At 73.1% G+C, this 55,307-nt stretch carries 60 protein-coding genes and 1 pseudogene (1 of these 61 only partly in view); 47 read left to right on the top strand and 14 right to left on the bottom strand.

What is annotated here, in order from left to right; all coding sequences use genetic code 11:
• The 3 genes in view from AC4OR8_RS14465 to AC4OR8_RS14455 are tightly spaced (at most 10 nt apart) and all read right to left on the bottom strand, a layout consistent with a single transcriptional unit that may run on beyond the window.
• On the bottom strand, positions 1–1,553 hold the 5' portion of the coding sequence (locus AC4OR8_RS14465; RefSeq protein WP_492166259.1) for a DNA repair helicase XPB. It extends 88 nt beyond the left edge of the window; the window shows 1,553 of its 1,641 coding nt (coding positions 1–1,553); the start codon lies at positions 1,551–1,553; its stop codon lies beyond the left edge, outside the window.
• Positions 1,554–1,562: 9 nt separating this feature from the next.
• Positions 1,563–2,108: a CGNR zinc finger domain-containing protein gene (locus AC4OR8_RS14460; RefSeq protein WP_492166258.1), complete on the bottom strand. Its 546-nt coding sequence runs from the start codon at positions 2,106–2,108 to the stop codon at positions 1,563–1,565.
• Positions 2,109–2,118: 10 nt separating this feature from the next.
• A complete protein-coding gene (locus AC4OR8_RS14455) occupies positions 2,119–4,140 on the bottom strand; it encodes a helicase-associated domain-containing protein (protein ID WP_492166427.1) in 2,022 nt (673 codons plus the stop codon).
• A gap of 321 nt (positions 4,141–4,461) precedes the next feature.
• Here AC4OR8_RS14455 and AC4OR8_RS14450 point away from each other — a divergent pair, with 321 nt between their 5' ends.
• The 4 genes from AC4OR8_RS14450 (at position 4,462) to AC4OR8_RS14435 (ending at position 10,429) form a co-directional block, all read left to right on the top strand.
• A complete protein-coding gene (locus tag AC4OR8_RS14450) occupies positions 4,462–5,283 on the top strand; it encodes a PP2C family protein-serine/threonine phosphatase (RefSeq protein ID WP_492166257.1) in 822 nt (273 codons plus the stop codon).
• Positions 5,280–6,620: an FHA domain-containing protein gene (locus tag AC4OR8_RS14445; protein ID WP_492166256.1), complete on the top strand. Its 1,341-nt coding sequence runs from the start codon at positions 5,280–5,282 to the stop codon at positions 6,618–6,620. The genes AC4OR8_RS14450 and AC4OR8_RS14445 overlap by 4 nt, the downstream gene beginning before the upstream one ends.
• A 13-nt stretch (positions 6,621–6,633) precedes the next feature.
• On the top strand, positions 6,634–7,824 hold the full coding sequence (locus AC4OR8_RS14440) for an RDD family protein (RefSeq protein WP_492166255.1): 1,191 nt from the start codon (positions 6,634–6,636) through the stop codon (positions 7,822–7,824).
• 217 nt (positions 7,825–8,041) lie between these two features.
• Entirely contained in the window at positions 8,042–10,429 is a 2,388-nt protein-coding gene (locus AC4OR8_RS14435) for an immune inhibitor A domain-containing protein (protein WP_492166254.1), read from the top strand.
• An 87-nt stretch (positions 10,430–10,516) separates the two neighbouring features.
• Here AC4OR8_RS14435 and AC4OR8_RS14430 read toward each other — a convergent pair whose 3' ends face one another.
• Positions 10,517–12,790, bottom strand: a complete 2,274-nt coding sequence (locus AC4OR8_RS14430; RefSeq protein ID WP_492166253.1) for a S8 family serine peptidase — start codon at positions 12,788–12,790, stop codon at positions 10,517–10,519.
• Positions 12,791–12,930: 140 nt separating this feature from the next.
• Here AC4OR8_RS14430 and larE point away from each other — a divergent pair, with 140 nt between their 5' ends.
• From larE to AC4OR8_RS14415, 3 genes are all read left to right on the top strand, one after another.
• Entirely contained in the window at positions 12,931–14,412 is a 1,482-nt protein-coding gene (larE, locus tag AC4OR8_RS14425; RefSeq protein WP_492166252.1) for an ATP-dependent sacrificial sulfur transferase LarE, read from the top strand.
• On the top strand, positions 14,409–15,212 hold the full coding sequence (locus tag AC4OR8_RS14420; RefSeq protein WP_492166251.1) for a M50 family metallopeptidase: 804 nt from the start codon (positions 14,409–14,411) through the stop codon (positions 15,210–15,212). The genes larE and AC4OR8_RS14420 overlap by 4 nt, the downstream gene beginning before the upstream one ends.
• Positions 15,213–15,307: 95 nt before the next feature.
• On the top strand, positions 15,308–15,703 hold the full coding sequence (locus AC4OR8_RS14415) for a cold-shock protein (protein ID WP_492166250.1): 396 nt from the start codon (positions 15,308–15,310) through the stop codon (positions 15,701–15,703).
• 45 nt (positions 15,704–15,748) lie between these two features.
• Here the strand turns inward: AC4OR8_RS14415 and AC4OR8_RS14410 are convergent, their stop codons facing one another.
• Positions 15,749–17,299, bottom strand: a complete 1,551-nt coding sequence (locus AC4OR8_RS14410) for an MFS transporter (RefSeq protein WP_492166249.1) — start codon at positions 17,297–17,299, stop codon at positions 15,749–15,751.
• 128 nt (positions 17,300–17,427) lie between these two features.
• Between AC4OR8_RS14410 and AC4OR8_RS14405 the strand changes: the two genes are divergently transcribed.
• Complete coding sequence (locus AC4OR8_RS14405; protein WP_492166248.1) at positions 17,428–18,204, top strand: DUF3027 domain-containing protein; 777 nt, start codon at positions 17,428–17,430, stop codon at positions 18,202–18,204.
• A gap of 28 nt (positions 18,205–18,232) precedes the next feature.
• On the opposite strand, the gene AC4OR8_RS14400 is transcribed toward AC4OR8_RS14405, so the two are convergent.
• Positions 18,233–19,375 (bottom strand): MFS transporter, encoded by a 1,143-nt coding sequence (locus AC4OR8_RS14400; RefSeq protein WP_492166247.1) that lies wholly within the window; start codon positions 19,373–19,375, stop codon positions 18,233–18,235.
• Positions 19,376–19,584: 209 nt separating this feature from the next.
• On the opposite strand from AC4OR8_RS14400, the gene AC4OR8_RS14395 reads away from it, so the two are divergent.
• Positions 19,585–20,352: a DeoR/GlpR family DNA-binding transcription regulator gene (locus tag AC4OR8_RS14395; protein ID WP_492166246.1), complete on the top strand. Its 768-nt coding sequence runs from the start codon at positions 19,585–19,587 to the stop codon at positions 20,350–20,352.
• A gap of 22 nt (positions 20,353–20,374) precedes the next feature.
• On the opposite strand, the gene AC4OR8_RS14390 is transcribed toward AC4OR8_RS14395, so the two are convergent.
• Together AC4OR8_RS14390 and AC4OR8_RS14385 are read right to left on the bottom strand one after the other, a co-directional pair.
• On the bottom strand, positions 20,375–21,019 hold the full coding sequence (locus AC4OR8_RS14390; protein WP_492166245.1) for a class I SAM-dependent methyltransferase: 645 nt from the start codon (positions 21,017–21,019) through the stop codon (positions 20,375–20,377).
• 2 nt (positions 21,020–21,021) lie between these two features.
• Entirely contained in the window at positions 21,022–21,318 is a 297-nt protein-coding gene (locus AC4OR8_RS14385; protein WP_492166244.1) for a DUF2530 domain-containing protein, read from the bottom strand.
• 102 nt (positions 21,319–21,420) lie between these two features.
• On the opposite strand from AC4OR8_RS14385, the gene AC4OR8_RS14380 reads away from it, so the two are divergent.
• The 9 genes from AC4OR8_RS14380 to AC4OR8_RS14340 all read left to right on the top strand — a co-directional run bounded on the left by AC4OR8_RS14380 (position 21,421) and on the right by AC4OR8_RS14340 (position 31,521).
• On the top strand, positions 21,421–22,830 hold the full coding sequence (locus AC4OR8_RS14380) for an NCS2 family permease (protein ID WP_492166243.1): 1,410 nt from the start codon (positions 21,421–21,423) through the stop codon (positions 22,828–22,830).
• A 135-nt stretch (positions 22,831–22,965) separates the two neighbouring features.
• Complete coding sequence (locus AC4OR8_RS14375) at positions 22,966–23,415, top strand: MarR family winged helix-turn-helix transcriptional regulator (RefSeq protein ID WP_492166242.1); 450 nt, start codon at positions 22,966–22,968, stop codon at positions 23,413–23,415.
• A 70-nt stretch (positions 23,416–23,485) separates the two neighbouring features.
• Positions 23,486–24,823 carry an MFS transporter gene (locus AC4OR8_RS14370; RefSeq protein WP_492166241.1) on the top strand — a complete coding sequence of 446 codons (1,338 nt, stop codon included), beginning with the start codon at positions 23,486–23,488 and terminating at the stop codon, positions 24,821–24,823.
• A 165-nt stretch (positions 24,824–24,988) separates the two neighbouring features.
• Positions 24,989–25,363: a 30S ribosomal protein S12 gene (gene rpsL / locus AC4OR8_RS14365; protein ID WP_492166240.1), complete on the top strand. Its 375-nt coding sequence runs from the start codon at positions 24,989–24,991 to the stop codon at positions 25,361–25,363.
• 1 nt (position 25,364) lies between these two features.
• Entirely contained in the window at positions 25,365–25,835 is a 471-nt protein-coding gene (gene rpsG / locus AC4OR8_RS14360) for a 30S ribosomal protein S7 (protein ID WP_492166239.1), read from the top strand.
• 71 nt (positions 25,836–25,906) lie between these two features.
• Positions 25,907–28,018, top strand: a complete 2,112-nt coding sequence (gene fusA, locus AC4OR8_RS14355) for an elongation factor G (RefSeq protein ID WP_492166238.1) — start codon at positions 25,907–25,909, stop codon at positions 28,016–28,018.
• An 88-nt stretch (positions 28,019–28,106) separates the two neighbouring features.
• Positions 28,107–29,300, top strand: coding sequence for an elongation factor Tu (gene tuf / locus AC4OR8_RS14350; protein ID WP_492166237.1), 1,194 nt, complete (start codon positions 28,107–28,109; stop codon positions 29,298–29,300).
• A 138-nt stretch (positions 29,301–29,438) separates the two neighbouring features.
• Positions 29,439–30,161 carry a tRNA (guanosine(46)-N7)-methyltransferase TrmB gene (gene trmB, locus AC4OR8_RS14345; RefSeq protein WP_492166236.1) on the top strand — a complete coding sequence of 241 codons (723 nt, stop codon included), beginning with the start codon at positions 29,439–29,441 and terminating at the stop codon, positions 30,159–30,161.
• Positions 30,162–30,312: 151 nt separating this feature from the next.
• Positions 30,313–31,521, top strand: coding sequence for a S8 family peptidase (locus AC4OR8_RS14340; protein ID WP_492166235.1), 1,209 nt, complete (start codon positions 30,313–30,315; stop codon positions 31,519–31,521).
• A gap of 825 nt (positions 31,522–32,346) precedes the next feature.
• Here the strand turns inward: AC4OR8_RS14340 and AC4OR8_RS14335 are convergent.
• Positions 32,347–33,156, bottom strand: coding sequence for an RDD family protein (locus AC4OR8_RS14335; protein ID WP_492166234.1), 810 nt, complete (start codon positions 33,154–33,156; stop codon positions 32,347–32,349).
• A gap of 23 nt (positions 33,157–33,179) precedes the next feature.
• Here AC4OR8_RS14335 and AC4OR8_RS14330 point away from each other — a divergent pair, with 23 nt between their 5' ends.
• Positions 33,180–34,175 (top strand): stage II sporulation protein M, encoded by a 996-nt coding sequence (locus tag AC4OR8_RS14330; RefSeq protein WP_492166233.1) that lies wholly within the window; start codon positions 33,180–33,182, stop codon positions 34,173–34,175.
• Positions 34,176–34,182: 7 nt separating this feature from the next.
• On the opposite strand, the gene AC4OR8_RS14325 is transcribed toward AC4OR8_RS14330, so the two are convergent.
• From AC4OR8_RS14325 to AC4OR8_RS14305, 5 genes are all read right to left on the bottom strand, one after another.
• The gene (locus AC4OR8_RS14325) at positions 34,183–35,475 is read right to left on the bottom strand and encodes a DUF58 domain-containing protein (RefSeq protein WP_492166232.1); all 1,293 of its coding nucleotides are present in this window, start codon (positions 35,473–35,475) and stop codon (positions 34,183–34,185) included.
• A gap of 8 nt (positions 35,476–35,483) precedes the next feature.
• Positions 35,484–36,404, bottom strand: a complete 921-nt coding sequence (locus AC4OR8_RS14320) for an AAA family ATPase (protein WP_492166426.1) — start codon at positions 36,402–36,404, stop codon at positions 35,484–35,486.
• A gap of 89 nt (positions 36,405–36,493) precedes the next feature.
• The gene (locus tag AC4OR8_RS14315) at positions 36,494–37,657 is read right to left on the bottom strand and encodes a DUF4350 domain-containing protein (protein WP_492166231.1); all 1,164 of its coding nucleotides are present in this window, start codon (positions 37,655–37,657) and stop codon (positions 36,494–36,496) included.
• Positions 37,654–38,262, bottom strand: a complete 609-nt coding sequence (locus AC4OR8_RS14310) for a DUF4129 domain-containing protein (RefSeq protein WP_492166230.1) — start codon at positions 38,260–38,262, stop codon at positions 37,654–37,656. The genes AC4OR8_RS14315 and AC4OR8_RS14310 overlap by 4 nt, the downstream gene beginning before the upstream one ends.
• A gap of 25 nt (positions 38,263–38,287) precedes the next feature.
• A complete protein-coding gene (locus tag AC4OR8_RS14305; protein ID WP_492166229.1) occupies positions 38,288–39,214 on the bottom strand; it encodes a hypothetical protein in 927 nt (308 codons plus the stop codon).
• A gap of 685 nt (positions 39,215–39,899) precedes the next feature.
• On the opposite strand from AC4OR8_RS14305, the gene rpsJ reads away from it, so the two are divergent.
• From rpsJ to rpmJ, 28 genes and pseudogenes are all read left to right on the top strand, one after another.
• A complete protein-coding gene (gene rpsJ / locus AC4OR8_RS14300) occupies positions 39,900–40,208 on the top strand; it encodes a 30S ribosomal protein S10 (RefSeq protein ID WP_008360994.1) in 309 nt (102 codons plus the stop codon).
• 10 nt (positions 40,209–40,218) lie between these two features.
• Positions 40,219–40,881 carry a 50S ribosomal protein L3 gene (rplC, locus tag AC4OR8_RS14295; protein ID WP_492166228.1) on the top strand — a complete coding sequence of 221 codons (663 nt, stop codon included), beginning with the start codon at positions 40,219–40,221 and terminating at the stop codon, positions 40,879–40,881.
• 1 nt (position 40,882) lies between these two features.
• Positions 40,883–41,485 (top strand): annotated as a pseudogene (gene rplD, locus AC4OR8_RS14290) (50S ribosomal protein L4); the annotation flags it as partial.
• Positions 41,486–41,487: 2 nt separating this feature from the next.
• Positions 41,488–41,793 carry a 50S ribosomal protein L23 gene (rplW, locus tag AC4OR8_RS14285; RefSeq protein WP_492166227.1) on the top strand — a complete coding sequence of 102 codons (306 nt, stop codon included), beginning with the start codon at positions 41,488–41,490 and terminating at the stop codon, positions 41,791–41,793.
• A gap of 29 nt (positions 41,794–41,822) precedes the next feature.
• Positions 41,823–42,659 carry a 50S ribosomal protein L2 gene (gene rplB, locus AC4OR8_RS14280; protein WP_492166226.1) on the top strand — a complete coding sequence of 279 codons (837 nt, stop codon included), beginning with the start codon at positions 41,823–41,825 and terminating at the stop codon, positions 42,657–42,659.
• Positions 42,660–42,664: 5 nt separating this feature from the next.
• Positions 42,665–42,946, top strand: a complete 282-nt coding sequence (gene rpsS / locus AC4OR8_RS14275) for a 30S ribosomal protein S19 (protein WP_492166225.1) — start codon at positions 42,665–42,667, stop codon at positions 42,944–42,946.
• Positions 42,947–42,981: 35 nt separating this feature from the next.
• Positions 42,982–43,407, top strand: a complete 426-nt coding sequence (gene rplV / locus AC4OR8_RS14270) for a 50S ribosomal protein L22 (RefSeq protein WP_492166224.1) — start codon at positions 42,982–42,984, stop codon at positions 43,405–43,407.
• The gene (gene rpsC, locus AC4OR8_RS14265; protein ID WP_492166223.1) at positions 43,407–44,255 is read left to right on the top strand and encodes a 30S ribosomal protein S3; all 849 of its coding nucleotides are present in this window, start codon (positions 43,407–43,409) and stop codon (positions 44,253–44,255) included. Before rplV ends, rpsC begins: the two co-directional genes overlap by 1 nt.
• A 5-nt stretch (positions 44,256–44,260) precedes the next feature.
• Positions 44,261–44,680 (top strand): 50S ribosomal protein L16, encoded by a 420-nt coding sequence (gene rplP / locus AC4OR8_RS14260; RefSeq protein ID WP_492166222.1) that lies wholly within the window; start codon positions 44,261–44,263, stop codon positions 44,678–44,680.
• Positions 44,680–44,922 carry a 50S ribosomal protein L29 gene (gene rpmC, locus AC4OR8_RS14255; protein WP_492166221.1) on the top strand — a complete coding sequence of 81 codons (243 nt, stop codon included), beginning with the start codon at positions 44,680–44,682 and terminating at the stop codon, positions 44,920–44,922. Before rplP ends, rpmC begins: the two co-directional genes overlap by 1 nt.
• A complete protein-coding gene (rpsQ, locus tag AC4OR8_RS14250; protein WP_492166220.1) occupies positions 44,919–45,197 on the top strand; it encodes a 30S ribosomal protein S17 in 279 nt (92 codons plus the stop codon). Before rpmC ends, rpsQ begins: the two co-directional genes overlap by 4 nt.
• A 97-nt stretch (positions 45,198–45,294) precedes the next feature.
• Positions 45,295–45,663, top strand: a complete 369-nt coding sequence (gene rplN / locus AC4OR8_RS14245) for a 50S ribosomal protein L14 (RefSeq protein WP_056862081.1) — start codon at positions 45,295–45,297, stop codon at positions 45,661–45,663.
• On the top strand, positions 45,663–46,037 hold the full coding sequence (gene rplX, locus AC4OR8_RS14240; RefSeq protein WP_492166219.1) for a 50S ribosomal protein L24: 375 nt from the start codon (positions 45,663–45,665) through the stop codon (positions 46,035–46,037). The genes rplN and rplX overlap by 1 nt, the downstream gene beginning before the upstream one ends.
• Positions 46,037–46,627: a 50S ribosomal protein L5 gene (rplE, locus tag AC4OR8_RS14235; protein ID WP_492166218.1), complete on the top strand. Its 591-nt coding sequence runs from the start codon at positions 46,037–46,039 to the stop codon at positions 46,625–46,627. The genes rplX and rplE overlap by 1 nt, the downstream gene beginning before the upstream one ends.
• A gap of 1 nt (position 46,628) precedes the next feature.
• Positions 46,629–46,814: a type Z 30S ribosomal protein S14 gene (locus tag AC4OR8_RS14230; RefSeq protein WP_492166217.1), complete on the top strand. Its 186-nt coding sequence runs from the start codon at positions 46,629–46,631 to the stop codon at positions 46,812–46,814.
• 85 nt (positions 46,815–46,899) lie between these two features.
• Complete coding sequence (gene rpsH, locus AC4OR8_RS14225; RefSeq protein ID WP_492166216.1) at positions 46,900–47,307, top strand: 30S ribosomal protein S8; 408 nt, start codon at positions 46,900–46,902, stop codon at positions 47,305–47,307.
• Between the two features lie 26 nt (positions 47,308–47,333).
• The gene (gene rplF / locus AC4OR8_RS14220; RefSeq protein WP_492166215.1) at positions 47,334–47,873 is read left to right on the top strand and encodes a 50S ribosomal protein L6; all 540 of its coding nucleotides are present in this window, start codon (positions 47,334–47,336) and stop codon (positions 47,871–47,873) included.
• A gap of 1 nt (position 47,874) precedes the next feature.
• Positions 47,875–48,258 carry a 50S ribosomal protein L18 gene (gene rplR / locus AC4OR8_RS14215; RefSeq protein WP_492166214.1) on the top strand — a complete coding sequence of 128 codons (384 nt, stop codon included), beginning with the start codon at positions 47,875–47,877 and terminating at the stop codon, positions 48,256–48,258.
• 36 nt (positions 48,259–48,294) lie between these two features.
• A complete protein-coding gene (gene rpsE, locus AC4OR8_RS14210; protein WP_492166213.1) occupies positions 48,295–48,924 on the top strand; it encodes a 30S ribosomal protein S5 in 630 nt (209 codons plus the stop codon).
• Positions 48,924–49,106 carry a 50S ribosomal protein L30 gene (gene rpmD / locus AC4OR8_RS14205; protein WP_492166212.1) on the top strand — a complete coding sequence of 61 codons (183 nt, stop codon included), beginning with the start codon at positions 48,924–48,926 and terminating at the stop codon, positions 49,104–49,106. The genes rpsE and rpmD overlap by 1 nt, the downstream gene beginning before the upstream one ends.
• Complete coding sequence (gene rplO / locus AC4OR8_RS14200) at positions 49,106–49,546, top strand: 50S ribosomal protein L15 (protein ID WP_492166211.1); 441 nt, start codon at positions 49,106–49,108, stop codon at positions 49,544–49,546. The genes rpmD and rplO overlap by 1 nt, the downstream gene beginning before the upstream one ends.
• A 169-nt stretch (positions 49,547–49,715) precedes the next feature.
• On the top strand, positions 49,716–51,017 hold the full coding sequence (secY, locus tag AC4OR8_RS14195) for a preprotein translocase subunit SecY (RefSeq protein WP_492166210.1): 1,302 nt from the start codon (positions 49,716–49,718) through the stop codon (positions 51,015–51,017).
• A 1-nt stretch (position 51,018) separates the two neighbouring features.
• Positions 51,019–51,594 (top strand): adenylate kinase, encoded by a 576-nt coding sequence (locus AC4OR8_RS14190; RefSeq protein ID WP_492166209.1) that lies wholly within the window; start codon positions 51,019–51,021, stop codon positions 51,592–51,594.
• 7 nt (positions 51,595–51,601) lie between these two features.
• Positions 51,602–52,435, top strand: coding sequence for a type I methionyl aminopeptidase (map, locus tag AC4OR8_RS14185; RefSeq protein ID WP_492166208.1), 834 nt, complete (start codon positions 51,602–51,604; stop codon positions 52,433–52,435).
• Positions 52,436–52,473: 38 nt separating this feature from the next.
• Positions 52,474–53,463 carry a TerC family protein gene (locus AC4OR8_RS14180; protein ID WP_492166207.1) on the top strand — a complete coding sequence of 330 codons (990 nt, stop codon included), beginning with the start codon at positions 52,474–52,476 and terminating at the stop codon, positions 53,461–53,463.
• Between the two features lie 76 nt (positions 53,464–53,539).
• Positions 53,540–54,586 carry an LLM class flavin-dependent oxidoreductase gene (locus tag AC4OR8_RS14175; protein WP_492166206.1) on the top strand — a complete coding sequence of 349 codons (1,047 nt, stop codon included), beginning with the start codon at positions 53,540–53,542 and terminating at the stop codon, positions 54,584–54,586.
• Positions 54,587–54,843: 257 nt separating this feature from the next.
• The gene (gene infA, locus AC4OR8_RS14170) at positions 54,844–55,065 is read left to right on the top strand and encodes a translation initiation factor IF-1 (RefSeq protein ID WP_026145687.1); all 222 of its coding nucleotides are present in this window, start codon (positions 54,844–54,846) and stop codon (positions 55,063–55,065) included.
• Between the two features lie 72 nt (positions 55,066–55,137).
• Positions 55,138–55,251, top strand: coding sequence for a 50S ribosomal protein L36 (rpmJ, locus tag AC4OR8_RS14165; protein WP_056862094.1), 114 nt, complete (start codon positions 55,138–55,140; stop codon positions 55,249–55,251).
• Positions 55,252–55,307 lie beyond the last annotated feature (56 nt).

The raw sequence follows: 55,307 nt of genomic DNA, 5'->3' as shown, positions 1-55,307 counted from the left end.
TCGACGGTGTCACGGGAGACGATCGTGTAGAAGTGCGCGGTCTTGCCCTCCGACTTGGGTCGCAGCAGCCGCCCGAGGCGCTGGGCCTCCTCCTGGCGGGAGCCGAACGACCCCGACACCTGGATGGCGACCTCGGCCGAGGGCAGGTCGATGGAGAAGTTCGCGACCTTGCTGACCACCAGGAGCCCGATCTCGCCGGTGCGGAACGCCTCGAAGAGTCGCTGGCGCTCGCGCACGGTGGTCTCGCCCTTGATCACGGGAGCGTCGAGGGCGGCGCCGAGCTCGTCGAGCTGCTCGATGTACTGCCCGATCACCAGCGTGGGCTGCCCGGGGTGCTGGGCCACCAGGTCACGCACCACGTCGACCTTGTGGTGGGTGCAGGCCGCGAGACGGTAGCGCTCCTCCGGCTCGGCGGTGGCGTAGACCAGCCGCTCGTCGGTGGGCAGCGAGACCCGCACCTCGACGCAGTCGGCGGGCGCGATCCAGCCCTGCGACTCGATGTCCTTCCACGGGGCGTCGTAGCGCTTGGGCCCGATCAGCGAGAACACGTCGCCCTCGCGGCCGTCCTCGCGCACCAGCGTCGCGGTCAGGCCGATGCGGCGGCGTGCCTGCAGGTCGGCGGTCATCCGGAAGATCGGCGCGGGCAGCAGGTGCACCTCGTCGTACACGATCAGGCCCCAGTCGCGGGCGTCGAGCAGCTCGAGGTGGGGGTAGGCGCCCTTCCGCCGCAGCGTCAGCACCTGGTACGTCGCGATCGTCACCGGGCGCACCTCCTTGACCGCGCCGGAGTACTCGCCGATCTCCTCCTCGGTGAGCGAGGTGCGTCGGATCAGCTCGTCCTTCCACTGCCGCGCCGAGACGGTGTTGGTGACCAGGATCAGCGTGGTGGCCTTGGCGTGGGCCATCGCGGCGGCGCCCACCAGCGTCTTCCCGGCGCCGCACGGGAGCACCACCACGCCGGAGCCGCCGTGCCAGAACGACTCGGCGGCGTCGCGCTGGTAGTCGCGCAGGTGCCACTCCGACTGGTCGAGCTCGATCGGGTGGGCCTCGCCGTCGACGTAGCCGGCGAAGTCCTCGGCCGGCCAGCCCAGCTTGAGCAGCGCCTGCTTGAGGTTGCCGCGCTCGGAGGCGTGCACGACCACGGTGTCGTCGTCGAGGCGGGCGCCGAGCATGCCGGAGATCTTCTTGGCGCGCAGCACCTCCTCGAGCACGGGGCGGTCGGTGCTGGCCAGCGTCAGCCCGTGCACCGGGTGCTTCTCCAGGCGCAGCCGGCCGTAGCGGGCCATCGTCTCGGCGACGTCGACGAGCAGCGAGTGCGGGACGGCGTACCGGCTGAACTCCAGCAGCGTGTCGACCACCTGCTCGGCGTCGTGGCCGGCGGCGCGCGCGTTCCACAGCCCCAGCGGGGTCAGCCGGTAGGTGTGCACGTGCTCCGGGGAGCGCTCCAGCTCGGCGAACGGCGCGATCGCCTTGCGGCAGTCCTGGGCGCGCTCGTGGTCGATCTCGAGGAGCAGGGTCTTGTCCGACTGGACGATGAGGGGGCCGTCGTTCACCTGGGAAGCCTACGCAGGTCCCGGTCGCCCGGCCCCGCCCGCCGTCGTACGGCGCCGGGCCCGGTGGGCTGCCACGTGGGCCCGCGACGCGCACCGGTCGGAGCAGTAGCGTCGGGAGTGGTTGGGGGAGGTGTCGACCCACACCCGCTCGCACCGCGGCTCCGCGCAGGTGCCGAGCCGCGACGGCCCCAGCTCGCACGCCAGGGTGGCCAGCCCGAGCAGCGACTCGCCCACCAGCTGCTCGCCCACCGAGCCGCCCCGCGAGCCCACCCGCAGTCGCGGACCGTCGTCGCCGGCGGTGATCCGCGGGGTCACCGGGTGGGCCAGCAGCAGCTCGTCGAGGCCCGCCAGCACCGCCCGGCCCTCCCCGGCAGCGGCGGCGGCGAACACCGGCAGCAGCTCGCGCTGCAGCCGGCGCACCAGCAGGCAGTCGCGCTCGCCCGCCGCCTCGCGCAGCTCGGGGCGGGTCACCAGCAGGGCGCGCAGGTCGTCGACGTGGCGCACGGAGGCGTTGACCAGGACGGCGGCGCGCTCGGCGTACCCCTCGACGTCCACGTCGCCGAGCCTACGAGCCGGCCGCCACCGGCTCGACCCGCGTGATGCGGTGCACCGCGAAGGTGCGCACGTCGTCGGCGCGGTGGTCGCGGGCGGTGAGCTGGCCGCCCTCGACGGTGAGGGGGTCGACGATGCGCTCGGTGCGGGTGCCGTGGTTGTCGACGTAGCCGATCAGCACCGACAGGCCGAGCTCGACGGCCTCGCGCAGCGCTGCCAGCGAGCCCGACGGCGTGAGCGCGCTGCCCGGCGCCTGGAGGCGGGTGGTGGCGGCACGGTCGCCGGAGCGCACCGCGGTGACCACGGCGGAGACCCGGGCGCCGTCGCGGGCCGCGCGCTGCCCGCCGGAGCGGCGTTCGCGGGGCGTGCGGGCGCGCAGCTGGTCGGGCCGGGCGACGTGCACGGTGCCGTCGGGGGCCTCCACCACCGGTGCGGCGCCCAGCTCGCGCAGGCGGGGCATCAGCAGGTCGATGGGCAGCGTGGAGACCAGCACGGTCGGCGCGAGGCGGCGCAGCTCGAGGCCGACGGCCTGCGGGTGGGCCAGGATCTCCGAGAGCGCTGCGGCGTCGTCGGCGCGCAGGAACGCCTCGGCGTGGCCCACGCGCACCGACCCGAAGGTGCGGGCGGTGTCGTCGACGAGGTAGGTCAGCGGCTGCGGCACCGGCGTGCGGGAGACCCCGTCGAGGAACTCGTGCAGCTCCACCGCGCTCCAGCCGGTGTCGAGGGCGCGGCGCACCGAGGCGGGGGTGAACCGGTAGACGGTGGCCCCGCCGCGCGACTCCACGTCGGCCACCACCTGCAGGCGCCGCGCGAGGGTCGACTCCAGCGGCCCGGGGGCCACCGCGGTGAGGTCGGCCTGGAGCAGCACGTGGTCGACCGGCTCCGGCAGCAGCGGCGCGAGCCGGGCCGCGGCGGTGTCGCCCTCGTCGTCGAGCAGCGGGCGGGCGTAGGACGCGAGCCCGCCGAGGCCGCTCACGCCGAGCGCCGAGGCCTCCTCGAGGGCCCAGGTGACCTGGTCGGTGCGGGTGCGCGGACGACGCGGACGGTGCCACGCGATCCGGGCGTGCAGCGACGGCAGGCCGGTGCCGGTGGCGAGCACCTGGCCGCGCGGCAGCCCGGCCAGCGCCTCGAGCGCCATCCGCCGGCTCTCGGTGACGTGCACGCCCGAGAGCTCCGGCGACAGCGCGTTCCACGCCTTGCCGGCGGTGTCTCGGGTGCCGACCAGGCCGGGGAGGCGGGGGCTCTCCAGCCACGCCGCAGCCAGCACCCGCCAGCGCGCGGCGGCGTCGCGGGCCACCCACGCGTCGTAGTCGTCGGTGGGCAGCCAGGCCGGTGTGCCGTCGGGCCCGGTGCCGGTGGCCAGCAGTCCGGCGGCCGCCGCGGTCTCCACGAGCAGGGCGGTGGTCGGCTCGTCGACGTGCAGCAGCGCCCCGGCCGCGCGCAGGTCGCGCACGCCGAGCCCGCCGCTGCGCAGCGCCGAGGGCGGCCGGGTGCTCCAGGCGTCGAGCAGCAGCTCGGTGCGGCGCACGGCGTCGAAGGCCGCGCCGGCCGCGGTGCGGTCGACCTGCGCCTGCTCGCGCGCGGTGGTGACGGCCTCGGGGGCCACGTCGACGGGCTCGGTGGTGGTGCGACCGCCCCGCAGGGCCAGCCCCACCTCGCCGGGCACCACCACGGTGCCGCCGCCGCGCGCCACCAGCAGCCGGCGCGACAGCAGCTCCTCGGCGGGGGTGCTGGCCTCGGCGGGCAGCACGGTGTGCCGCGCGTTGCCGGTGGTGGCCTCGCCGCCCTGCTCGACGACGTGCTGCAGCAGCGCCCGGGCCGCCGGGGAGAGCGCCGCGAGGTGTCGCTCGACGTCGGCGGGGGAGGGGGCGGGGGCGCTGCGGGTCCGCAGGCCGCTCACGCCCAGCTCGGGCCCGCCGGTGACCAGCTCCGCGACGCCGGAGAGCGGGCGGGGCCCCGAGGTCGACTCCCACACCAGCGCGAGGTCGACCAGCAGGTCGAGCGCGGCCCCGGCCCGGGTGCGGTCGGCGTGCACCAGGGTCAAGAGTTCGTCGCGTGTGGTTTGGCCTGCGACGACGAGGGCATCTAGGACGCAGAGCTCGAGCCGGGACAGCTGGTCGAGCGCACGCAGCAACGACGCCCGGGTCGCCGCCCGGGACGCGAGCTGTCCGGAGTCGTGAGGGGCGGGAGTGCCGAGATCGGGACGAGCCAGGAGCAGGCGCGACAGCCGCTCGTCCGGCCAGGCGCGCAGCTGGTCGGCCAACGATCGGTTCCCGGTCTCGGACATCCCTCCCACGTTATCCAGCCGGTCCCCATCAGGGCCCACCGGCGTGGCCCGCGGGTGGCGGAGGACGTGGTGAAGCAGGTCGAGCTGCACCACGGCGCCGCCACCGACGTCGGTCGGGTGCGCCAGGTCAACGAGGACTCCTTCCTCGCCGCGCCACCGGTGTTCGTGGTGGCCGACGGCATGGGCGGCCACGACGGCGGCGACGTCGCGAGCGCGATCGTGGTGGAGGAGTTCGCCCGCCTCGCCGACCAGGGCTACGACCCCGGCCGCGGTGCCGAGGTGGTGGCCGAGACGCTCGTGGCCTGCCAGCTGCGCATCGAGCAGTACGGCGCCCACCAGCGCCTCGGGGGCGGGCCCGCCTCCCACGCCGGCACCACCGCCGTGGTCGCCCTGCTGGTCGAGGACGCCGACGAGCCGAAGTGGCTGCTGGCCAACCTGGGCGACTCCCGCATCTACCGGTTCGTCGACGGCCGCCTCGAGCAGGTCAGCGTCGACCACAGCGTCGTGCAGGAGCTCGTCGACGCCGGCACCATCACCGCCGACGCCGCCGCGGTCCACCCCGAGCGCCACATCATCACCCGCGCGCTCGGTGGGCCCGACCGCGCCGAGGCCGACTACTTCCTGCTGCCGCTGACCGCCGTGGAGCGGCTCGTGCTCTGCTCCGACGGCGTCAGCGGGATGATCGACGACGCCCGCATCGAGGAGATCCTCGCCGGCGCGGCCGACCCGCGCGACGCCGCCGACCAGGTGGTCGCGGCGGCCGTCGCGGCCGGGGGCAAGGACAACGCCACGGCGGTGGTCGTCGATGTGGTGGGATTGGCCCACGACCACCCCTACGACTCCGAGCGCCAGCGCGTGAGCCTGGAGCAGAAGCTGGGAGCCCTCCCGTGACCGACGTCCTGCCCCCGTCCCGCCCGCGGTCCTACCGACCCGGTGAGTGGTACGCCGTCCTCGGCGCCCACCTGCTCGTGGCGCTGCCGCCCTCCGAGCGGGCGCGGGTCGCGCCGCTGTGGGAGATGGTCGACGACGGCGCCGACGTCGACGCCGTGCTCGACGCGCTGATCGCCGGTGGCCTGCGCCAGCTGCCCGGGTTCGTGCTGGTCAGCGAGGTCGGCGACACCACCCGGGCCGTGGTGCGCGGCGCGGTCACCTGCGCGCTCTCCACCGCCTCCGAGACCGTCGAGCTCGACGGCACCACCGCCAGCACGTGGGTGGAGCGCTCCCTGTCCGACGTCACCGGGGTCACCGTGCTGCTCGGCGCGCCGGCGTCGGGCGACGACCTGGTGATCGGCTCGGGGCTGGTGCGCGTCTCCCGCGTCGACGACCCGCCGATGCCCGGCGACGGCGGCGGCCTCCCGCCGGTGCCTGCCCCGCCGGTCGCCCAGCCGGTCGCCCAGCCGGTGGCGGAGCCCGTCGCCCAGCCCGTGGCCGTGGTCGACCCCGCGCCCGAGCCCGTGCCCGACCCCCTGTCGGACCCCCTGTCGGACCCCCTGCCCGAGCCCCTGCCCGTGCCCGTCCCCGTGCCGGCCCCCGACGTGCACCCGGCCCAGCAGCCCACCGACCACGACGTCGAGAGCAGCGCCGCGGAGGAGCCGGTGGCGGCCCAGGACGCCGTCGCCCCGGCCCCGGCGGGCGCCACGGCGCTCGACGACCTCCCCACCGAGCGCTTCGAGCTGGACGCCGAGCCGGCCGAGCCGGCCGAGCCCGCCGACGGCGCCGAGCTCCCCGCCCCGCCGCCCGCGCCCGACCTCCCGCCGCCGCCGCCCACCCCCGACCACGACGGGATGACCCGCGCCGGCAGCTGGGACCCCGACGAGTTCGCCCGCCCGCAGCCGGGCATCCCCGGGCAGCCGCAGGCGCCGGTGGTGACCTCCCGGCCGGTGGCCCGCCTCGTGGTCTCCAGCGGCGACACCGTCGACGTCGACCGTGTCGTGCTGGTGGGCCGGGCGCCCGAGGCGCGCCGGTTCACCTCCACCGAGCAGCCCCGCCTGGTCACCGTGCCGAGCCCCCAGCAGGAGATCAGCTCCACCCACCTCGAGGTGCGGCCCGGCTCCGGCGCCGACCACGGCAGCGCGGTGGTCACCGACCTCGGCTCCACCAACGGCACCGTGCTGGTGCAGCCGGGTCTGCCGTCGGAGTCGCTCCAGCCCGGCATCGCGGTGCAGCTCATCCCGGGTGCCCTGATCGACCTCGGCGATGGGGTGACCATCCAGGTCACCCAGCCCTGAGCGGAGCCCGCCGATGTCCCACGCCGCCCCGGTGGCGGCCCGCGCCGGCTTCCCGGCGGCCGAGCTCGACCGCCGCTTCTACGCCTTCGCCGTCGACCGGCTGGTCGGCTGGGCGCTGCTGGCCGGCGCCGGCTGGGCCGCCTGGCGGTACTTCCTCGACGACGGCGACCTGTGGCCGGGCCTCGGCGTCGTCGCCGGCTCCGTGGTGCTGCTGTGGCTCCTCACCTCCGTCGTGCTCGGCACCACCGGCACGTCGCTGGGCAAGGCGGTGGTCGGCCTGCGCGTGGTCGGCGAGGGCACCGGCGCCCCGATCGGGGTGGGCCGCGCGCTGCTGCGCCAGCTGGTGCTGGGCCTCGCCGCGCTGCCGACGTTCGGCCTCGGGGTGGCCACCCTCGCCTGGACCGCCGTCATGGACGGCACGGCCCGCCGCCGCGGCTGGCACGACCACGTGGGCCGCTCGGTCGTGGTCGACGTGCGCCCGGAGCCCGAGGTGGCCGACGACCGCGTCGAGCGACCACGCACGGTCGTCAACCTCACCGCCATGCGGCTGGTGCCCGCGGCCGCGGTGAGCCCCGTCGAGGTCGCCGCCCGACCGCCCGTGCCCACGCCCGCCCCGACGCCCGCGCCGGTGCCCGCCGCGGCACCCGCGCCGCGGCCCCCCGCCCCGCTGCCGCCCGTGCCGGCCCCCGTGCCGGCCCCTGTACCTGCCCCCGCGCCGGCCACACCGCGGGCCGAGCCGCCCACCCGCCCCGTGCCTGCGGTCGGTGCGCCCCCGCCGCCTGCCGCTGCTCGCCACGCCGCCCCGCCCGCCCCGCCCGCGGCCCGTGCCACGCCACCCACCGCGCCGCCCGCAGTGCCCCGTGCGGGTGCCCAGCGCTGGCGGGTCAGCTTCGACACCGGCGAGACGTTCGTCGTGGAGGGCCTCGCGCTGGTCGGCCGCGGCCCGCAGGCCCGGGCCGGTGAGCCGGTGGCCCACCTGGTGCCGCTGCGCTCCTCCGACATGTCGCTGTCGAAGACCCACGCCCAGTTCCAGGTGGCCCCCGACGGTGCCCTGGTGGTCATGGACCGCGGCTCCACCAACGGCTCGATGCTGGTGCGCGCCGGCATCACCCGCGACCTGTCGGCCGGCAAGCCGGTCACCCTGCTTCCCGGCGACAAGGTGCGGTTCGGCGACCGGTCGATGGACGTCGCCCGCGAGGCCTGAGCCCTCCCAGGACGACCGGTGGGGCCCTCGGGGCCGGGTGTCGACGGCGGCACCGCACCGTCACGACTCGGTAACGATGGGGTGCGCCTCTTCCGTGAGGTGGGTCACCCGGGGTCGACTGCCCCGGTCGTCCCCGGCTCCCGTCGTGACCCGACGTGACGGGCCCAGCGACTCTCGGGCGCGCTGTGCGCCACTCGGAAATCCCAGGAGGATGATCTTGCGCAGGTCCAAGCTCGCCGTCGTCGCGAGCACGTCACTGGTCGCCGCAGCCCTCGCGCTGCCGCTGACCTCGTCACCGTCCGGCGCCCAGCCGGCAGCCGCCCCGTCCCGCTCCGGCGAGAGCACCCCGGGTGACTCCCTCACCCAGCCGTGGCAGGAGAAGTTCGAGGCCGAGCGCCTCGCCGCCGTCGAGCAGCGCCTGCGCACCGGCGGTCGTGGCGAGTCGGAGAAGATCGGCGCCGACACCTACGGCCGCGTCGCGCAGAGCGGCACCGACCGCATCTTCGTGGTGCTCGCCGAGTTCGGCGACGAGCGCAGCTCCGCCTACCCCGACGGGCAGACCACCGAGGGCTTCGACCCGCCGGTCACCTACGAGGGCCCCGCCCACAACGAGATCCCGAAGCCGGACCGGTCGGAGGACAACTCGACGCTCTGGCAGCAGAACTACGGTCGCAAGCACTACAACGACATGTACTTCGAGCGGATGAAGAAGTTCTACGAGCAGCAGTCCTCGGGGGAGTACTCCTTCGAGGGTGACGTCACCGCGTGGGTGAAGGTGCCCTTCAACCAGGCCCGCTACGGACGCAACGTCTGCGGCGACGTGGTGTGCAGCAACACCTGGTTCCTCGTGCGCGACGCCCTGGCCCAGTGGACCCAGGACCGCCTCGACTCCGGGCAGAGCATGGCGCAGATCCAGGACTACCTGAAGACCTTCGACCGCCAAGACCGCTACGACTTCGACGAGGACGGCGACTTCAGCGAGCCCGACGGCTACATCGACCACTTCCAGGTCGTGCACGCCGGCGGCGACGAGGCCGACGGCGACCCGACGTACGGCGAGGACGCCATCTGGAGCCACCGCTGGTACGCCCAGGTGCAGCCCGTCGGCACCGGCCCCGCCGACGGTGCCGCGCTGGGCGGCGTCAACGTCGGCCAGGGCGGGGTCACCGACCCCCAGGGTGCGAACGTGAGCATCCCCGACAACCCCACGGGCGTCTGGGTCGGTGACTACACCATCCAGCCGGAGAACGGCGGCCTGTCGGTCTTCGCCCACGAGTTCGGCCACGACCTCGGGCTGCCCGACCTCTACGACACCTCCGGCAACAGCGGCGGCGCCTCCAACAGCACCGAGTTCTGGTCGCTGATGAGCCAGTCGCGCGGCACCCTGCCCGGCGACCCCGGCATCGGCGACCGCCCGCAGCCCTTCGGCGCCTGGGAGAAGTTCCAGCTCGGCTGGCTCGACTACGACGTCGCCCGCGCCGGCCGGTCCTCGACCCACGTGCTGCGCCCCGGTCAGTCCACCAGCGGCAGCGCCGCCAACGGCCTGATCACGCTGCTGCCCGACAAGGAGGTCGCCACCGACCTCGGCGCCCCGGCGCCCGACGGCGGCGAGCGGTACTACTACTCGACGTCCGGCAACGACCTGAACACCACGATGACGGCCCCGGTCGACGGGGGCGGCGAGCTCACCGCCACCGCCCGCTACGAGATCGAGGACGGCTGGGACTACGCCTACCTCGAGTCCTCCGACGACGGCGGCGAGACCTTCGCCCCGGTCGCCACGAACCTTGGCTACGAGGGTGAGGACCAGAGCGGCCTCGACCCCGACGACACCGGGATCTCCGGCACCACCGACGGCGCCTGGGTCGACCTGACCGCGACGCTGCCGGCCGACACCGACACCATCCGGTTCCGCTACCGCACCGACTCGGCGTTCGTGCTGTCGGGCTTCCAGGTCGACAACATCGCCGTGGACGGCGAGACCGTCGGCACCGCCGAGGAGGGCGACAGCGCCTTCACCCTCGACGGGTTCACCACCTCCACCGGCACCGAGGTCGAGAAGTTCCTGCACGCCTACCTCGTCGACAACCGCCAGTACGTCGGTCGCGACAAGCAGCTGAAGCACCTCTACAACTTCCCCGACATCGAGGACCAGCCCGACCGCGTGGAGTTCTTCCGCTACGCCCCCGGCGCCTTGATCTCGTACTGGGACACCTCCTACACCGACAACAACGTGGGTGACCACCCGGGCGCCGGCCAGGTCCTGCCGGTCGACGCCCACCCGGAGCTCGTCCACTACGCCGACGACACCCTGGCCCGCACCCGCGCCGCCACGGCCGACTCGGCGTTCGGCCTGACCCGCGTCAAGGGCCAGACCCTGCGCAACCTGGGCCAGGAGTACCGCATCCCCGGCCAGCGCGCCGTCCCTGTCTTCGACGACACCCTCGACTGGTGGTTCGACAGCGACGAGCACGGCCTGGGCCAGCACCCGGGCTTCTACCAGCCCGGCTGGTTCAGCGTCGACGTCCCGAAGACCGGCACCACCATCAAGGTGGTCAAGGTCGCGAAGAACGGCACCATGACGGTCAAGGTCGGTCGCAGCTGACCTGCCCCACCCCGTCGCACCGACGACCCCGCTGGTCCACCCGGACCGGCGGGGTTGTCGCCGTTCGGCGGGCGGACGGCGACGGCCTCAGCGGGTGAGGACCACCGGGACGCCGGCGCGGGTGCCGTTGCCGCCGCGCCACACCACGGTGCCCTCGTCGGCGAGGCCGTCGGGGTCGCGCGGGGTGAGCGTCAGGGTCCAGGTGGCCGACTCGCCGGGCGCGAGCCGCACCGCGGCCGGTGTCACCATCGCCCGGTGGTGGGCGAAGCCCCGGGCGGCCGAGGAGAAGTACAGGGCGCGGGTGCCGACGTTCGTGACGGTGCGGCGCGTCCGCGAGGCGCCGGCCTCGACGACCACCGACGGCACGTTGAGCCGGCCCGTGGCGCGGGGCGAGCCGTCGAGCCAGGTGCGGTAGTCGGCGGGGTCGACGTCGTAGGACAGGCCCGGGCGCAGCGCCCGCTCGGGGCGCACCCGACCGGCTCCGGCGCGCAACGGGCTCTCGCCGCGCACCGGCGCGGCAGAGGTGGCCAGGGCGGAGCGCACGGTGGCGGCCGACCAGTCGTGGTGGTCGAGCAGCAGGGCCGCGGTGCCGCTGGTGACGGCGGTGGCCGCGGACGTCCCGGAGGCGAAGGCCCAGCGGGTGCCGCGCGCGTCGGGCGGCACGGCCCCCAGCAGGCCGACGGCCGGGGCCACCACGTCGGGCTTGACGACCGGACCACGGGGGTCACCGGCGGCCGACCAGCGCAGGACACCGGGCGGGGTGCGGGTGGCGCCCAGGGACGTCAGGCTCACCCGGGCCCGCGGGTGGGTGCGGGCCCAGCGGCGCACGACGTCGCCGGCCGCGCGGTCGACGTGCACGGTCGGCACGGTGTGCACGTCGGTGTCGACCGACTCACGCGCCACGTTGGCCAGCACCGTGCCGACGCCGTCGGCGCGGTCGACGGCGCTGGACTTGTCGGCCCGGCCCACGCGGCCGCGGTCGCAGAGCACCACGGCGCCGGCCACCCGGGCGGCGTCGAGGCTGCCCGGCACGCACACCCGGGCCTCGTCGGGGCTCGAGCCGGGGGCCACCGCGTCGGCGCCCACGACCAGGCGCACCGGTCCGACGTCACGCGAGGACGCCATCGTGCCGCGCACCGTCGGCCCGCTGCTCGACGACGTCGCGCCCGGTGCCGCCCCGAACGCCGGGGCGGGGCCCGCACCCAGCTCGACGGCGCCGCGTCGCTCGGGGCCGGTGGTGCCACCGACGGTGGTGACCCACGGCGAGGCGTGGGCGGCGAAGCTGCGGGACGTGTTGCCGGCGGCCGCGGTCACCACCACGTCGGCCTCGGCGGCGCCTAGCAGGGCGCGCTCGAGGGTGCCGGCCGTGCCGGCCGTGGCCGCGGTGCCGGCGACCGACAGGTTGAGCACGTCGACGCCGTCGTGGGTGGCGCGGTCGACCGCGGTGACCAGGTCGGCGCTGGAGCAGCCGTCGTCGGCGGGGTCGGGGGCGCTCCAGCAGGCCTTGTAGACCGCCAGCCGGGCCTGCGGCGCGACCCCGGCGTAGGAGCCGAGCTCGTCGTCGTCGACGCGCACGGCGACCCCGGCGTTGCCGGCCGCGATGGAGGCGACCTGGGTGCCGTGGCCGTCGTCGTCGCGGGGGGAGAGGGAGGAGGAGGTGCGCAGCCGGTCGACGCCGAAGCCGTCGACGAACCAGCGGGCGCCGACCACCTTGCCGTTGCAGGCCGCCGCACCCCAGCCGGGTGCCTCGACGCAGGGGCCGCGGAAGTCGGTGGGTCGCGGGCCCAGCCCGGGAACGGAGGCGAACGCCAGGCTCTCGGGGTGGAGCCCGGAGTCGACCACCCCGATCACCACCCCCGCGCCACCGCGCTGGCGGCCCGAGGGCACCAGCCGCTCGCTGGCCCGCTCGGCGGCGAGCCGGGCGGCCCGGGCGGACCGGGCGCCGGGCTCGGGGGGCAGTGCGGCCAGTGGCAGCACGGTGTCGTGCTCCACCGAGACCACCCCGGGGCGCGCCGCCAGCCGGTCGGCCTGGGCGCGGCTGAGCTCGACGGCCACGCCGTTGAGGGCGGTGGTCCAGCGGTAGACCGGCTCCGGTGCACCCACCTCGTCGAGGTGGAGGTCCTGCTCGGAGGTCATCGCGAGCGTGAGCAGGTCGTCGGGGACGGGGGAGTCGGCGCCGGACAGGCCGGGGCCCTCGAGGGTCACCAGCCACAGCGAGGTGTGCCCCGCGGTGACGCCCGACGCCGAGCCCGGCCCGGCGACGGCCACCGACGCCGCGGGGGTGGCCACGGCCAGCGCCAGGGCAGCGGCAGCCGCGGTGCGTCGTACGACGCGGCGGCGGGCGTGGCTGCTGGTGGTCACGGGTGTCCTCCTCGGGAACCACCCATTGTGACCGACGACGCCACCCGGCGACACCGGAACCCCACAGGACGACCACAGGCACCCCCTGCCGCCCACCCCACGACGCGGGCGCCGCGAGGGTGCCGTCGTACCCTCGGGCCATGCTCGAGACCCCCGGCGCCGCACCGGTCACCACGGTCGGGCCGCCGGCGCTGGTGGTCGGCTTCGACCTCGACATGACGCTCATCGACACCGTCCCGGGCGCCCGCGCGGTGCTGCGGCTGCTGGGGGCGGAGCTCGGGGTCGACCTGCCCGTCGAGGAGATGACGCGGCGCCTCGGCCCGCCGCTCGACGTGGTGCTGGCTCCCTACCTGTCGCCCGAGCAGCTCGCCCCCGCCGGCGACCGCTTCCGCGCGCTCTACCCCGACCACGCCGTCGCGTCGGTGCCGGTGCTGGCCGGCGCCCACGACGCGCTGGCCGCGGTGCGCCGCCACGGCGGTCGGGTCGTGGTGGTCACCGGCAAGTTCCCCGCCAACGCCCAGCGCCACGTCGACCACCTCGGTCTCGACGTCGACGTCCTGGAGGGCTGGGTGTGGGGAACCGGCAAGGCCGCGGCGCTGGTCCGCGAGGGCGCGGGGGTCTACGTCGGCGACCACGTGCACGACGTGGAGGGTGCGCTGGCCGCCGGCGTGGTGAGCGTGTCGGTGCTCACCGGGGGCTGCTCCCGCGAGGAGCTGCTCGCCGCCGGCACCCACGTCGTGCTCGACGACCTCACCCAGCTGCCGGCCTGGCTCGACGAGCACGTGCTCACGACCCGCCTGACAGCGCTCGAGCAGCACCTCGCCGGCCTCGGGTCGCTGGCGGTGGCCTACAGCGGCGGCGCCGACTCCGCGTTCCTGCTCGCGGCCGCCGCGCGCGCGCTGGGGCCCGACCGCGTCCTCGCGGTCACCGGCTACTCCGACTCCCTGCCGCTGGTCGAGCGCGACCCCGCGCGCGCCCTGGCCGAGCAGCTCGGCGTGGAGGTGCTCACCCCCCGCACCCACGAGATGGAGCGCGAGGGCTACCGCGCCAACGCCGGCGACCGCTGCTTCTCCTGCAAGGCCGAGCTGCTCGACGTGGTCGTGCCGCTGGCGCGCGAGCGCGGCGTCGCGCACGTCGCCACCGGCACCAACGCCGACGACGTCGTGGCCGGCTTCCGCCCCGGCATCCGCGCCGCCGCCGAGCGGGGGGCGCTCACGCCGCTGGCCAGCGCCGGCCTCACCAAGGCGCAGGTGCGCGAGGCGTCGCGGCGGTGGGACCTGCCCACCTGGGACAAGCCGGCGGCGGCCTGCCTGTCGTCGCGGGTGGCCTACGGCGTGGAGGTCACCCCCCACCGCCTGGCCCGGGTGGAGCGCGCCGAGGCCGCCGTGCGCGCGGCGGTGGGCGGTGCGGGCCTGCCGCTGCGCGACCTGCGGGTGCGCGACCTCGGCGACCGCGCCTCGGTGGAGCTCGACGCCGCCCTGCTCCCGCTGCCCGACGTGCTGGCCGCGGCCGTGTGTGCCGAGGTGGTCGCCGCCGGCTTCCCCCGCGCCGACGTCGAGCCCCGCGGGTTCCGCTCGGGCTCGATGAACGACGCGCTGCCCGACCCCGAGCGCTGGCGGTGAGCCCGGTGGCCGGTCTGCTGGCCGGCCCGACGGGCGGCGCGACGGACGGCGCGCCGGGGCGGGGGTCGTCGTGGTGGGCGCAGGTGTGGGACGACGTCACCTCCCGCCAGCCGGTGCCCGACGCCGCGCTGGTGCTGCTCAGCGGCGCGGTGGCCGCGGTGCTGGTGCTGGCGCCGCCGACCTGGCCGCGGGTGCGGCTCGCGGTGACGGTCGTGCACGAGGCCGGCCACGCCGTGGCGGCGGTGCTGGTCGGACGACGGCTGCAGGGCATTCGGCTGCACGCCGACACCTCGGGCGTCACCCTGTCGCGGGGGCGTCCCCGCGGGCCCGGCATGGTCGCGATGCTGGCGGCGGGCTACCTCGCGCCGGCGCTGCTGGGCGTCGCGGCCGCGCTCGCGCTGGCCTCGGGCCGCAGCCTGGCCCTGCTGTGGGGCCTGGTCCTGCTGATGGCGCTGATGCTGCTGTGGGTGCGCAACCTCTACGGCGCCGCGGCGCTCGTCGTGCTCGTCGTCGCGGTGGGGCTGCTCAGCGCCACCGCGAGCCCGACGGTGCAGGCGGTGGCCGCCCACCTGATCGCGTGGACGCTGCTGCTGGCCGCGCCCCGCCCGCTGCTCGAGCTGCTGGCCGCCGGTCCCGCCCGCCGGCGGGGCTCCGACCCCGACCAGCTGGCCCGGCTCACCCGCGTGCCCGCGGTGGTCTGGGTGCTGGTGCTGCTCGCCGCCAACCTCGCGGGGCTCGTCGTCGGGGTCGCGACGCTGGCCCCCGAGCTCGCGCGCGAGCTGGCCGCCGGCGTGCCCTGAGCCGTTGGCGGGTGGCTGGGCCGCCCACCTATCCTTCCCACGACCGGTCCGACCGCGGACCGGCAGCAGCGCGCTCAGGAACGAGGGACGTCACCGTGCCCAGTGGCAAGGTCAAGTGGTACGACGCCGAGAAGGGGTTCGGCTTCCTCTCCCAGGACGGCGGCGCCGACGTCTACGTGCGCGCCGAGGCGCTGCCCGAGGGCCACGGCGCCCTCAAGGCCGGCACCCGCGTGGAGTTCGGCATCGCGCAGGGCCGCCGCGGGGAGCAGGCGCTGCAGGTGCGGGTGCTCGACGCCCCCACCTCGGTCTCGCGCAACCAGTCGCAGGCGCGGCGCAAGAAGCCCGACGAGATGGCCGGCATCGTCGAGGACCTCATCCGGCTGCTCGACGGCCTCGGCGAGGGCTACCGCCACGGCCGCCACCCCGACCCCCGCACCACCGCCCCGACGGCCAAGCTGCTGCGCGCCCTGGCCGACGAGCTCGAGCTCTAGGCCGGACGGCCCGCACCGACGTCCCCCGGCCCCGACCGGCGGGGGTCAGCGGCTCGCGCGGGCTGCCCCGCGCGAGCGGCTGAGCACGAACACCGACCACGCCGCCAGCACCGCGAAGGCCACGCCCAGGCCGAGCCGGGCGGGCTCGAGGGGCAGCGCGATGCCGAGGAACCCGCCGATCACCCATGCCAGCTGCAGCGTGGTGTCGCTGCGGGCGAACGCGCTGGCCTGCACCCGCTCCGGCACGTCGCGCTGGATGGTGGCGTCGAGGCAGAACTTGGCCAGCGACTGCGACAGCCCGGCCACCAGCCCGAGCAGCGCCAGCGGCAGCACGCCGTAGAACAGGGCGGCCACCAGCGACGCGGCGGCCCCCGCGACCAGCGCGAGCACGACCGTGACGGCGGGGTTGATCCCGCGCAGCAGCGCGGCCGCCGCGACGCCCAGGGCGTTGCCGAGCCCGGCGGCGCCGACCACCAGCCCGATGAGCACCTCGGGGGACAGGCTGCTGGCCGGGGGGTTCTCCCGCAGCAGGAACGCCATGAACATCAGCAGGAACCCCGAGAGCCACCGCGGCCCGCAGTTGGCGCGCAGGGCGAACGCCACCGCCGGCGGGATCTGGGTGCGCGGGCGTGCGGGGCGCGCCGCCGTGCCTGCGCCCGGTGCCCGGTCGCCGGGGGCCGCCAGCAGCACCAGCGTCTCCTCGCCCTGGCTGGAGTCGACGGCCTCGGGCAGCCGGATGGCGCACACCGTGGCGGCGGCGAACAGCACGAACGCGTAGCGCAGCGACCACTCCGGGCCGGCCAGGGAGGCCAGGCCGGCCAGCGGTGCGGACACGCTTGCGCCGACGATGCCGGCCATCGAGACCCGGCCGTTGGCCTTGACCAGCGTGAAGTCGCCCGGCAGCAGCCGGGGCACCGCAGCGGCGCGGGTGACGCCGTAGGCCTTCGAGGACACCAGCACGCCCAGGGCGCAGGCGAACAGCAGGGGTGACTCCCCGTCGATCGCGGTGGCCAGCGTCAGGCACAGCACCGCGCGCACCGCCATGGTCGCGCCGATCGCCCACCGCCGGCCGTGGCTGAACCGGTCGAGGAACGGCCCGATCAGCGGAGCCACGATCGCGAACGGCAGCATCGTGAGCCCGAGGAACAGCGCCACCTGGCCGCGGGCCTCGCCCGAGGGCACCTGGAAGAACAGGCTGCCGGCCAGCGAGATCGCCACGGCGGCGTCGCCGGCGGTGTTGAAGAAGTGCATCTGGATCAGCCGCGACAGTCCTGACTGGTCGGCGCCCTCGGCGTGGGAGGCGCGCACCGCCTGGCGCCCGACGTACCGCCCGGCGCGGCCGGTGCCACGGGCCACCCCGGCGACCCCGCGGGCGGTGACGCGCGCCCCGGTGCCGAGCCCGCGGCCCACCGCCCGGGCCCGCCGAGCGCTCCCGGCCGACCCGTCCCGCGACACGTCCTGGCGTGCGTCCTGGGGCATGGTCGCGGTGGGCTCGTCCCCGGGTCGGGTGCCGCGACCGGCGTGCGCGTACGGCGCCGTCGGCTCGTCGGCCCAGCCCTGCTGGCCCGGGCTCGGGTCGGGTCCGCGCGAGGTCATGGGCACATCCTGCACTGCGGCCCCGACGCCCTCCGGCGAGGCGCACGGGGGGCGGACGCGGGGGGTGCGGCACGGTGCGGTGGACCCCGACCTGACACCGTCGGCGCCACGAGGCATGATTGCCCGCCGTGAGCACCCTGCAGCGCGTGAAGCCCGACCCGGCCAGCGTCTCGGCCGTCGACGTCGCCCGCGCCGCGCTCCTCGCGGAGGTCGACGCCGCCCACGTCGGCGACCACCTCGGCCACCTGCTCGAGGGCGAGCGCGTGGTCACCCACCTCTTCGCCTGCACCCAGAAGGGCTACACCGGCTGGCGCTGGTCGGTGACGGTGGCGCGGGCCTCCCGGCAGAAGTCGGTGACCGTCGACGAGGTCGTGCTGATCCCGGGCGACGAGGCCATCGTGGCGCCCGCGTGGGTGCCCTACCGCGACCGCGTGCAGCCCGGCGACATGTCCCCGGGCGACCTGCTGCCGGTCGACGACGACGACGTGCGCCTGGTGCCGACGTTCTCCTACGGCGACGACCCGCTCGACGCCGACGACAAGGCGCAGGTGCGCCAGGTCGCCCAGGACCTCGGCCTCGGCCGGGTGCGCACCCTCTCGCCCGCGGGCCGCGAGCTCGCCGCCCAGCGCTGGTACGACGGTGACGGCGGCCCCGGCTCGCCGGTCGCGCAGGCCGCCCCCGACCACTGCCACACCTGCGGGTTCCTGGTGCGCCTGGCCGGCCCGATGGCCGAGACGTTCGGCGTCTGCGGCAACGGCGACGCCAACGACGACGGCCGCGTGGTGTCCTTCGACCACGGCTGCGGTGCGCACTCCGAGGTGCGCCTGGCCAAGAAGCACGAGCCGGTGCCGGTGCCCGAGCCGGTCTTCGACACCCTGACCCCGGTCGACGTCGAGCGCTTCTGAGGCTGGTCTCGGCGGGGTCACCGCCAGGTCACGAAACGGTCACGGCGCCGGCGTCCGGTGTCGCGGGGGCCCGTTCGGTGCCACGCAGGCCCGCCGTCCTGCGGGCCACGACGGCCACGACGCTGCCGAGGGCGGCGAGGAGCGCCAGGGTCCAGGGGACGGCGCCGCCGCCGTGGGCGTCCACGGCCGTGCCGATCAACGGCGAGGTGAGGACGGGCCCGGCCAGGCCCACGGCGAACAGGGCGGTGGTGCCGCGGCCGTCGGGCCGGTTGCGGGCGTGCCAGCTGACGACGGCCGGGAACACCGGTGCGAGCAGCAGGCCGGTCACGGCGTAGGCGGCCACCGACACGGGCGGGTGGCTGGCGGCGACGAGGGCGAGCCCCGCCGCCGGCAGGGCCACCGAGACCAGGGTGCTCGGGTGGAACCGTGCGGTGAGGGGGGCCGCCAGGATCCGCCCCAGGGTCAGGCCCGCCCAGAACAGGGCCACCGCCTGCGCCGCGCGGCCGTCGGGGAGGTCGGTCGTCGCCGCGAGGTGGGTCGTCTCCCACCCGGCCACGCCGCCCTCGAGCGTGACGTAGCCCAGCAGCAGGACGCACAGCAGCACGGCGGCCCTGGTGTCCCGCGCCGCACCGGCGCGCCCAGGTGGGGCGAGCGGGGACCCCTCGGCGTCGGGCAGGCGCAACCGGCTGCAGAGCGCTGCGAGCAGCAGGGCGCCGGCCGCGCACGCCCCGAACGGCAGCGCCAGGCTCGTGGGCCAGCGCCCCACGAGGAGCGGGGTGGCGACGGCGCTGGCGCCGAAGGCGGCGCTCACGGCCATGAGCAGGGCCGGGCCGCGGGTCCCGGCGCGTGCCAGGACGACGTTGAGCAGGAGGTCCACGACGCCGAAGCCCCATCCGGCCAGCAGCACGCAGCCCACCGTCACCGCGACGTCGCCGGCCAGCGGCACGCCCACGCACCCGGTGGCGACGGCGAGGGCTCCGGCGGTGAGCAGGACGGGTGTCCCGAGGCGCCGGCGCAGCGCCCCCGCCGTGACGACACCGGCGGTCGCGCCGGCGAAGAGGGTGGTCAGCAGCAGGCCCGCGGTCGTCGCGCTCAGGTCGTGGCGTTGCTGGAGGACCGGCAGCACCGGTCCCAGCGCGCTGCTCAGCACGCCGAGGACGAGGAAGCCCACCACCCCGACGACCGCCAGCCCCCGCGGTGAGGTCGTCCGGTGGTACGACTGCGTCGGGGCAGGTGGGACGTCGGCACCGGTGGTCCCCGCGCCGGTCGGAGAGGACCGCCACCCGGGCTGGCCGGGGGGAACCGCTGACCTGGGCACCACCGCAGTAAACGTGCATACTTCGGCATGGTCAAGCATAAATAGGCAAGGAACTGGTCTCTGTGCGCACTTTCGTGGAAGAACGGCAGCAACGGGTGCTCGACGTCCTCCGCAGGCACGGTCGGGTGGAGGTCGGCACGCTCGCGCAGGAGCTGGGCGTGTCCGAGGACACCGTCCGGCGGGACCTGCGGGCCCTGGCCACAGCGGGCCACCTGCACAAGACCCACGGCGGGGCGGTGGCCCTCGATACCGCACACCTGTCCTGGGCCGCCCGTGCCGACGTGGCCACCGAGGCCAAGCAGGCCATCGCCACCACGGCCGCGGCCCTGGTGGAGCCCGGCCAGACCGTCGTCCTGGACGCCGGGTCGACGGTCCTGGCCGTCGCGCTCGCGCTGAGCGGGTCCGTCGCGCTGCGTCCCCTGACGGTGGTGACCAACTCCCTCGACATCGCCGACGTCCTCGCCGGCGCGGCCGACGTCACCCTCCACCTCACCGGCGGGCGGTGGGACCCCCGGTCGCGCTACCTCGTGGGCCCGTCCGCCGTCGCCGGCATCGGGGGCTTCCGGGCCGACTGGGCGTTCCTGGGCACCTGCGCGCTCCACCCCGCCTCCGGGGCGACCTCGGTGGACCCGCTCGACGCCGAGGTGAAGCGAGCGATGGCCTCGATCGCGCTGCGCACGGCGGTGCTCGCCGACCACACCAAGCACGGCACCACGGCGCCCCACCTCGTGCTCGCGCCGGCGGACCTCGACGTCCTGGTCACCGACCTCGACGGGGCCGAGGAGCAGTGGCGCGACGAGCCGGTCGAGGTCCTCACCGTCCGGGCCTGAGCGGGCTGCGCCCGGCCCCGGCTCACTGCGGCGCGGCGGCGTCCCGGCTCAGCACCCACACGGCGTAGTCGTCGTCGGGCGGGCGCACGTCGTAGGTGCCGAGGCGCAGGTCGACGCGCAGGCCGGCGGCAGCGGCGTCGGCGACGAAGTCGGCGGGGTCGTAGGTGCGGCTCGTGGCGGGCCCGCCGCGCAGGTGGAAGCCGGCGAGCACCCGACCGCCGGGGGCCAGCAGGTCGCGAAGGCGGCGCAGCACGTCGCGCTCGGTGCCCTCGGCGAGGAACACCAGCACGTTGCCGACGCAGGTGACGACGTCGAAGCGCGCCGGCGCCCCGGCCGCCTCGAGGGCGGCGTCGTGCAGGCCGAGGATGTCGACCGGCAGCACGCTGAGCAGGGGGTAGGTGCGCCGCGACTGCGCGACGAGCGCGGCGTCGGGCTCGCAGCAGACCACCCGGTGCCCGCGCGCCAGCAGGGCGGCGCCGACCCGCCCCATGCCGGAGCCGGCGTCGAGCACGGCGCCGCCGCGCGGCAGCAGCGCGTCGGCGAGACGTGCCTCGCCGTCGACGTCCACGCCGGTCTCGACGAGCTCGGCGAAGCGCTCGGCGTAGCCCGCGTTGGCCTCGCCGGCCAGGGCCCAGCGGGTCGGGGGGGGAGCCTCGGGGTCGGACACGCTCACGCCTCCAGCCCGGTGGCGGCGTCCGCCCCGCGCTGCCGGCGACGCCGGCGGCAGTACTCGAGGCCGAGCAGGCCGAGGCCGAAGCCCGACAGGCAGGTCCACAGCCACCACGTGTGCCCGGTCTCCTCCAGGCGCCCGTAGAACGGCAGCAGCGCGAGGAAGGCGACCAGCCACACCACGACGCCCACCTCGACGGTGCGCACGCCGTCGACGTCCAGCGGCTCGACGTCGGCCACCACGAAGGTGCGGCCGCCGATCTCGCGCCGGCTCGGCTGGTCGTCGCGCAGCTCCACCCGGCGAGCGTAGGCCATCGCGGCCGGGCCGGCACCTGCCCGGCGTCCCACGACCGACGTCACGTTGTCGCCGGGGACCGGGGGCTGAGAGGGTGGCTCCCCGTGACCGTCGACCGCTGGTTCCAGATCTCCGCGCGTGGCTCGAGCATCGGGCGGGAGGTGCGCGGTGGCGTCGTCACCTTCATGACGATGGCCTACATCGTGGTGCTGAACCCGCTGATCCTCGGTGCGGCCGTCGACGTCAACGGCGACACCCTCGGCGGGCCCGCACCCGGCAACCTCGCCGTGATCGCGGCCGGCACCTCGCTGGTGGCGGGGGTGATGACGATCCTGATGGGCGTCGTTGCCAACTACCCGATGGCGCTGGCCACCGGGCTCGGGCTCAATGCGTTCGTGGCGTTCTCGATCGCCTCGCAGATGACCTGGGCCGACGCGATGGGCCTGGTGGTGCTGGAGGGCCTGGTCATCCTGGTGCTGGTGCTGACCGGGTTCCGCGAGGCGGTCTTCCACGCCGTGCCGGCGCAGCTCAAGGTCGCGATCTCGGTGGGCATCGGGCTCTTCATCGCGCTGATCGGTTTCGTCGACGCCGGCTTCGTGCAGCGCATCCCCGACGCCGCCGGCACCACCGTGCCGGTGCAGCTCGGCTCCACCGGGCAGCTCTCCGGCTGGCCCGTGCTCGTCTTCGCCCTCGGCCTGGTGCTCGTCGTCGCGCTGTGGGTGCGCCGGGTGCCCGGGGCGATCCTGGTGGCGATCGCGGTGACCACGGTGGTGGCCGTGCTGGTCGAGGAGCTCGGCTCCGTGGGCGGCTGGGCCCTGACCACGCCCGCGCTGCCCTCCGACCTGGTCTCCGCGCCCGACTTCGGCACCGTCGGGGAGTTCTCCCTGCTCGGGTCGTTCGAGCAGGTGAGCGTGGTGGCCGCCGTGCTGCTGGTCTTCACGCTGCTGCTCGCCGACTTCTTCGACACCATGGGCACGATGACGGCCATCGGTGCCGAGGCCGGCCTGCTCGACGAGGAGGGCAAGCCCCCGGCCACCCGCCGCATCCTGGTCGTCGACTCGCTCGCCGCGGCCGCAGGCGGCGCGGCCGGCGTCTCGTCCAACACCTCCTACATCGAGTCGGCCTCCGGCGTCGGCGAGGGTGCGCGCACCGGCCTGGCCTCGGTGGTGACCGGCGTGCTGTTCCTGCTGACCACGTTCCTGGCCCCGTTGGTCGCGGTGATCCCGTCGGAGGCGGCGGTGCCCGCGCTGGTGCTGGTCGGCTTCCTGATGATGCAGCAGGTGCGCGACATCGACTGGGACGACGTCGAGATCGCGCTGCCGGCGTTCCTGACGATCGTGCTGATGCCGTTCACCTACTCCATCAGCGTCGGCATCGGCGCGGGCTTCCTGGCTTTCGTGCTGATCAAGGTCGTGCGCGGTCGCGCCGGCGCCGTGCACCCGCTGATGTGGGTGGTCGCTGCGCTGTTCGTCGTCTACTTCGCCATCGACCCGATCACCGCCGCGCTCGCCTGACCGCGGGTTCCACCAGCCGGCTGGTAGAACCCGCACCTGTCGGCCGTCGCGTGGGCCGACAGGTGCGGGTCCGGGCCGACAGGTGCGGCAGGTCCCGCCGGGAATGATTAGCAAGGGTAAGTAGTTGGACCCGGTGTGCCCACCACCGAGAAGGTCGCCCGCACCGACGCCGGGCTCGCCTCCGAGCTGCGTCTGTCGGTGATGCGGCTGCGCCGCCGGCTCGCCGCCGAGCGCCACCCCGACAACGACCTCTCGATGACCGCGATGGCGGTGCTCGGTGCGCTCCACCGACGCGGCGACCTCACCGTCGGGGCGCTCGCCGCCCACGAGCGGGTGCAGCCGCCGAGCATGACGCGCGTGGTCACCGCGCTCGAGGAGCGCGGGCTGGTACGCCGCAGCGCCGGCGTCGACGACCGCCGCCAGGTCGTGGTGGGCCTCACCGACACCGGGCGCGACACCCTGCTCGACGACCGCCGTCGCCGCGACGAGTGGCTGGCCACCGCGCTGGGTGCGCTCGGCGCCGAGGAGCGCGACGCGCTGCGCCGGGCCGCACCGATCCTGGAGCGCCTGGCCCGCGCCGACTGACCCACGCCCGACCCCGTCCCGACCCGACACCGACCCGACCCAGCGAAGCGCCCCGAAGGAGCACCCCGGATTGAGCCCCACGTTCCGCGCCCTGAGCAACCCCAACTACCGGCTGTACCTGGTCGGCAGCGTGGTGTCGAACACCGGGACGTGGATGCAGCGGGTCGCCCAGGACTGGCTGGTGCTCAGCCTCGGCGGCGGGGGCACCGCGCTCGGCATCACCACCGGCCTGCAGTTCCTGCCGGTGCTGCTGCTCTCGCCGTACGCCGGGGTCCTCGCCGACCGCTTCCCGAAGCGGCGGCTGCTGCAGGTCACCCAGCTGACGATGGCGCTGTGCTCGCTGGCCCTGGGCGTGATCGCGGTGACCGGGGCCGCCCAGACCTGGCACGTCTACGTGCTGGCGTTCGCCTTCGGCGTCGGCTCGGCCTTCGACGGCCCGGCGCGCCAGTCGTTCGTCTCGGAGATGGTGGCGCGCGACGACCTGACCAACGCGGTGGGGCTGAACTCCGCGGCCTTCAACACCGCCCGCATCGCCGGGCCCGCGCTGGCCGGGCTGATGATCGGCGCCCTGGGCGGGGGAGCGCGGGCCACCGGCTGGGTGATCCTGGTCAACGCCGTGTCGTACCTCGCGGTGATCCGCCAGCTGCAGCGGATGGACACCGCGCTGCTGCACAGCCCCGACCTCAAGGCGCGCGAGCGGGGCGCGCTGGCCGAGGGGGTGCGCTACGTGCGCAGCCAGCCGCGCATGGTGATGATCCTGGTCCTGGTGTTCTTCGCGGGCACCTTCGGGATGAACTTCCAGATCACCTCCGCGCTGATGGCCACCGACGAGTTCGGCAAGGGCGCCAGCGAGTTCGGCGTGCTGGGCTCGGCGATGGCCGTCGGCTCGCTCACCGGGGCGCTGCTCTCCGCGCGGCGCACCCGCGTCGGGCTGCGGCTGGTGGTGGTGGCCGGCGTCGGCTTCGGCGTGGCCGAGATCGTGGCCGGGCTGCTCCCGACGTACCTGTCGTTCGCGCTCTTCGTGCCGCTGATCGGGCTGTGCACGCTCACCCTGCTCAACTCCGCCAACGCGATCATGCAGCTGGAGTCCGACCCGGCCCTGCGCGGGCGGGTGATGGCGCTCTACATGACGATCGTCATGGGCGGCACCCCGCTGGGCTCACCCGTGATCGGGTGGGTGGGGGAGCACCTCGGCCCGCGGTGGACGCTGGTGACCGGGGGAGGCCTCACGCTGCTCGGCGTCGCGCTCGCGGTGGCGCTCTACGTGCACCTCAGCGGCGGGCTCCGCAGCGTTTTGACCGGGCCAGAGGCGCCCGGTAGCCTCGGTCATCGTGTCTGGGACAACCAGGCCGTTGTGCGTGCCCAAGGGCGGACCGCGGGTCCTGACCGTCGTCCGATCGGCACGTGACCACTGTGCGGCCGGGCGACACGCCCGACCTCGGGGGTGAGCAACGAGCCGGTTGCACGCACCACCCGCACACACCGCACCACCCGCGCAGAAGACCTGCGCACGATCATCGTGCCCGGCAAGGCGCCAGGTACTGAGAGCAACACATAGAAGGGGAACCACCAGGTGCCCACGATCAACCAGCTGGTCCGCAAGGGCCGCGAGGACAAGGTGTCGAAGAACAAGACACCCGCCCTCAAGGGTTCGCCCCAGCGACGCGGTGTCTGCACCCGCGTCTACACCACCACCCCGAAGAAGCCGAACTCCGCCCTGCGCAAGGTCGCCCGCGTGCGCCTGTCCAGCGGCGTCGAGGTCACGGCCTACATCCCGGGCGTGGGCCACAACCTGCAGGAGCACTCCATCGTGCTCGTGCGCGGCGGCCGGGTGAAGGACCTCCCCGGCGTCCGCTACAAGATCATCCGCGGCTCGCTCGACACCCAGGGCGTGAAGAACCGCAAGCAGGCACGCAGCCTGTACGGGGCCAAGAAGGAGAAGAGCTGACATGCCGCGCAAGGGCCCCGCTCCGAAGCGCCCGATCGACATCGACCCCGTCTACGGGTCGCAGCTGGTCTCCCAGCTGGTGTCGAAGGTGCTCGTCGACGGCAAGAAGCAGGTCGCTCAGCGCATCGTGTACGGCGCGCTCGAGGGCTGCCGCGAGAAGACCGGCACCGACCCCGTCGTCACGCTGAAGCGTGCGATGGACAACGTGAAGCCGGCCATCGAGGTCAAGTCCCGCCGCGTCGGCGGCGCGACGTACCAGGTCCCGATCGAGGTCAAGGGCACGCGTGGCACCACGCTCGCGCTGCGCTGGCTGGTCGGCTACGCCCAGGCCCGTCGTGAGAAGACGATGTCCGAGCGACTGATGAACGAGATCCTCGACGCCTCCAACGGCCTCGGTGCCGCGGTGAAGAAGCGCGAGGACACCCACAAGATGGCCGAGTCCAACAAGGCCTTCGCGCACTACCGCTGGTGACCACGGCGGGGCCCCCTCCGGGGGTCCCGTCCGCACCTGCACCACCCACGACTCCAAGGGACGTACTGACAGTGGCTGTCGACATCACCACGGACCTCAACAAGGTCCGCAACATCGGCATCATGGCGCACATCGACGCCGGCAAGACCACCACCACCGAGCGGATCCTCTTCTACACCGGTATCTCGTACAAGATCGGTGAGGTCCACGACGGCGCTGCCACCATGGACTGGATGGAGCAGGAGCAGGAGCGCGGCATCACGATCACGTCGGCCGCGACGACCTGCTGGTGGAAGCAGCACCAGATCAACATCATCGACACCCCCGGGCACGTCGACTTCACCGCCGAGGTCGAGCGCTCGCTGCGCGTCCTCGACGGCGCCGTCGCGGTCTTCGACGGTGTCGCCGGCGTGGAGCCGCAGACCATGACGGTCTGGCGCCAGGCCAACAAATACGCCGTGCCGCGCATGTGCTTCGTCAACAAGCTCGACCGCACGGGTGCCGACTTCTTCCGCTGCGTCGACATGATGGTCGAGCGGCTCAACTCCACCCCGCTGGTGCTGCAGCTGCCCATCGGTGCGGAGTCCGACTTCCTCGGCGTCGTCGACCTGGTCGGCATGCGCGCACTGACCTGGCACGGCGAGACCACGATGGGTGAGGACTACTCCGTCGAGGAGATCCCCGCCGATCTCGCCGAGCAGGCCGCGGAGTACCGGGTCAAGCTGCTCGAGACCCTGGCCGACGCCGACGACGCGATCATGGAGAAGTACCTCGACGGCGAGGACTTCACCGTCGACGAGCTCGACGCCGCGATCCGCCGCGCCACTCTGGCCGACAAGCTCAACCCGGTCCTGTGCGGCACCGCGTTCAAGAACAAGGGCGTGCAGCCCCTGCTCGACGCCGTGGTCAAGTACCTGCCCTCGCCGCTCGACATCGACGGCATCGTGGGTCACTCGCCCAAGGACGAGGAGCTGGAGATCGTCCGCAAGCCCTCCGACGACGAGCCGTTCTCGGGCCTGGCCTACAAGATCGCCTCCGACCCGCACCTCGGCAAGCTGATCTACGTCCGGGTCTACTCCGGCAAGCTCGCGGCCGGCTCGACCGTGGTCAACTCGGTCAACGGTCGCAAGGAGCGGATCGGCAAGGTCTACCAGATGCACGCCAACAAGCGTGAGGAGATCGCGTCGGTCGGTGCCGGCCAGATCGTGGCCGTCATGGGCCTCAAGGACACCAAGACCGGGCACACCCTGTCCGACCCGCAGAACCAGGTCGTCCTCGAGTCGATGACGTTCCCGGCCCCGGTGATCGAGGTCGCGATCGAGCCCAAGACGAAGAGCGACCAGGAGAAGCTGGGCACCGCGATCCAGCGCCTCTCCGACGAGGACCCGACCTTCACGGTCAAGTCCGACGAGGAGACCGGCCAGACGATCATCGCCGGCATGGGCGAGCTCCACCTGGAGATCCTCGTCGACCGGATGAAGCGCGAGTTCCGCGTGGAGGCCACCGTCGGCAAGCCGCAGGTCGCCTACCGCGAGACCCTCCGCAAGGAGGTCAAGGGCCACAGCTACACCCACAAGAAGCAGACCGGTGGCTCGGGGCAGTTCGCGAAGGTCGTCATCTCCCTCGGCCCGAACATCAGTGCCGAGACCGGCACCGGTGCCGGCTACGAGTTCGTCAACAGCGTCTCCGGTGGCCGCGTGCCCCGCGAGTACATCCCGTCGGTCGACCAGGGCGGCCAGGACGCCATGGAGTTCGGCGTGCTGGCGGGCTACCCGATGGTCGACGTGAAGTTCACCCTCGAGGACGGCGCCTACCACGACGTCGACTCCTCCGAGCTCGCGTTCAAGATCGCCGGGAACCAGGCCTTCAAGGAGGCCGCCCGCATGGCCAAGCCGGTCCTGCTCGAGCCGATGTTCGCCGTCGAGGTGACCACCCCCGAGAGCTTCCTCGGCACGGTCATCGGTGACATCAACTCGCGGCGCGGCCAGATCCAGGCGCAGGAGGAGCGGCACGGTGACATGGTCATCAACGCCCTCGTGCCCCTGTCCGAGATGTTCGGGTACGTCGGCGACCTGAGGTCCAAGACCTCGGGCCAGGCGTCGTACTCGATGGAGTTCGACTCGTACGCCGAGGTTCCTTCGAACATCGCTGACGAGATCATCAAGAAGGTCCGTGGCGAGTGACCCTCTAGGGTTGCGCAGACACTGATCCTCGGCACCACCCCCAGAGCACGTACGAGTCAAGTACCAACAAAACCAGGAGGAGCCCACCGTGGCTAAGGCGAAGTTCGAGCGGACCAAGCCGCACGTCAACATCGGCACCATCGGTCACATCGACCACGGCAAGACGACGCTGACCGCTGCCATCACGAAGGTGCTGCACGACAAGCACCCGGACCTCAACGCCGCTTCGGCGTTCGAGGACATCGACAAGGCTCCTGAGGAGCGTCAGCGCGGCATCACGATCTCGATCGCCCACGTCGAGTACCAGACCGAGGCGCGCCACTACGCGCACGTCGACTGCCCCGGTCACGCTGACTACATCAAGAACATGATCACCGGCGCGGCCCAGATGGACGGTGCGATCCTCGTGGTTGCCGCCACCGACGGTCCGATGCCGCAGACGCGTGAGCACGTGCTGCTCGCCCGCCAGGTCGGCGTGCCCGCCCTGGTCGTGGCGCTCAACAAGTGCGACATGGTCGACGACGAGGAGCTCATCGAGCTCGTCGAGATGGAGGTGCGCGAGCTCCTCAGCGAGTACGAGTTCCCGGGCGACGACATCCCGGTCGTCCGCGTGGCCGCCTTCCCGGCGCTGCAGGGCGACGCCAAGTGGGGCGAGTCGATCGTCGAGCTCATGAACGCGGTCGACGAGGCCATCCCGACCCCCGAGCGTGAGACCGACAAGCCGTTCCTCATGCCCGTCGAGGACGTCTTCACCATCACCGGTCGCGGCACCGTCATCACCGGTCGCATCGAGCGCGGCATCGTCAAGGTGAACGAGGAGGTCGAGATCATCGGCATCCGCGAGAAGTCGCAGAAGTCGACGGTCACCGGCGTCGAGATGTTCCGCAAGCTGCTCGACGAGGGCCAGGCCGGTGAGAACGTCGGTCTGCTGCTGCGTGGCACCAAGCGCGAGGACATCGAGCGCGGCATGGTCGTCATCAAGCCGGGCACCACGACCCCGCACACCAACTTCGACGCCTCGGTCTACATCCTGTCGAAGGAGGAGGGCGGCCGTCACACGCCGTTCTTCAACAACTACCGCCCGCAGTTCTACTTCCGCACCACGGACGTGACGGGCGTCGTCACGCTGCCCGAGGGCACCGAGATGGTCATGCCGGGTGACAACACCGAGATGGCCGTCGAGCTGATCCAGCCCATCGCCATGGACGAGGGTCTGCGCTTCGCGATCCGCGAGGGCGGCCGCACCGTCGGCGCCGGCCGGGTCACCAAGATCACCAAGTGATCGCCCGGAGCCGGCCACCCCAGGGCGACCGGCTCCACTGATCCACCGCACCACCTGCGAGAGCCCCCAGCCCCCGGGCTGGGGGCTCTCGTGCGTCCGGGCGCCCCCGCCCGCCGCACCGACACCGCGAGGAGAGACATGGACGACCGGGAGACCCCGGCCCGCCCCCACCACAAGCTGCTCGACGACGGCCGGCGGGTGCGCGAGGTGCTGAGCTACTCCCGGCGCGGGCAGCGGTTCACCCCGCGTCAGGCCGCTGCGTGGGAGGCCCACCACGAGGCATGGGTCGTGCCGGACGAGGCCGTCGACGCCGCGGGCTTCGCCTGGGCCGACTGGTTCGGCCGCTCCGCGCCGATGATCGTGGAGATCGGCTCCGGCGTGGGCGAGGCCACCGCCGAGCTGGCCGCCGCGCGCCCGGCGTACGACGTGCTGGCGCTGGAGGTGTGGCGCCCCGGGGTGGCCGACACGCTGTGGCGCCTGGCCGAGACCGGGGCCGACAACGTGCGGCTGTGCGGGGTGGACGCGGTGTGGACCGTCGAGCACCGTCTCGCGCCGGCCTCGCTGGAGGAGGTGTGGACGTTCTTCCCCGACCCGTGGCGCAAGGCGCGCCACCACAAGCGGCGCCTGGTGGACGCCGACTTCGCGGCGGTCGTGGCCTCGCGGCTGCGCCCCGGCGGCACCTGGCGCCTGGCGACCGACTGGGCCCACTACGCCGAGCAGATGCGTGAGGTGCTCGACGCCGAGCCCGCGCTGGTCGGCGGCGTCGTCGAGCGGTGGGACGAGCGCCCGGTGACCCGCTTCGAGCGCAAGGGCATCGACGCCGGCCGCGCGATCACCGACCTGGCCTACCGCCGGGCCTGAGCGGGGCGAGGGTGCGCACGAGGGTTTCCCCCGTAGCGGGACGGGGGCCCGGCGGGGGAGGTTGACCCCGACGACGTCGCGTCGTCCACCGTCCGCTCTCGGGACGTGTGTCCAACGAGGGGCCGCAACCCGGTCCTGGAGGTCACCACACATGGTCAAGCACGCAGCCCTGACGACCGCGGCCCTCGCCGCGCTCGCCCTCGGTGCGGTCGGCGTCGCGGGCAGCCCCGCCGCCACCGCGATCCCCGCCGCCTCCCCGGCGTCCGCGGCCGCCGACCCGGCGCCCGCCCCGTTCCTGCGCGCCGACGACGCGATCGCCGGGCGCTACATCGTGGTGATGCGCGCCGGCGCCGACGGCGTGCGCGCCGAGGCCGACGACGCCGTCGCCGGCGACGGCGGCCGGGTCACGGAGGTCTACGACGACCTGGGGGGCTACGCGGCCCGGCTGACCCCGGAGCAGCTCGACGCCGTGCGCGCCGACCCCGACACCCAGTTCGTGCAGCAGGACGGCGTCATCACCCTGTCGGCCACGCAGTCGAACGCCACCTGGGGCCTCGACCGCATCGACCAGCGCTCGCTGCCCCGCTCGGGCACGTTCACCTACAACGCCACCGGCTCCGGCGTGCGGGCCTACGTCATCGACACCGGGATCAACCCGTCGCACAGCGAGTTCACCGGGCGCCTCGTCGCCGGCGTGACCGCGATCAACGACGGCCGCGGCACCGCCGACTGCAACGGCCACGGCACCCACGTCGCCGGAACTGTCGGCGGCACGACGTACGGCGTGGCCAAGCGGGTCAGCCTGGTGCCGGTGCGGGTGCTCGACTGCCAGGGCTCAGGCTCGAGCTCCGGCGTCATCGCCGGCATGGACTGGGTCGCCGGCCGCGGGGTGCGCCCGGCCGTCGCCAACATGAGCCTGGGCGGGCCCGCCGACGCCGCCACCGACGCCGCGATCCAGCGCATGGTCTCCGCCGGTGTCACCACCGTGGTGGCCGCGGGCAACGAGAACCAGAACGCCTGCAACGTCTCCCCGGCCCGCGCCGCTTCCGCGATCACGGTCGGGGCGACCACGAGCACCGACGCCCGGGCGTCGTACTCGAACTACGGCAGCTGCGTCGACATCTTCGCGCCCGGCTCGTCGATCACGTCGGCGTGGATCGGCAGCAGCACCGCCACCAACACCATCTCCGGCACCTCGATGGCCTCTCCGCACGTCGCCGGCGTGGCCGCGCAGTACCTCCAGCTCAACCCGTCGGCCACTCCGTCGGGCGTCACCAGCGCGCTGGTCGGCAACGCCACCACCGGCGTGGTCACCGGCGCCAACGGCTCGCCCAACCGCCTGCTCTTCACCAGCTACTGAGCCGGCCCTTCCACCCGCAGGGCCCCGGACCCCGGTCCGGGGCCCTGCTCGTTCGTCGCGCAGCGCCCTCCCCGATTCGTTGGTCGAGCTGGGCGCGCAACGCTCGTGTCGAGACCCCGCAATCCGCGGTTCCCCGGCTCGGGCCGGTGGTTGAGGAGGGAGCGCCAGCGACCGTCTCGAAACCGCCGCAGCCTGCGCTGGGCCTTTCCCAGGGCGGGCCCCAGCGGACGGTCGGGTGGTCTCGATACGCCTCGTCGCTGGCGCTCCTCGGCACTCGACCAGCGAAGCCGCGGTCGAGGAGCAAGCGCGGCGCCCGCCCCGGTTCGTTGGTCGAGCAGGGCGCGCGGCGCCCGCCCCGGGTTCGTTGGTCGAGTAGGGCGCGCAGCGCTCGTATCGAGACCCCGCGGTCCGCTGTTCCCTGTCTCGGTCCGGTCCCAGCGGACGGTCGGGTGGTCTCGATACACCTCGTCGCTGGCGCTCCTCGGCACTCGACCAGCGACGCCGCGGTCGAGGAGCGAGCGCAGCGCCCGTCTCGAAACCGCCGAAGCCTGCGCTGGGCCTTTCCCAGGGCGGGTCCCAGCGGGCGGTCGGGTGGTCTCGATACACCTCGTCGCTGGCGCTCCTCGGCACTCGACCAGCGAAGCCGCAGCCGAGGAGCCAGCGCAGCGCCCGCCCTGTTCGTTGGTCGAGCAGGGCGCGCAGCGCTCGTATCGAGACCCGCGGTCCGCTGTCCCTGCCTCGGTCCGGTCCCAGCGGACGGTCGGGTGGTCTCGATACACCTCGTCGCTGGGGCTCCTCGGCACTCGACCAGCGAGGGCGGAGGGGTCAGCGGCGGGCGGTGAGGCGGCGGCGGAGGTCGGCCTCGCGGGCCAGGCGGGCGGTGTCGCGCTCGCGGCGGGCGGCGACGACGGCCACGAGGAACGCCTCGGGCGGGGTGCCGGGCGGCGGGGGTGGGGCGACGTGGGCGGAGACCTGGTCGGCCAGGCGGGCGCCCAGCGCGGTGCGGGAGGCGGGGTCGATCTGGTCGAGGCGGCCCAGGTACTGCCTCACCGCCAGCGCCAGCGGGGTGGGCAGCGCGGTGATGTCGGCGCCGCGGGCCCAGCCGGCCAGCGGCGGCGGCATCGGCAGCGGCGCGGTGAGCCGCAGCCGCACCCGCTCACGCACGACGTACGTGCCGGCGGCGTGGTCGCCCAGCCGCTTGCCCTTGTCGCTGACCAGTGCGGAGAAGAAGGCCGGCGCCCCGGAGAACGCCCACACCTCCACCACGCCGATCAGCGCCCGCACGAACGCGTGGTGGAACGAGATGGGGCCGGCGTCGTCGCGCACGGTGCGCAGCCCCATGACGGCCTTGCCGGCCGAGCGTCCCCGGGTGAGCGTCTCCACGGTGGTCGGCACGACGACCAGCACCACCACCAGCGACACGATCAGCGCGGCGGTGGCCAGGGCCTGGTCGGTGCCGAGCGTGGCGGTGAGCAGCAGCAGCACGACCGCCACCAGCAGCGCGCCGGCCACCAGCAGGTCCACCAGGCCGGAGACCATCCGCGAGCCCAGGCCCGCGGCGGGCAGGTCGAGCGCGACGGCCTCGCCGGTGACGAGGTCGTCGGTGGTGAGGAACGCGGCGTCCTGGCCCGACATCGCGCCCAGTCTAGGGTGGCGGCGTGGACCTCGACGCCTACGTGCACGCCCACGGCGCGGAGTGGGAGCGCCTCGAGCAGCTGACGTCGCAGCGCCGTCTCGACGGCGTCGAGTCCGACGAGCTGGTGGAGCTCTACCAGCGCGTCGCCACCCACCTCTCGGTCGTGCGTGGCTCGGCCCCCGACCCCACGCTGGTGGCCCACCTCTCCTCGCTGCTCGCGCGCGCCCGCAACCGCTCGGTGGGTGCCCGCACCGGCTCGTGGCGCTCGGTGTCGTCGTTCTTCGTCGACCGGTTCCCCGCCGCGCTCTACCGGCTGCGGTGGTGGTGGCTGGGCTGCCTGGCCGCGAACGTCGTGGTGACCGCGGTGATGATGTGGTGGCTGCTGGAGCACCCGGTCGTCGAGCAGTCGCTGCTCTCCCCGGGCGAGGTCGACCAGCTCGTGCAGGAGGACTTCGAGGGCTACTACAGCGAGTACGCCGCCGGCAGCTTCGCCACCCAGGTGTGGGTCAACAACGCCTGGGTCGCCGCGCTGTGCCTGGCGCTCGGCGTGCTGGGCCTGCCGGTGGTCTACCTGCTCTTCACCAACATCGCGAACCTCGCCGTGATCGGCTCGATCATGCACCGCGCCGACCACGGCCAGCACTTCTGGGGGCTGCTGCTGCCCCACGGCCTGCTCGAGCTGACCGCGGTCTTCGTGGCCGGCGGGGTGGGGCTGCGGCTGTTCTGGTCGTGGGTGGAGCCCGGCTCGCTCACCCGCACCGGTTCCCTGGCCCACGAGGGACGCACCGCCGGCACCGTGGCGCTCGGCCTCGTGGTGGTGCTCGCGGTCTCGGGGGTCATCGAGGCGTTCGTGACGCCGTCGGGGCTGCCGACCTGGGCCCGGCTGGCCATCGGCGTGCTGGCCGAGGCGGTCTTCCTCGCCTACGTGTTCGTTCTCGGGCGGGCGGCCGTCGCGCGCGGCCACACCGGCGACGTCGACGCCGCCCTCCTCGAGGACCGCGTGGCCACCCGCGCCTGAGGTCGGCTCAGAGCAGGCCGCGGGCCTTCAGCGCGAGGTAGTGGTCGGCGAGCGCCGGGGGGAGCGCCTCGGCGTCGGCGTCGACCACGTCGACGCCCAGGGCCCGCAGCAGGTCGGCGGTGCGGGCGCGGCGGGCGAGCGCCTGCTCCGCGGCGGCCGCGTCGTACACCGCGTCGACGTCGCCGTGCCCGGCGGCCAGCGCGTCGAGGGCGGGGTCGCGCACCGAGGCCACGACCACCCGGTGGTGGCGGGTCAGCACGGGCAGCACCGGCAGCAGGCCCTCCTCCACCGCCGACGGCTCCAGCGGCGTCATCAGCACGACCAGGGCGCGCTGGCGGCCCAGCGCCGTGACCGCCCCGGCCAGCACCGACCAGTCGGCCTCGGCGATCACCGGCTCGAGGTCGGCCAGCTGCTCCTGCATCCGCCCCGCGACGTCGCGCGCCCCGGCGGCGCGCAGCCGCGCCCGCACCCGGCGGTCACCGGCCACCAGGTCGACCCGGTCGCCCGCACGCGCCGCGAGCGCGCCGAGCAGCAGGGCGGCGTCCATGGCGGAGTCGAGCCGCGGCACGTCGGCCACCCGTCCCGCCGACGTGCGCGAGGTGTCGAGCACCAGCACGACGCGACGGTCGCGCTCGGGCTGCCAGGTGCGGACGACGACGTCGCGGGTGCGGGCCGAGGCCCGCCAGTCGATGGAGCGGACGTCGTCGCCGCGCACGTACTCGCGCAGCGAGTCGAACTCGGTGCCCTGACCCCGCACCCGCACCGCCGCGCGCCCGTCGAGGTCGCGCAGGCGGGCCAGCCGCGCGGGCAGGTGGCGCCGCGAGGTGAACGGCGGCAGGGCCCGCACGGTGCCGGGCAGGGCGGCCGTGCGCTGGCGGGCCACCAGCCCCAGCGGCCCCCACGAGCGCACGGTGACGCCCAGGGCGCGCAGGTCGCCGCGCCGTCGCGGGCGCAGCGGGGTGGTCAGCAGGGTGCGCCCGCCCGGGGGGAGCCGCACGCGGTGGCGGTCGTCGTCGGCGCCGGCGGTGGGCTGCCAGGCGTCACGCACCACGGCGCGCACGGTGCGCCGGGCGGTGCTGCGCACCACCAGCACGCTCGCGGCCTCGTCGTGCAGGCGCGTGGTCGGCACCGGCCGGCGCTCGAGGTCGAGCGCACGCGGCGAGGGCGCCAGCGCGGCGTCGAGGGCCGCCACCAGGCCCACCGCGAGCACCCAGAGCCACACGGTGCCGACGCCGGGTCGCAGCACGACCGGCACGATGCCGAGCGCGAGGAGCAGCGCGAGCCGTCCGGAGATCGCCACGGGCGCCGTCAGCGCGGCACCGGCACGGAGCCGATGGCCGAGGTGAGGACCTGCCCGACGTCGACGCCCTCGAGCTCGGCCTCGGGGCGCAGGCCGAGGCGGTGCACCAGGGTCGCGTGGGCGAGCGCCTTGACGTCGTCGGGCGTGACGAAGTCGCGCCCGCTCAGCCAGGCCCAGGCGCGGGCGGCCCGCAGCAGCGCCGTCGCGCCGCGGGGGCTGACGCCCAGGCTCAGCGACGGTGACTCGCGGGTCGCCCGGGCGACGTCGACGACGTACCCGACGACCTCGGGCGAGACCTGCACGCCCGCGACGGCGGCGCGCCCGGCCGCGATGTCGGCGGGGCCGGCGACCGCGCGCACCCCGGCCCCGGCGACGTCGCGCGGGTCGAATCCGGTGGCGTGGCGACGCAGGATCTCCAGCTCGTCGTCGCGACCGGGCACCGGCAGCACCACCTTCAGCAGGAACCGGTCGAGCTGGGCCTCGGGCAGCGGGTAGGTGCCCTCGTGCTCGACGGGGTTCTGCGTCGCGGCGACCATGAACGGCACGGGCAGCGGGCGGGTCGTGCCGTCGACCGACACCTGGCCCTCCTCCATGGCCTCCAGCAGCGCCGACTGCGTCTTCGGCGGGGTGCGGTTGACCTCGTCGGCGAGCAGCAGGTGGGTGAAGACGGGTCCCTCGCGGAACACCAGCTCGCCGGCGCGGGGGTCGACGACCATGGAGCCGGTGATGTCGCCCGGCATCAGGTCGGGGGTGAACTGCACCCGCCGGGTGTCGACGGCCAACGCACCGGCCAGGGAGCGCACCAGCAGCGTCTTGGCCGTGCCGGGCACCCCCTCCATCAGCACGTGCCCGCCGCACAGCAGCGCCACCAGCAGGCCGCTGACCGCGGCGTCCTGGCCCACGACGGCCTTGGCCACCTCGGTGCGCACCGCGGCGAGGCGCTCCCGCGCCCCGTCGGTGGGGGGATCGGACCGGTCGGGCCGGTCGTCGGGCCGGTCGTCGGTTCGGGGGGTGTGGCTCACGGGCGGCGTGCCTCTCTGTCGAGCTCGGCCAGCGCACCGGCCAGGGCGATGAGGTCCCGGTCGGAGCCGGGAGGTGGGGCGTCGGGGGCGAGCAGGGCGGCGACGTCGGCGGTGCTGCGCCCGGTGTGGCGCGCCACCTCGCGCACGACGACGTCGGGCGCCGTGCCGTGGGGCAGGCGCAGCCGCTCGGCGCTGCGGGCGCGCGCGGCGGTGCGCAGGGCACCGGCGGCGTGCCCGCGGTCGCCGGCGCGGCGGTAGAGCCGGCCACGGCTGCGGGTGGTCTCGATCGCGGTGACCACCACCGGCAGCGGCTCGGTGGACAGCGGGCCGAGACGTCGCGCCCGCCAGGCGACCACCGCCACCGCCACGAGCAGGGCCAGCAGCAGGCCCGGGCGCACCCACGGCGGCAGCAGCCCCCCGAGGCCCACGCCGTCCTGGCCGACGAGGTCGTCGAGGGAGGGCACGTACCAGACCAGGCGGGGCTCCTGGCCCAGCAGCCGCAGTGCCACGGCGGCGTTGTCGGCGCGCAGCACCTGGTCGTTGGCCAGCACCTGCTCGGCGCCGAGCAGGGTCGTGCCGTCGGCGTCGGCCAGCAGCACGCCGTCGCCGGCGGGGAAGCACCCGTCGCCGGCGTACGTCGTGGCCGTGTCGACCTGCAGCCGCAGCCCGGCGTAGTCGTCGCAGGCGGCGTCGACGCCGTCGCCGGCGCCCACCGAGCCGGTGGTGGGGTCGACGCCGAGGGCCTCGAGCGCGCCGGGGCGGGCGCCGGCCACCACGAGCCGAGCGGGCGCCGCGACGTCGAGCAGCCGGTCGGCGGTGCTGCGGCCGAGGTCGTCGGGGGTGGTGACGAGCACGGTGGTGGCGGCGTCGACGCCGGCCGCCTCGAGGGCGTCGGCGTCGCGGACGACGTCCACCTGCACGCCCGCGTCGTCGAGCACCCGTGCGAGTGCCTGGGCGCCGTCGGCGTCGGGGTTGTCGGGGTCGAGGGGGGTGGTGGTGCGGGCCCCGCCGCCGAGCAGCAGCGCGACGAGCAGGGCGGCGAGCACCCCGCCCACGACGACCAGCGTCGAGGCGTGGCGGCGTGCCCAGGTGCGGCCCGACCCGGTCGGGGTCGGCCCGTCCGCGGCGGGGCGGGTGGCCGGGTCGGTGGCGGTGCTCATCGCACCCCGGCGAGGCGGTCGTGCAGCGCGACGACGTCGGCCGCCTGCTCGGCGGTGGCCGGCCGGGAGCCGTAGAGCACCCGGTCGAAGTGGCCTGCGGCGGCCCGCACCTCGCCGGCCAGCGGCGGGTGGTCGGCGGCGATCGCGTCGGCGACCTCGCGAGCGGTGGCCCCCGGGACGTCGTCGAGCAGCCCGCGTTCCACCTCGGTGAGAGTGAGTGCCCGGAAGCCCTCGACGACCGCCTCCGACCACCGCCCGTCGACCAGCGCGGCGCCGGCGCGGGCGCGCAGCTCGGCGGCGCCCACCCGCTCGTCGGTCAGCACGCCGTCGGCGGGCACGCGGCCGGCGCGGGCGGTGCGCCGCGCCCGCGACAGCAGCCACCCGAGGGCCAGCACCAGCGCGAGCCCGGCGAGCAGCGCGGCGAAGGTGGTCAGCGGGGGAGCGCCGGCCGCGGCCTGCAGGGTCTGGTCGATGCGCCGCTCGACCCAGTCGACGACCTGCTGCAGCAGGTCGCGGTCGTGGTACTCCGGGCGCACCAGCTCGCGGCGCAGCGCGGCCCGGGCGTCGTCGGGCGACGGCTCCAGCGGGGTCGCGGCCGGCCTCACCTGCACCTCGTGCACGGGCGGTGGCTCACGGCTGCCGCAGTCCCGCCCGGCTCATCAGCTCGACGTCGTAGGCCTCGCGGCGGATGCGGAGGTCGAGGTACTGCAGCGCGGTGACGCTGGTGGTGAACGGGGCGACGAACGCGGTGGACACCACGGTCGAGACCGCCTGGAGCAGCACCAGGCCGAGCACCTGGTACTCGGGCCCGGCGGCGAGCACGCCCAGCTGTCCGGCGAACGACAGCGGCAGGGTCAGCACCGAGCTGGCCGCGCTGGTCACCACCACGGTGAGCAGCGCGATGCCGAAGGTGCGCCAGAACGCACCTCGGGTGAGGCCGTACCCGCGGGCCAGGGCGGCCCGCACGGTGAGCCGCTCGATCATCAGGGCCGGTGCCGGCAGGTAGTACACGCGCACCCACACCCACGACATCACCGCCACCAGCACGATCGTGCTGAGCACGCCGTAGAGCACCACGGGCCACACCTGCGACGTCAGCGCCACCACGGGCACGTACGACGCGGCGTAGAGCCCCAGCACCACCACGGTGAGCAGGAGCAGGGTGGCGGCGAGGCCGACCAGGCGACGGCGCTGGCCGCGGGTGGCGGCCCACGCCTCGCCGAGCCCCATCCGGCGGCCCACCGCGGCGGCGAACACCACGTGCGCCACCATGCCACCCACCAGCACCAGCCCCACCTGGGCCGCGATCGCGCCCAGGACGAGGGAGCCCAGGGAACCGATCAGCCCGACCTGCTCGGCGGTGGACGCCGACGACAGGTCGGAGCCGTCGAGGCCGAGGTCGACGGTGAAGGTGAGCGCCGCCGTCACCAGCACCGGCACCACCATGGCCACCGACGCCACCAGTACGGCGGCGCCCACGGTGGCGCGGGGGTTGTGCCGGATGATGCGGAAGGCGCCGTCGTACAGGTCGCCGAGCTGGAGCGGACGCAGCGGCACCGCGCCCGGGCGGTGGACGACCGGGCCGCGGCCCGCACCCGGGTGGGCCCACGCACCGACCGGCGGTCCCGGTGACCCCGGTGACGCGCCACCCGCGGGCGGCCAGCCCGCGGGGCCAGGCGCCGGGGGCTGCCACCCCGGCGGCGGCGGGGGCTGGCCTGGGGGAGGAGGGCCCTGGTAGCCCGACATGCTGCTCCTGTCGTCGTGGCGGTCGGTGACCGGTCCGGGCCTGCCGGCGGCGGTCGCGGTCATCCTGTCAGGTGCGACCGACCGGGGCGGCGGAAGCGCCGCCCAGGACGATTTGGCCTCGCCCCGGGGATCTGCCAAGATAGTCCGGTTGCTCCGGCGGGTTGCCGGGGTGCGCCACGTCTTGACTACTGAATCGCGTCTCCACTCCCCCTGGGGGTACCGAGATCACGCCCGGCGACGGGCAGCGTTGGTGGGCGAGCCCGTGGTGGCACCGCACCAGGAGACCCGATCAGCCCGACGAACCGTCGGGCGTCACCGAGAACAGTGCGCAGGATCCCGGTCCTGTGTCGCGCCATGGGACTTCTCGTCCCGGCCCCGCGACACGCCCGACCGCGGGGGTCGGCGCCACAGGTGGCAGCAGCAGGGCGGGACCCACTCAAGCCCGAGGAATCCCGGACACGCACGCGGCAGCTGAGAAGAAGGACGGACGAGACCTATGGCGGGACAGAAGATCCGCATCAGGCTCAAGGCCTATGACCACGAGGTGATCGACACCTCGGCGCGCAAGATCGTGGACACGGTCACCCGCACGGGTGCCAAGGTCGCCGGCCCGGTGCCGCTGCCGACCGAGAAGAACGTGTACTGCGTCATCCGCTCGCCCCACAAGTACAAGGACTCCCGCGAGCACTTCGAGATGCGCACGCACAAGCGCCTCATCGACATCATCGACCCGACGCCGAAGACGGTCGACTCGCTGATGCGCCTCGACCTGCCTGCCGGTGTCGACATCGAGATCAAGCTCTGAGGTCACTGACATGACGATGGAACGCAACCAGAAGGGGCTGCTGGGCACCAAGCTCGGCATGACCCAGCTGTGGGACGAGAACAACCGCATCGTTCCCGTGACCGTGATCGCGGCGAGCACCAACGTGGTCACCCAGGTCCGCACCCCCGAGAAGGACGGCTACAACGCCGTGCAGATCGGGTTCGGCGAGATCGAGGCCCGCAAGGTCACCAAGCCGCAGGCCGGTCACTTCGACAAGACCGCGGGCACCACGCCCCGCCGTCACCTGGTCGAGATCCGCACCGCCGCGGCGGGGGAGTACACCGTGGGCCAGGAGCTCGCGGTCGACACCTTCGCTGCCGGCGAGGAGATCGACATCACCGGCACCAGCAAGGGCAAGGGCTTCGCCGGCGTCATGAAGCGTCACGGCTTCCACGGCGTCTCGGCCTCCCACGGTGCCCACCGCAACCACCGCAAGCCCGGCTCGATCGGCGCCTGCGCCACGCCGGGCCGCGTGTTCAAGGGCATGCGCATGGCCGGCCGCATGGGTAGCGACACCGTCACCACCCAGAACGTCACCGTGCACGCCGTCGACCTCGAGAAGGGCCTGATCCTGCTGAAGGGTGCCGTCCCCGGCCCCCGCGGCGGTCTGATCGTGCTCCGCTCGGCAGCCAAGAAGACGCAGGGGGCCTGACATGGCTATCAACACCGTGAAGGTCGACCTGCCCGCCGAGATCTTCGACGCGCCGGTCAACATCCCGCTGATGCACCAGGTCGTCGTGGCCCAGCAGGCCGCGGCCCGCCAGGGCACGCACTCCACCAAGACCCGTGGCGAGGTCCGCGGTGGTGGCAAGAAGCCGTACAAGCAGAAGGGCACCGGCCGCGCCCGCCAGGGCTCGACCCGCGCGCCGCAGTTCGTCGGTGGTGGCGTCGTCCACGGCCCGAAGCCGCGCAGCTACGACCAGCGCACCCCCAAGAAGATGAAGGCCGCCGCCCTGCGCGCCGCCCTCTCCGACCGGGCCCGCAACGGTCGCATCCACGTCGTGGAGAGCCTCGTCACCGGCGAGGCCCCCTCGACGAAGACCGCCCTGGCCGCACTGGCCGGGCTGTCGGAGCGCACCCGCTTCCTCGTGGTGCTCGAGCGCAACGACACCGTCACCTCGCTCTCGCTGCGCAACGCCCAGCGCGTGCACGTGGTGGCTGTCGACCAGCTCAACACCTACGACGTCCTCGCCGCTGACGACGTGGTCTTCACGAAGGGCGCCTACGACGCGCTCGTGTCCGCCAAGGAGGCTGCCAAGTGAGCACCCTGCACAAGGACCACCGCGACATCCTGCTCGCGCCGGTCGTGTCCGAGAAGAGCTACGGCCTCCTCGACGCCAACAAGTACACCTTCGTCGTGCGTCCTGACGCCAACAAGACCGAGATCAAGATCGCGGTCGAGAAGATCTTCGGCGTCAAGGTCACCTCGGTGAACACGCTGAACCGCTCGGGCAAGACGCGCCGCACGCGCAACGGCCTGGGCAAGCGCAAGGACACCAAGCGCGCGATCGTCAGCCTCGCCGAGGGCCACCGCATCGACATCTTCGGGGGTCCGGTCTCCTGACCGGGCAGCTGGATACGAGGACATAAGACATGGCTATCCGCAAGTACAAGCCGACCACGCCGGGCCGTCGTGGCTCGTCGGTCGCCGACTTCGTCGAGATCACCCGCACCACGCCGGAGAAGTCCCTGGTCGTGCCGCTGCCCAAGAAGGGCGGCCGCAACAACCAGGGTCGGATCACCACCCGGCACCAGGGCGGCGGGCACAAGCGTGCCTACCGGATCATCGACTTCCGTCGCTACGACAAGGACGGCGTGCCGGCCAAGATCGCGCACATCGAGTACGACCCGAACCGCACCGCGCGCATCGCGCTCGTGCACTACGTCGACGGCGAGAAGCGCTACATCATCGCGCCGAAGGGCCTCACGCAGGGCACGCCGATCGAGTCGGGCCCCAACGCCGACATCAAGACCGGCAACAACCTGCCGCTGCGCAACATCCCGGTCGGCTCGACCATCCACTGCGTGGAGCTGCGACCCGGCGGCGGCGCCAAGATCGCCCGCTCCGCCGGCAACAGCGCCCAGCTGGTCGCCCGTGAGGGCAGCCGCGCCACGCTGCGCATGCCCTCGGGCGAGATGCGCTTCGTCGACGTCCGCTGCCGCGCCACGATCGGCGAGGTCGGCAACGCCGAGCAGTCGAACATCAACTGGGGCAAGGCCGGTCGCATGCGCTGGAAGGGCAAGCGCCCCACGGTGCGAGGCGTCGTCATGAACCCGGTCGACCACCCCCACGGTGGTGGCGAGGGCAAGACCTCGGGTGGACGTCACCCGGTGTCCCCCTGGGGCAAGCCCGAGGGCCGCACGCGCAAGCGCAAGGCCAGCGACTCCCAGATCATCCGTCGTCGCAAGTCCGGCAAGGGTAGGAAGTAACCGACATGCCTCGCAGCCTGAAGAAGGGCCCCTTCGTCGACGGCCACCTGCAGAAGAAGGTGGACGCCGAGAACGAGAAGGGCTCGCACAACGTCATCAAGACCTGGTCGCGCCGGTCGATGATCATCCCCGACATGATCGGGCACACCATCGCCGTGCACGACGGGCGCAAGCACGTCCCGGTTTTCGTGACCGACTCGATGGTCGGCCACAAGCTGGGCGAGTTCGCCCCCACCCGCACCTACCGCGGGCACGTGAAGGAAGACCGGAAGGGCCGCCGCCGCTGACGCGGCAGGCTCTGGGAACTGGAGACAACGAGCTAATGAGCGTAACTGAGCGAGGGCGCACGAGCGCCCGCCGCGAGTCGCTGCTCGGCGACCAGCCGGGCGCCTTCGCGAGCGCACGTCACACGCGGATCACCCCGATGAAGGCCCGTCGTGTCGCGGACATGGTCCGTGGCATGCACGTCGACGAGGCCTTGGCACTGCTGCAGTTCGCGCCGCAGGCCGCCTCGGAGACCGTCTACAAGGTCCTCGAGAGCGCCGTCGCGAACGCCGTGACCACCGAGGGTCTCGTCCGCGCCGACCTGGTGGTCTCCGCTGCCCGCGTCGACGAGGGTCCGACCATGAAGCGCTGGCGCCCCCGTGCCCAGGGCCGTGCCACGCGCATCAACAAGCGCACCAGCCACATCACGCTGGTCGTCCAGCCGGCTGCTGTCGTTGCCGAGAAGAAGGGCAGGAAGGCCTGATGGGCCAGAAGATCAACCCGAACGGCTTCCGCCTGGGTATCTCCACCGACCACAAGTCGCGGTGGTACGCCGACAAGCTGTACAAGTCCTACGTCGGCGAGGACGTCGGCATCCGCAAGTTGCTCTCCAAGGGCATGGAGCGGGCCGGCATCTCGAAGGTGGAGATCGAGCGGACCCGTGACCGGGTGCGCGTCGACATCCACACCGCCCGCCCCGGCATCGTCATCGGTCGCCGCGGCGCCGAGGCCGACCGCATCCGTGGCGAGCTCGAGAAGCTCACCGGCAAGCAGGTGCAGCTGAACATCCTCGAGGTCAAGAACCCCGAGGTCGACGCCCAGCTCGTCGCCCAGGGAGTCGCCGAGCAGCTCGCCGGTCGCGTGCAGTTCCGTCGCGCCATGCGCAAGGCGATGCAGACCACGATGCGCTCGGGTGCCAAGGGCATCCGGATCCAGTGCTCGGGTCGCCTCAACGGCGCCGAGATGTCGCGCACCGAGTTCTACCGCGAGGGCCGCGTCCCGCTGCACACGCTGCGTGCCGACATCGACTACGGCTTCTACGAGGCCAAGACGACCTTCGGCCGCATCGGCGTGAAGGTCTGGATCTACAAGGGCGAGGTCGCCGGCACCCGTGCCGAGCGCCAGGCCCAGGCCGCCGCCCGCGCCGGGGTCCCCGGTCGCGGTGGCAACAACCGGCCGCAGCGCGGCGGGGAGCGCCCGAGCCGTGGCTCGCGCACCGACCGCCCGACGCGTGCCGACCGCGGCGCCGAGGCCCCCGCCACCACCACGACGACGGACGCGCCGGCCGAGACCGCCGCTCCCGTCGCCGCAGAGTCCGGATCGGAGGCCTGACCGACATGCTGATGCCCCGACGCGTCAAGCACCGCAAGCAGCACCACCCCAAGCGGACCGGTGCGGCCAAGGGTGGCACCAAGCTCGCCTTCGGCGAGTACGGCATCCAGGCCATCGAGTCGCACTACGTCACGAACCGCCAGATCGAGTCGGCGCGTATCGCGATGACTCGTCACATCAAGCGTGGCGGCAAGGTGTGGATCAACATCTACCCCGACCGCCCGCTGACCAAGAAGCCCGCCGAGACCCGCATGGGTTCGGGCAAGGGCTCCCCCGAGTGGTGGGTGGCGAACGTCAAGCCCGGCCGCGTCATGTTCGAACTGTCCGGTGTCGACGAGGTGACTGCTCGTGAGGCCATGCGCCGCGCGATGCACAAGCTGCCGATGAAGTGCCGGTTCATCTCGCGAGAGGCGGGGGAATTCTGATGGCCAACGGTGTTGCTGCCCACGAGCTCGACGAGATGACCGCGGTCGACCTCGAGTCGAAGCTGCGCGAGGCCAAGGAGGAGCTGTTCAACCTCCGTTTCCAGGCGGCCACGGGCCAGCTGGAGAGCCATGGCCGGCTCCGCACGGTCAAGAAGGACATCGCCCGGATCTACACCGTGGTGCGCGAGCGCGAGCTCGGCATCCGCACGGCCCCGGCTGACAACGAGGATGGTGCCGCATGAGCGAGCAGACTGCCGAGACCACCGAGCGCAACGCGCGCAAGGTCCGCGAGGGCCTGGTCGTGAGCGACAAGATGGACAAGACCGTCGTCGTGTCCGTCGAGGACCGCGTCAAGCACGCGCTGTACGGGAAGGTCCTGCGTCGCACGAGCAAGCTCAAGGCTCACGACGAGACCAACGAGTGCGGCATCGGCGACCGCGTCCTGCTGATGGAGACCCGGCCGCTGTCGGCGACCAAGCGCTGGCGCGTCATCCAGGTCCTCGAGAAGGCGAAGTAATCCCTCGTCCCGCAGGGCGAGGTCCAACACATAAGTTCGGCAAGGCTCCCGGCCCGCGAGGCCCGCGAGAACCAGCTCGACATCCAGGAGAAACTCAATGATCCAGCAGGAGTCGCGACTCAAGGTCGCCGACAACACCGGTGCGAAGGAAATCCTCTGCATCCGTGTCCTCGGTGGCTCGGGTCGGCGCTACGCCGGCATCGGTGACGTCATCGTGGCCACTGTCAAGGACGCGATCCCGGGCGGCAACGTCAAGAAGGGCGACGTCGTCAAGGCCGTCATCGTGCGCACCGTCAAGGAGCGTCGTCGTCCCGACGGCTCCTACATCCGCTTCGACGAGAACGCCGCGGTCATCCTCAAGAACGACGGCGAGCCGCGCGGCACGCGCATCTTCGGCCCCGTCGGCCGCGAGCTGCGCGACAAGCGCTTCATGAAGATCATCTCGCTCGCACCGGAGGTGCTGTGATGGCCCAGTCCAAGAAGTTCGGCAGCGTCAACATCAAGAAGGGCGACACCGTCAAGGTGATCGCCGGCAAGGACAAGGGCGCCCAGGGCAAGGTCATCTCGGTGCTCCGCGAGGACCAGCGGGTGATCGTCGAGGGTGTCAACCGCGTCAAGCGGCACACCAAGGTCGTTCAGGGCGACCGCTCGGGCAGCACCGGCGGCATCATCACCTCCGAGGCCCCCATCCACGTGTCCAACGTGATGCTCGTCGAGGGTGACGGGGTGACCCGCATCGGCTTCCGCCGCGACGAGGTCACCAAGCGCCGCCCCGACGGCTCGACGTACCAGGCCGAGCGCAGCGTCCGCATCTCGCGCAAGACCGGCAAGGAAATCTGATGACCGAGACCCAGACCCCCGAGGCGACGACGGCCTCCGCCGCTGTCACCCCGCGGCTCAAGACCCGCTACCGCGAGGAGATCCTCCCCGCGCTGCAGGCCGAGTTCGAGATCGCCAACGTCATGCAGGTGCCCGGCCTGACCAAGATCGTGGTCAACATGGGAGTGGGCGAGGCCGCCCGCGACTCCAAGCTGATCGAGGGCGCCGTGCGCGACCTCACCGCGATCACCGGTCAGAAGCCGCTGGTGACCAAGGCCCGCAAGTCCATCGCGCAGTTCAAGTTGCGCGAGGGCATGCCGATCGGTGCGCACACCACGCTGCGCGGCGACCGCATGTGGGAGTTCCTGGACCGGCTGCTCTCGCTGGCCCTGCCCCGCATTCGCGACTTCCGTGGGCTCTCGTCCACCCAGTTCGACGGGCGCGGCAACTACACCTTCGGTCTGACCGAGCAGGTCATGTTCCACGAGATCGACCAGGACAAGATCGACCGCTCGCGGGGCATGGACATCACCATCGTCACCACGGCCACCACCGACGACCAGGGCCGCGCGCTGCTCAAGCAGCTCGGCTTCCCGTTCAAGGAGAACTGACATGGCGAAGACCAGCCTGAGGGTCAAGGCCGCGCGCAAGCCCAAGTTCGCGGTGCAGGGCTACACCCGCTGCCAGCGCTGCGGCCGCCCGCGTGCGGTGTACCGCAAGTTCGGCCTGTGCCGCATCTGCCTGCGCGAGATGGCGCACCGCGGCGAGCTGCCCGGCGTGACCAAGTCCTCCTGGTAATCCGTTACCTCCCACACCAAAGATCGCTGCAGGTCGCGCCCAAGTGGGGCGCGAAACCACGGTGGAGAAAGGGCCGAGCCAGGCCATGACGATGACAGACCCGATCGCCGACATGCTCACGCGTGTCCGCAACGCCAACCAGGCGTACCACGACGCGGTGTCCATGCCGTACAGCAAGATCAAGCAGGGTGTCGCCGACATCCTCAAGCAGGAGGGCTACATCACCTCCTACGACGTCACCGAGCCGGGTGAGGGCGAGGTCGGCAAGACGCTGACCATCACGCTCAAGTACGGCCGCAACCGCGAGCGCTCCATCGCGGGCGTTCGCCGCATCAGCAAGCCGGGCCTGCGGGTCTACGCCAAGCACACGGGTCTTCCCAAGGTGCTGGGCGGCCTGGGCGTCGCGATCATCTCGACGAGCCAGGGTCTGCTGACCGACCGACAGGCCAACCAGAAGGGCGTGGGCGGAGAAGTCCTCGCCTACGTCTGGTGACGAGACCGAGATAGGAGAACGACAGCATGTCGCGTATTGGCAAGCTCCCCGTCGCGGTCCCGTCCGGTGTCGACGTAGCGATCGACGGCCAGCTGGTGACCGTGAAGGGCCCCAAGGGTGCGCTCTCGCACACCGTGGCCGCCCCGATCTTCGTCGAGCAGGGTGACGGCGTCCTCGACGTCAAGCGCCCCGACGACCACCGCATCAACAAGTCCCTGCACGGCCTCAGCCGCACCCTGATCAACAACATGGTGGTCGGGGTCACCGACGGTTACGAGAAGAAGCTCGAGATCGTGGGCGTGGGTTACCGCGTCCTGTCGAAGGGGCCGACCCAGCTGGAGTTCCAGCTCGGCTACTCCCACTCGATCGTCTTCGACGCTCCTGAGGGCATCACGTTCACCGTCGACGGCCCGACCCGCCTGGGTGTCCAGGGCATCGACAAGCAGCTGGTCGGCGAGACCGCCGCGAAGATCCGCAAGCTGCGCAAGCCCGAGCCCTACAAGGGCAAGGGTGTTCGTTACGCCGGCGAGCAGGTCCGCCGCAAGACCGGAAAGGCCGGTAAGTGACATGGGCATCTCGCTGTCGAACAACAAGCACACCGGCGCACGCGTCAAGTCGCGTCTGCGCCGTCAGGTCCGGGGCCGCAAGAAGATCTCCGGCACCGCCGAGCGTCCGCGCCTGGTCGTGACCCGCTCCTCCAAGCACATCACCGTCCAGGTCGTCGACGACCTGGTCGGCAAGACGCTGGCCTCGGCCTCCACCATGGAGACCGACCTGCGCGGCTACGAGGGCGACAAGACCGCCAAGGCGACCCGGGTCGGCGAGCTCGTCGCCGAGCGCGCCAAGGCTGCCGGTGTCGACGGGGTCGTCTTCGACCGCGCCGGCAACAAGTACCACGGCCGCGTCGCGGCCCTCGCGGACGGCGCCCGTTCGGGCGGCCTGACGTTCTGATCCAGACAACGCAGTGAAGAGAAGAGGAACAGTCTCATGAGCGGAGCCCAGCGCGGACAGCGCAGTGGCGAGCGCCAGTCTGGTGACCGTCGCGGTCGCGACGACCGTCGCGGTGGCCAGGCTGACAAGACCGCCTACATCGAGCGCGTCGTGGCGATCAACCGCGTCGCGAAGGTCGTGAAGGGTGGTCGTCGCTTCAGCTTCACCGCCCTCGTGGTCGTCGGTGACGGCGAAGGTCTGGTCGGGGTCGGCTACGGCAAGGCCAAGGAGGTGCCCGCGGCGATCGCCAAGGGCGTCGAGGAGGCGAAGAAGGCTTTCTTCCGCGTCCCCCGCATCCAGGGCACCATCCCGCACCCCGTCCAGGGGGAGAAGGCGGCCGGCGTGGTCATGCTGCGTCCCGCCTCGCCCGGTACCGGCGTCATCGCCGGTGGCCCGGTGCGTGCGGTGCTCGAGTGCGCCGGCATCCACGACATCCTGAGCAAGTCCCTCGGGTCGTCGAACCAGATCAACATCGTGCACGCGACCGTCGAGGCGCTGCGCATGCTCGAGCAGCCCGAGGCCGTCGCTGCACGTCGTGGCCTGCGCGTCGAGGACGTCGCCCCGGCGGCCCTGCTGCGTGCGCGCAACGAGGTCCCGGCCGGGACGTCGCAGGAGGTGCCTTCCTGATGGCACAGCTCAAGGTCCAGCAGAACCGCGGCACGGTCGGCCTCAAGGCCAACCAGCGCGAGACCCTGCGCACGCTCGGCCTGAAGCGGATCGGCGACGTCGTCGTCAAGGAGGACCGCCCTGAGATCCGCGGCATGGTCAACACGGTCCGTCACCTGGTGACGGTCGAGGAGGTCGACTGATGACGATCAAGCTGCACCACCTGCGCCCCGCCCCCGGGGCCAAGACCGCCAAGACCCGCGTGGGTCGCGGTGAGGCCTCGAAGGGCAAGACGTCGGGTCGCGGTACCAAGGGCTCGAAGGCCCGGTACCAGGTCCCGGTCGGCTTCGAGGGTGGCCAGATGCCGATCCACATGCGGCTCCCCAAGCTGAAGGGGTTCAAGAACCCGTTCAAGGTGGAGTTCCAGGTCGTCAACCTCGACCGCATCAACGAGCTCTTCCCCGAGGGTGGCGCCGTCACCGTCGACGAGCTGGTGGCCCGGGGGGCCGTCCGCAAGGGCGAGCCCGTCAAGGTCCTCGGCCAGGGCGAGGTCTCGGTCAAGGTGGAGGTGAGCGCCCACGCGTTCTCCGCCTCGGCCAAGCAGAAGATCGAGTCCGCAGGCGGCACCACCAGCCTGGTCTGATCGTTCGTCCGTGAGGGCGCGGTCGGCATCGCTTCCCAGCGTGCCGGCCGCGCCTTTGCTGTCAGCGGGACACCTGCGGGGTCGTGCCGTCGTCCCCTGTTAGGCTGCCCGAGGCTTCCATGGTCCTCCGTGGGAGCCGCTCATCGTTGTGAGAGAAGAGGATCTGCCCGTGCTAGGCGCCTTCGCCAACGCTTTCAGGACACCGGACCTGCGGCGCAAGCTGTTGTTCGTCCTCGGGATCATCGTGATCTTCCGAGCCGGGTCCCAGATCCCTGCCCCCGGCGTGGACGTCGCCAACGTGCAGCAGTGCATCGACCTCGCGCAGGACGGCGAGAACGCCGGGCTCTACAGCCTGGTCAACCTCTTCTCGGGCGGGGCACTGCTCCAGCTCACGATCTTCGCGCTCGGCATCATGCCGTACATCACCGCCAGCATCATCCTGCAGCTGCTCGTCGTGGTCATCCCGCGGCTCGAGGCGCTGAAGAAGGAGGGCCAGGCCGGTCAGACGAAGATCACGCAGTACACCCGCTACCTCACGCTCGGCCTGGCGCTGCTGCAGGCCACCGGCATCGTGGCGCTCGCCCGCTCGGGCAACCTGCTGCAGTGCGACCTGCCGCTGCTGCACGACAACGGCACGCAGACGTTCCTGGTCATGGTCATCACGATGACCGCCGGCACCGCGGTGATCATGTGGCTCGGTGAGCTGATCACCGAGCGCGGCATCGGCAACGGCATGTCGATCCTCATCTTCACCCAGGTCGTGGCCACGTTCCCGGCCGCGCTGTGGGAGGTGCAGAAGAGCCAGGGCTGGTGGGTCTTCGCCCTGGTCATCGCGATCGGGCTGGTCATCATCGCCGCGGTCATCTTCATCGAGCAGGCCCAGCGCCGCATCCCGGTGCAGTACGCCCGCCGGATGGTGGGTCGCAAGATGTTCGGCGGCAGCTCCACCTACATCCCGCTGAAGGTGAACCAGGCCGGCATCATCCCGGTCATCTTCGCCTCGTCCCTGCTCTACCTCCCCGCCATGGCGGTGCAGTTCAACCAGAACAGCACCTCTGGCTGGGTGAGCTGGATCAGCAAGTACTTCGTGACCGGTGGTCACCCGCTCTACATGGCGACCTTCTTCGCGCTCATCGTCTTCTTCACCTACTTCTACGTCTCGATCACCTTCAACCCGACCGAGGTGGCCGACAACATGAAGAAGTACGGCGGCTTCATCCCCGGGATCCGGGCGGGCAAGCCGACCGAGGACTACCTGTCCTACGTCCTGTCCCGCATCACGCTGCCCGGAGCGCTCTACCTCGGCCTGATCGCCCTCATCCCGCTGATCGCCCTCGTGCTGATCGACGCCAACCAGAACTTCCCGTTCGGTGGCACCTCGATCCTCATCATGGTGGGCGTCGCGCTGGACACGGTGAAGCAGATCGAGAGCCAGCTCCAGCAGCGCAACTACGAAGGATTCCTGCGCTGACATGCGAATGATCTTCATGGGCCCGCCCGGGGCCGGCAAGGGCACCCAGGCCAAGTTCGTCGCCGAGCACTTCGGGATCCCGGCGATCTCCACCGGCGACATCTTCCGCGCCAACGTCACCCAGGGCACGCCCCTGGGAATCGAGGCCAAGCGCTTCATGGACGCGGGCGACTACGTGCCCGACGAGGTCACCAACCTCATGGTCCGCAACCGCATCGACGAGCCCGACGCGGCGCCCGGGTTCCTCCTCGACGGCTACCCGCGCACGCTCGCGCAGGTCGAGGAGCTCGACGGGATGATCAAGTTCACCGGTCACGCGCTCGACGCCGTGGTGGTGCTGACCGTGGACGCCGACGAGCTGGTGGCCCGGCTCGTGCAGCGTGCGCTGGTGGAGGGTCGCGCCGACGACACCGAGGACGTCATCCGCCGGCGCCAGGAGCTCTACGTCGAGCAGACCGAGCCCCTGATCGGGGTCTACCGCGACCGCGGGCTGCTCATCGAGGTCGACGGCATGGGCGAGGTCACCGACGTGACCTCGCGCATCTTCACCGCCCTCGACGACCTGCCCCAGAGCTGACCTGCGCGTGGGACTGCGCGACCGCGGGCTGGAGATCAAGACCCCCGAGCAGGTCGTGGCGATGCGTCGCGCCGGGCTGCTGGTGGGGGAGACCCTCGAGGTGCTCCGCGCGGCGGTGCGCCCCGGGGTGAGCACCGCCGAGCTCGACGCCATCGCCGAGGACGCGATCCGCACCGGCGGAGGCGTCCCGTCTTTCAAGGGCTACCACGGGTTCCCGGCGTCGATCTGCGCCTCGGTCAACGACCGCGTCGTGCACGGCATCCCCGGCGCCGACGAGGTGCTCGCCCCGGGTGACGTGGTGTCGCTGGACTGCGGGGCCATCGTCGAGGGGTGGCACGGCGATGCGGCGATCACCGTCGCCGTCGGCGAGGTGCCCGACGACGTGCGCGAGCTGATGCGGGTCGCCGAGGAGTCGATGTGGCGCGGCATCGCCGCCGCGCGCCTCGGCGGGCGGGTCTCCGACATCAGCCACGCCGTGGAGAGCCACGTCCGCTCACAGGGCGACTACGGCATCCTCGAGGACTACACCGGCCACGGCATCGGCACCCGCATGCACCTGCCGCCCGACGTCCCCAACGTCGGCAGGCCCGGGCGCGGTCCGCGACTGGTGCGGGGCCTGGCCCTGGCCGTGGAGCCGATGGTGACCCTCGGCACCTCCGAGTCCGCCGTCCTCGACGACGACTGGACCGTCGTGACCACCGACGGAAGCCTGGCGGCCCACAGCGAGCACACCTTCGCCCTCACCGAGACCGGCGCGTGGGTGCTGACCGCCCTCGACGGCGGCGAGCAGGAGCTGACCAGGCTGGGAGTCCCGTTCGGCGGAGCCCGGTCCGGCAGGTAGGTTGGGCCCCTCCCACCCCTCCCGCGAAAGGTTCCCGAGTGGACGTCGCCCCCTGGCTGTGGTGGACCACGGTCCTCCTCACCACCGGCCTGCTCCTCGTCGACGTCTTCGTCATCGGACGCCGGCCCCACGAGCCCACCACCCGCGAGACCTCGCTGCACCTGGCCGGGTTCGTCGCCCTGGCCGTCGCCTTCGGCATCGGTGTGTGGGTCTTCGCGGGCGGACGCTACGGCGGCGAGTTCTTCGCCGGCTGGCTCACTGAGTACTCGCTGTCGATCGACAACCTGTTCATCTTCATCATCATCATGGCGAAGCTGAACGTGCCGCGGCAGTACCAGCAGACCGCGCTGCTGATCGGCATCGTGATCGCGCTGATCATGCGCGGGGCGTTCATCGCCGTCGGCGCTGCGGCGATCGAGAACTTCAGCTGGATCTTCTACCTGTTCGGCCTCTTCCTGATCTACACCGCGGTGAAGCTCGCCAAGGACGACGACCACGACGGCGAGGCCTACGACGAGCCGAAGATCATCGCGTTCATGCGCAAGCGCCTCCCGGTCACCGACGAGTGGGACGGCGTCAAGCTGAGCGTGAAGCAGAACGGCAAGCGCCTGCTCACGCCGATGTTCATCGTGGTCTTCTCCCTCGGCCTCACCGACCTGCTGTTCGCCCTCGACTCCATCCCGGCCATCTACGGGCTGACCTCGGAGCCGTACCTGGTGTTCACCGCCAACGTCTTCGCGCTGATGGGCCTGCGCCAGCTGTTCTTCCTCATCGGCGACCTGCTGCAGCGCCTGGTCTACCTGTCCTACGGCCTGTCGTTCCTGCTCTTCTTCATCGGCGTCAAGCTGATCCTGGAGGCGCTGCACCTCAACGAGCTGGGCTTCATCAACGGCGGCGAGCACGTCGAGTGGGCCCCCGAGATCCCGATCTGGCTCTCGCTGCTGGTCATCGTCGGCACGCTGGTCGTCACCGCGGTCGCCAGCCTTCTGAAGGACCGCTCCGACCGGCGCAAGGCCGCTCGCGTCTGAGCCGCTCCACCGCACCTGCTCCACCCACGTCGCCGCCGCCGGAACAAACCCCGGCGGCGGCGGCGTTGCGCCCACGATGACGACCTCGCTGCCGACCCTGTCCGTGCTCGACCTCGTGCCGGTGCGCACCGACCAGGGCTCCGGCGACGCGCTCGCCGCTACCGTCGAGCTGGCCCGGGCCGCCGACGAGCTGGGCTACCACCGCTACTGGGTGGCCGAGCACCACAACATGCCCGCGGTGGCCTCCACGAACCCGCCGGTGATCATGGCGGTGCTGGCCTCCGCCACGCAGCGGCTGCGGGTGGGCTCGGGCGGGGTGATGCTGCCCAACCACGCCCCGCTCGTGGTGGCCGAGCAGTTCTCGCTGCTCGAGGCGGCGTTCCCCGGTCGCATCGACCTCGGCATCGGCCGCGCCCCCGGGACCGACCCGGTCACCGGCTACGCGCTGCGCCACGGTGCGGGCGGCGTCGGCGACGACGCGGTGAGCCGGTTCCCGGAGTACGTCGACAACGTGCTGGCGATGATGGAGCCCGACGGGGTGGGCGTGGCGGTGCAGGGCCGTCAGCAGGTGCTGAAGGCGACGCCGGCGGCCACCAGCGTGCCGCAGATGTGGCTGCTCGGGTCCTCGGACTACTCCGCCCGGCTCGCCGCGGAGAAGGGCATGCCGTACGTCTTCGCCCACCACTTCTCCGGCAGCGGCACCGAGGAGGCCCTCGAGCTCTACCGCCGCACGTTCCGGCCCTCGGCGGCCCTGGAGCGCCCCCGCACGTTCCTCACCGTCAACGCCTCGGTGGCCGAGACCTCCGCGCAGGCGCGTCGTCTGGCGCTGCCGCAGCTGCAGATGATGTTGGCCCTGCGCACCGGCCAGCCCCTCGGCCCGCAGGTGCTCGTCGAGGACGCCGAGCAGGTGTCGGCCCCGCCGGCCCAGCAGGACGTGGTCGACGCGATGGCCGCGCGCTGGGTGATCGGCGACGCGGCCACGGCCCGCGCGCAGGTGGCCGACCTGGCGACGACGTACGACGTCGACGAGGTGATGGTCGTGCCGGTGGCCGGGGCGCACGCCGGCACCGGCGCGACGACGTCGCCGGCATGGGTCGAGACCCTGCGCCTGCTCGCTGCCTGATTAGGGATTCCCCGCCCGGTCGAACTAAACTGGCGTGTCGGCCCAACGTGGGTCTGTCCTGTGTTGCCTCCTGGCTGCCCACACCGTGCGTGCGACCCGCTCCCGAGCGGGTCGACGGCGGGGTCGGGTGAGGCGCTCGGGGCGGCGTTACGAGGTCCACCGCAGCCCCCCCACAGGGGACGCGGAGGTTCCCGGGCCACCCGCCACGGCTCCCGTCGTGGCGGTGCGACAACGGTAGACAACAGATTGTGGAGGACATGCCGAAGAAAGAAGGCGTGATCGAGCTCGAGGGCACCATCACGGAGGCCCTGCCCAATGCCATGTTCCGCGTCGAGCTGAGCAACGGCCACAAGGTTCTCGCCCACATCAGCGGCAAGATGCGTCAGCACTACATCCGGATCCTCCCCGAGGACCGCGTGGTGGTGGAGCTCTCGCCGTACGACCTCACCCGGGGTCGCATCGTCTACCGCTACAAGTAAGCGGTGCCGCGAGCCCCGGCTCGCCGGCCCGCGCCAAGCCGACGGCCCCCGGGCCACGAGAGGACCTCCGCGATGAAGGTCAACCCCAGCGTCAAGAAGATCTGCGACAAGTGCCAGGTGATCCGTCGCCACGGCCGCGTCATGGTCATCTGCGAGAACCCGCGCCACAAGCAGCGCCAGGGCTGAGCACCGCCCTGCGCCCCGGCGCACGCACCACCAGCAGCACCCGCACCACCACCTCA

Source organism: Nocardioides sp. FY1077, assembly GCF_058681775.1.
The sequence above is the reverse complement of the archived record's forward strand: the minus strand, read 5'-3'. Positions and strand labels throughout refer to the sequence as shown.

What these genes read in the sequence shown, in the direction of transcription:
- AC4OR8_RS14440 (WP_492166255.1), top strand. Translation starts at nt 6,634, where the DNA reads ATGTCCCACGCCGCCCCGGTGGCGGCCCGCGCCGGCTTCCCGGCGGCC.
- larE (WP_492166252.1), top strand. Translation starts at nt 12,931, where the DNA reads ATGCTCGAGACCCCCGGCGCCGCACCGGTCACCACGGTCGGGCCGCCG.
- AC4OR8_RS14410 (WP_492166249.1), bottom strand. Translation starts at nt 17,299, where the DNA reads ATGACCTCGCGCGGACCCGACCCGAGCCCGGGCCAGCAGGGCTGGGCC.
- rpsG (WP_492166239.1), top strand. Translation starts at nt 25,365, where the DNA reads ATGCCGCGCAAGGGCCCCGCTCCGAAGCGCCCGATCGACATCGACCCC.
- trmB (WP_492166236.1), top strand. Translation starts at nt 29,439, where the DNA reads ATGGACGACCGGGAGACCCCGGCCCGCCCCCACCACAAGCTGCTCGAC.
- AC4OR8_RS14340 (WP_492166235.1), top strand. Translation starts at nt 30,313, where the DNA reads ATGGTCAAGCACGCAGCCCTGACGACCGCGGCCCTCGCCGCGCTCGCC.
- AC4OR8_RS14335 (WP_492166234.1), bottom strand. Translation starts at nt 33,156, where the DNA reads ATGTCGGGCCAGGACGCCGCGTTCCTCACCACCGACGACCTCGTCACC.
- AC4OR8_RS14315 (WP_492166231.1), bottom strand. Translation starts at nt 37,657, where the DNA reads ATGAGCACCGCCACCGACCCGGCCACCCGCCCCGCCGCGGACGGGCCG.
- rpsJ (WP_008360994.1), top strand. Translation starts at nt 39,900, where the DNA reads ATGGCGGGACAGAAGATCCGCATCAGGCTCAAGGCCTATGACCACGAG.
- rplC (WP_492166228.1), top strand. Translation starts at nt 40,219, where the DNA reads ATGACGATGGAACGCAACCAGAAGGGGCTGCTGGGCACCAAGCTCGGC.
- rplB (WP_492166226.1), top strand. Translation starts at nt 41,823, where the DNA reads ATGGCTATCCGCAAGTACAAGCCGACCACGCCGGGCCGTCGTGGCTCG.
- rpsS (WP_492166225.1), top strand. Translation starts at nt 42,665, where the DNA reads ATGCCTCGCAGCCTGAAGAAGGGCCCCTTCGTCGACGGCCACCTGCAG.
- rplV (WP_492166224.1), top strand. Translation starts at nt 42,982, where the DNA reads ATGAGCGTAACTGAGCGAGGGCGCACGAGCGCCCGCCGCGAGTCGCTG.
- rpsC (WP_492166223.1), top strand. Translation starts at nt 43,407, where the DNA reads ATGGGCCAGAAGATCAACCCGAACGGCTTCCGCCTGGGTATCTCCACC.
- rplP (WP_492166222.1), top strand. Translation starts at nt 44,261, where the DNA reads ATGCTGATGCCCCGACGCGTCAAGCACCGCAAGCAGCACCACCCCAAG.
- rpmC (WP_492166221.1), top strand. Translation starts at nt 44,680, where the DNA reads ATGGCCAACGGTGTTGCTGCCCACGAGCTCGACGAGATGACCGCGGTC.
- rpsQ (WP_492166220.1), top strand. Translation starts at nt 44,919, where the DNA reads ATGAGCGAGCAGACTGCCGAGACCACCGAGCGCAACGCGCGCAAGGTC.
- rplN (WP_056862081.1), top strand. Translation starts at nt 45,295, where the DNA reads ATGATCCAGCAGGAGTCGCGACTCAAGGTCGCCGACAACACCGGTGCG.
- rplX (WP_492166219.1), top strand. Translation starts at nt 45,663, where the DNA reads ATGGCCCAGTCCAAGAAGTTCGGCAGCGTCAACATCAAGAAGGGCGAC.
- rplE (WP_492166218.1), top strand. Translation starts at nt 46,037, where the DNA reads ATGACCGAGACCCAGACCCCCGAGGCGACGACGGCCTCCGCCGCTGTC.
- AC4OR8_RS14230 (WP_492166217.1), top strand. Translation starts at nt 46,629, where the DNA reads ATGGCGAAGACCAGCCTGAGGGTCAAGGCCGCGCGCAAGCCCAAGTTC.
- rpsH (WP_492166216.1), top strand. Translation starts at nt 46,900, where the DNA reads ATGACGATGACAGACCCGATCGCCGACATGCTCACGCGTGTCCGCAAC.
- rplF (WP_492166215.1), top strand. Translation starts at nt 47,334, where the DNA reads ATGTCGCGTATTGGCAAGCTCCCCGTCGCGGTCCCGTCCGGTGTCGAC.
- rplR (WP_492166214.1), top strand. Translation starts at nt 47,875, where the DNA reads ATGGGCATCTCGCTGTCGAACAACAAGCACACCGGCGCACGCGTCAAG.
- rpsE (WP_492166213.1), top strand. Translation starts at nt 48,295, where the DNA reads ATGAGCGGAGCCCAGCGCGGACAGCGCAGTGGCGAGCGCCAGTCTGGT.
- rpmD (WP_492166212.1), top strand. Translation starts at nt 48,924, where the DNA reads ATGGCACAGCTCAAGGTCCAGCAGAACCGCGGCACGGTCGGCCTCAAG.
- rplO (WP_492166211.1), top strand. Translation starts at nt 49,106, where the DNA reads ATGACGATCAAGCTGCACCACCTGCGCCCCGCCCCCGGGGCCAAGACC.
- AC4OR8_RS14190 (WP_492166209.1), top strand. Translation starts at nt 51,019, where the DNA reads ATGCGAATGATCTTCATGGGCCCGCCCGGGGCCGGCAAGGGCACCCAG.
- AC4OR8_RS14175 (WP_492166206.1), top strand. Translation starts at nt 53,540, where the DNA reads ATGACGACCTCGCTGCCGACCCTGTCCGTGCTCGACCTCGTGCCGGTG.
- infA (WP_026145687.1), top strand. Translation starts at nt 54,844, where the DNA reads ATGCCGAAGAAAGAAGGCGTGATCGAGCTCGAGGGCACCATCACGGAG.
- rpmJ (WP_056862094.1), top strand. Translation starts at nt 55,138, where the DNA reads ATGAAGGTCAACCCCAGCGTCAAGAAGATCTGCGACAAGTGCCAGGTG.